Origin of the sequence: Paenibacillus sp. S28, from assembly GCF_016624415.1 — a bacterium.
GTDB lineage: Bacteria > Bacillota > Bacilli > Paenibacillales > Paenibacillaceae > Paenibacillus_AQ > Paenibacillus_AQ favisporus.
Genome location: NZ_JACVTM010000014.1, coordinates 115,343 through 162,539 on the forward strand (window position 1 = coordinate 115,343; position 47,197 = coordinate 162,539).

Sequence of the window (47,197 nt, forward strand, 5' to 3'; positions counted from 1 at the left end):
ATTCCAGCATCGCCTTCGCGCATTCCGAAGCATAGCCTTGGCCCCAATGATCCGCATGGAAGCAATAGCCGATTTCTCCGTTCGAGCCCGAGACGTTGATTCCGCAGCCGCCGATCAGCTCCCCGTCCGTTTTGCGGGTTACCGCCCACTCGTAATGGGTCCTGGGCTCTTTCTGCTGCATCGCCTTCATGCCTGCGACATAATCCTTCGTTTCCTCCTCGGTATTCGGACCCCAAAGGGTATAACGGGTAACTTTGGGGTCTGATGCGTACCGGTGCACGCTCTCCCAGTCTTCCGGCACAAACTCGCGGATGACCAGCCTGTTCGTCTCCAGCCTCATTTCATGTCTCCTCCTTCGAACCGCATTGAATGAATTGAATCCAGATTAATCCATCTGCCTTTCGGTGTCGACCCCCTTAAATGAAGAGCATTAGGAAAACTGCCACAGCCGCCATCATTTGCCGAAATATAGCGGAAAATAATGCGGAACCCGGCCCATATTGCGACAAACCTTTCACCAAACTGGTGATATAGTAAATATGCACTAATCATAGTGTTTTAAAAATTGGAGGGATTAGATATGGAACATTTGGAATTGGACATCTTGATGGCTGACGAAGAAGCAGAACAGGAAGAGCAGATCGACGACATCGAAGAAGAAGATGAAGAGGCGGAAGACGAGGAAGAATCCGAATTCGTAGAAGAGGCGGATGAGGACGAAGACGAAGAAGCCGACGATGAAGAAGACGACGAAGAAGCTTAACTGGCAACACAATCCCTTCTCCCAGATACACAGAAGCTAATCCAACAGACCTGTTCAGCGATGAACAGGTTTTTTGATTTCGATCGCAAAAATAGAACGAGCAGGCCGTCCTCCCATTTCAAGGAATCAGCCTGCTCCTGTTCAGCCGTTCAATGTAATTATTTGCTCAGCGTTTCGGTCAGCACCGGTACGATTTGGGATTTACGCGACACAACGCCCTTCAATACGGCCGTATGGTTCTCAAGCTTCACGTTATAAGCCGTTTCAACCGCAGCAGCGGATTTTCCGAGGGCCAGCGCCACGGAATCGTTGTTCAGGATATCCGTTACGACAAACACGAACAGATCGAGACCTTTCTCGCTGATGATCGCGTTCAGGGCGTCCTCCAGTTCAGCCTGACGGTTCAGGACGTCGTTAGGGTCCACCGTGTTCACTTGGGCGATTTCCACTTTGCTGCTGCCCATTTGGAATTCTTTGGCGTCCAGGGAGATCAGCTCGGCAATCGTCTTGCTGCTGACATCTGCACCCGCTTTAAGCATGTCCAGCCCGTACTGCTCCAGGTTGACTCCGGCGATGTCGGCGAGCTCGCGTGCAGCGGCTACGTCCTCCTCGGTGCAGGTTGGGGATTTCAGCAGGAGCGTATCGGATACGATCGCGGATACCATCAGACCGGCGATTTGCGGCGTAACTTCAACGCCTTTTTCCTTGAACAGCTTGTTCAGGATCGTTGCCGTGCAGCCTACAGGCTCTGCGCGGTAGTACAGCGGATGGCTTGTCTCGAAATTCGCGATGCGGTGGTGGTCGATAACCTCGCTCACGCGCACCTGATCGATGTCGCTCGCGCTTTGCTGGCGCTCATTATGGTCAACGAGAATAACCTCGCTTGCTTCGTTAGCCACGGTTTCCACTTGGCGAGGGGCCTCGGCTTTGAAATAATCCAGCGCAAACTGCGTTTCGCCGTTGACGGCGCCCAAACGAACCGGCTCCGTATTATGGCCGAGCTTATTTTTGAGGTAAGAGTATACGATTGCCGATGTGATCGTGTCCGTGTCCGGGTTTTTGTGCCCGAAAATCAATGTTTTTGCCATGGTTTCAACTGCTCCTTTATCGTTTGGAATAAATGAAGACTTGGTTCATGCCGTAATCTACATACGATTATAGCGGGAATTGGGCTATATTCCAATTCCTTTACAGAGATTTATTCCTGAAGGCTTGATTACAGCCTGATTTCGGGAGGCGTCTTGGCCGGAATCCGCTTCAGCGGCTGGCCCTCTTTATAATACAGCGACGGATTCAGCAGCACATAGAAAATATGGGTATGCGGGCAACCGAGGTTCTCGAGGATCCGGTTGATGTTCTCGGCGATCGCATGATGCTTCTCTTCCTCGCGCGGGAACATGAAAATTTCCACGGACCGGGGGCTGTTTGTGATTTTTTCCACATGTAAAAGCTCAATTTTGACGATTTCTTCCGGAATGTTGGCGATTCCTGAAATGCATTCGATAATGGCCGGTGCGGCGGTCTCCACCACATTCTTTTCAAAACCTGTAAATCTGACAAAAGGCAAAGCCGTTCCCTTCTTTCTCTTTCTTTCTAAAGCTGTGCCCGATCTAAATATATCGGCATTACTAACCTACCATAAAAACGGCAAAGGAGTCACCTCCCCAAAGAGATCACTCCTCAATGCCAATGGATACTGCTGATACCCAAATCCGATGCCTGGCCCCGCTATTCCATAATTTTCGACGGGTTGGCGACGACGTCGATTTTCTCCTGCACGCGCTCCGGGCTCCCCAGAAAATGGCGGTTCAGCGGCTTCAAATCGTCGTCCAGCTCGTACAGAATCGGCACCGCGGTCGGGATGTTCAGATCCACGATGTCCTCCTCGCTGATATTTTCCAGCACCTTCATCAAGGCCCGCAGGCTGTTCCCGTGCGCGACGACGAGCACCTTCTTGCCCGCCTTGATCTGTGGCACGATCTCCGCTTCCCAGTAAGGGAGCACGCGCGCGATCGTATCCTTCAGGCTTTCTCCCAGCGGAATCTCCTGCTTCGTCAAGTTGCCGTAGCGCTTATCCTTGGGAGGGTAGCGGTCATCGTCGGCCGTAATCTGCAGCGGGGGCACGTCGTAGCTCCGGCGCCACAGCATGACCTGCTCCGCGCCGTATTTCTTCGCCGTCTCTTCTTTGTTAAGTCCCTGAAGCGCGCCGTAATGCCGTTCGTTCAGCTTCCACGATTTGCGGATCGGGATCCACAGCAGGTCGTTGACGTCCAAAATATAATTCAGCGTTTTGATCGCCCGCTTTAATACGGACGTATATGCGATATCGATTTCATAGGGAATATCCTGCAGCAGATGCCCGGCCTTGATCGCTTCCTGGACCCCTTTGTCCGTCAGATCGACGTCCGTCCAGCCGGTGAACCGGTTCTCGCGGTTCCACTCGCTTTCCCCATGTCTGACCAAAACCACCTTGTACATGGTGCCACACTCCTTTACTGCCTTACTCGTAACAAACTACCGGTATAGCTTTTAACCGATAAGCATTTTTTAAACTTTTTCTTTTCATGCCAATCATTTTGCATACAGGTTGCGGGTGAGCTGCCGTCCCTTGCAATCTATTGTTTGCGGACCCTCAGCCCTTCCCAACACATGCTCTGCAGAGGTTCCCGCTGGGGTAGACTCCGGGACGTTCGGCGGTTGCCTAACAAGCCGGGCAGATTTACAATAACTACTGTTACATCATAATCGGAGAACGACGGAGGTACAATAATGAGAAATGCTTATTTGTTCGGCCAAATCGAGCGCGTGCGCACGGGCATCATTAACAAGGTGTCCGCGCTGCCTGAATCCAAGCGGGATATCGTCCCCGACGGATTCAACAACAATATCCACTGGCACCTCGGGCATTTGCTGGTCATATCCGACATGCTCGTGCTCCAGTACAGCGGCAAGGACGGCGTCATTCCGGCAGAATACCGCCCTTATTTTGCTTCGGGGACGAAACCGGCGGATTGGCAGGGCGAGGCACCGGCGTGGGATACCCTGATTTCGCAGCTCACCGAGCAGATTCGCGTGTTCCAAGAGCAGCTCGGTGACGACCTAAATCAGCCAGTCGCCAAAGCGGACAACTTTGCCAAAGCCGAGACGATCGACGAGCTGCTGGTCATGAACATTAATCATGAAGCATCGCATGCCGGCATGATCAACGCCATGCTGAAGAAGCTGGCCTGATATCGGATCAGCAGACAGCACAAGGCAGCCCTTCTCTCCGTGTCGGAGAAAGAGGCTGCCTTCATTTTTGGAAAGAACACCGGTTAGAAAACGACGGTGGTAACCTTGAGTTGGGGATGGGTACGCGTGGCCCCCCCCCGCTATCGCCATTAAACGAAGCATTGATTCATAACCCAATGCGGAGCGGCATGGCGTGTCGTCAAAACGGATTAGCGATAGTCGTCATGCAGACGCCACCAGATGTAAGGCTGGGTTTGCGGCCATCCTTCAGGCGAATCCTCCCACGTTTCCTGGCGGCCAAAGGGTGTCAGGTCGAGCAAATTGAAGTCCGCGCGGATCCGGTCGACGCCGCGGGAGGCCGTGAAATAGGTGCGGAACACCTCATCTCCATCGCGGAGAAAGACGCTTAAGCCGAATCCGCCCCCAGCCCCCATGTCATTGTTGAATTCGTTCCCGTTCGAAGAGAACCAGGGTACATTCCAGCCCATCCGGTCTTTGAACGGCTGGATCTGAGACAGGGGCGCGGGGGAGACGAGAATAAAGGTCGTATCACGGGCATTCAGATGGGCAAGGTGACCGATGTTGTCGACAAAAGAGGAGCAGCCTGTGCAGCCTTGACTGGCTCCCGGAGCCATCATGAAGTGGTACACCACGAGCTGGCGGCGTCCTTCAAAAAGATCAAGCAGTCGCGCTGGACCACCTGGTCCCTCGAACATATAATCTTTGCCGATCCGTACCATCGGCAGCCTGCGGCGCTCTGCGGCCAGCGCGTCCAGCGCGCGGGTAAGCTCCTTCTCTTTGACGAGCAGCTTGTCGCGCGCTTCCATCCACTCTTGTTCCGAAACGATTTGCGGAAGTGCTGTGTTTTTCGTATCCACGGGTATCCTCCTCCAAGTTTTGAGGATTCGTTGATTCTGCCATTATCCTATATAGATTGAACTAAAGTTGCATGAACTTCCTGTAATAACGGCCCGACAGTTGCCCTATAACATTCATTTCTTTAGTTCATTCTATCCTAGCATGTTTCATTTCCCGGGATTTCTCATGAATTGCGGAAAATGATATTCATTTGCATATTACCGATGTTCTGGAACCGCAGGCTCCATTCAGACGTTCTATATAGAAAGGAGCTGATGGATATGAACGTGTATCTGATCATCTTTGGGCTGATCTTGATTGGAGGCGGCATCATGAACCGCCGGAACCCGGGGAGGGGATGGCGGAGCAGTGAAAGCTGGAAGACAGAAGAAGAAGCGGAGCCCAGCGAATCCTACCTGGAACTCCAAAAGATCCGCGGCTTCCTTGCGATCGTGCTCGGCTCGATTTTTATCGTGATCGGGTTGTTTATGCTGTTGTTTTTATGACGGCCCCTTTTCCAGAGAACAGACCATTTTGAAGTTTCCGGGTACCGCCTGGAACCCCAGCAGATCGCGGTTGATGCGAAGCATGGGACCGTTCAGCGAATCGTTGTGGGTTCGCAAATAAGGCACACCGGCAGCGCGTGCGGTTTGTATGGCCAACAGCTTCAGCGCCAGCCCGATCCGCCGGCCCCTATACTCCGGCAGCACACCGGTAAACTGGTGGTACATCGCCTGGGTTTGTTCGTTCTGCTGCAAGGTCACGACGCCGACATAGCGGTCCCCGTCCTTAGCGATATGTACATACTCCGGCCGCACGCCGGCCATGTTAATGTTCCATTTCTTCCATTCCTCAAACCAGGGGAAATCCTCGTTGTATCCCGGAATGTCCTGATGGGCGATCCTGTACAGCTCATGAAGCTTTCGTTCCTGCGCCTCTCCAGGCTCATCCTTCAGCGTCACGAACATAATGCCGGATGACTCGGCGCTGCGAATGCTTGGCAGCAAAGCTTGGTCGGTAAAAGACGACAGGTCCAGCACAGATTCAAAGGTGTGGCGTTCCAGCAGGTAGCCCCGGCGTTCCGCAAACGCCAGCGAGGCCCCGTCATTCTCCCTCATAAAACAAACGAGACGGGAAGCCTTAACCATGCGTGCCCCCTCGCGCACTTCCCGGGACAGAGCCCTGCCGGCTCCGCGGCCGCGTTCATCCGGATGGACGACAAGAGTAACGTTGAGGCTGCCGGGTTCGTTCCAGGGCGCACGCCAGGCGATGGCGTAACCGATGACCTCTCCCTCCCCGTTCACCGCGACCCATTTCGGGCGATCCCAGCCCATTAGCCGCCCCTCTTCGTCGTAATGGAGCTGGCCCGGCGGAATGCTTTCCTCTTCGTCCTGCAGCTGCTTGGCGGTGACGGGTTCCGACCAGATCAGGCTCAGCAGCGCCGCGGCCGCTCGAAAATCCTCCCTGCCAAAACGGCGAATCGTAAAGTTTGACAATATGTATTCCTCCAAAAAATGGTATTGGTCTGCCTCGCTCATTATCTCATGCAATCACCTTGATGAAGCGATAAAGTTTGGATATAGCGTTTTTTTCCTTAGCCGGAGCGCTTTCCGCTCCCCCACGTGCTCATATATATTAATCTTTGAAAATCAAACTTTTGCACGCTATCATCTGTCCGATACCGATTTGTGAAGCCGGCATAGAATATATCAATCTTAAGAAAAGGAGTGATATATTTGGCAAACAGCGATGTACGTCTTGCCCTTTGGTCCGGCATTAATTTTACGGGCCGCAGAATTTTGTTCAGACGCGGTGGAGTTGCGGTCCGCGACCTTGGAGCTTTCCGCTTCGACAATCTTCTCTCCAGCTTCCGTCTCAGAAATACGGTGCAGAGCAATCAAGTGACACTTGTTTTGTTCTCACGGATTAATTTCCAGGGATCTTTCCGCGTGTTCCGTGGCAGCCAAAATGTAGCCAACCTGGGCAATTTCAACTTTAACAACGTCACGTCTTCTTTCATCCTCGTTGGACGCAACCTGACGAACGCCGAAATTTCCCAAATCCAAAGCACCGGCAGACCGCCGCAAGACATTCTTATCATCAGACAGTAACCATCTGCAAAGGGTACCCGACAGGGTACCCTTTCTCATGTAACCAAATCCCCGCATAAGATGGAAAGTGAACAAAATAAAGAACCTCCCGCATGTCTTCCCGTCAAGGAAGACATCCTGCAGAAGGCCAAGGTCGCAAGAGAGGCTTCGATCAGATTTTTAATTCCCCAAGCTTGATCAGCTCGACAACGGCCTGAGAACGGCCTTTGACGTTTAATTTCTGCATCACATTGGAAATATGGTTCCGGACCGTCTTCTCGCTGATAAATAACTGACCGGCGATATCGCGTGTCGTTTTGTCCTGAACGAGCAGTTCAAATACTTCGCGCTCACGATGAGTCAACAAAAATTTGCTCTTATGATCGTTCCCCTTCAATGGTGTCACCCCTCCTTGCTCGGGTTTGTATGGTATAACAAGGTAAAGGGATACAGTCAACTCATATTATGTAAGGCACCGGGCTTTGGTGTCGTTATGCTTAAAAATTAGGCACCTGCCTTGAAAGGGCTTACAATAAGGGAGATTTCGGCATTTTAAAATGGCAGTTGACACATCGTCGGTAACTCATTATGATGTTGCTATCAATGAAATTGAGAATCATTATCAAATTGATCTTTCCCCCGTTTCTTCTATAAGAAATAGAGGAAATTTTTCTTGCGGTTACAGAATCATTCAGCGCCGCTGAAAATGTACACATTCTATAATCTAAAAAAAGGAGCTGCTTTGAACTTGAAGTTACATACGATCATCCCCGCTGGTATTATCCTCTCCTCCCTGCTCTTCGCAGGCTGCTCGGAGAAAGAAAGCGCGGATTCTGCTGCCAGCGAGGCAAAGACTGAGACGTCAGCCGCTAATACTGACACATCGGCGCCAAGCGCCGGTACCGATACAGCTGCGGCGCAGACGGCCGATTTCAGCGCAGCCGTGGAATCCTACCGCACCTTCGCGGTGGAGCAGTGCGATCAATTCGTGAAGCAAACGGAAAAATTCACCGAAGCGGTGAAAGCCGGCAAGCTCGAGGAAGCGAAGGCCCTATATGCCCCGGCCCGTTCCTATTACGAGCGGATCGAACCGATTGCCGAGGCGCTTGGCAATCTGGATCCCGACATTGACGCCCGCGTGAACGATGTGGATGCCGCCGAATGGCGCGGATTCCACCGGATCGAGAAGGGACTGTGGGAGGATAAGACGACCAACGGCCAGGAAGCCTTTGCCGACCGGCTTCTGCAGGACGCGCAGCTGCTCCGTGCCAAGGTGGAGACGGTCGATATTGACGCCAGCCTGATGGTAACCGGAGCGGTTGAGCTGCTGAACGAAGTGTCTTCCTCCAAGGTAACCGGCGAGGAGGAGCTGTACTCCCACACGGACTTGTACGATTTTGCGGCCAATGTAGAAGGCGCAGCCAAAATTTACGAAATCCTGAAGCCCGACCTGGCCAAAAAGGACCCGGATCTAGAAAAGCAGATCGGGGAGCGATTTGATGCGCTCAAGAAAGAGCTGGACGCCTACAAGAAAGGCGACGGATACGTCAGCTACACCGAGCTGAAAGAGGACGAAGTCCGCAAACTCAGCCAAAACCTGGATGCCCTGGCGGAGCCGCTGTCGAATATGGGCACCCTGCTTGGAGTGTAAAGCATGTCAAACCGTGAGCATGAGGAAACCAAAGATTCGTCGATTTTGAAAAAGCCGCTGTCCCGCCGCGACTTGTTGCGGCTGGCGGGCACCGGCGGCCTGGGACTGATCATCGGGGGCGCCGGTATCGGCGGCCTTTTCGCCGCGAAGGAGCGGAAGACTGCGGCAGCTGTTGCCGGCCAGCCTGACACCGAAGACCGCATCCCGTTCTACGGGAAACATCAGGCCGGCATTATCACCCCTTCGCAAAACTTCATATACTTCGCCGCTTTCGACGTGACCACGACCGATGCGAAGGAGCTGAAGAAGCTGTTTCAAGCCTGGACCGCCGCAGCTGCGGCCATGACCGAAGGCTCCATGCTCGGGGAAGAGAGCGCCAATCACAACCTGCCGCCGGTGGATACCGGAGAATCGGCAGGTCTTTCACCTTCCCGGCTGACCCTGACGTTCGGCGCGGGGCCGTCCCTGTTTGATTCGCGTTTCGGGCTCGCCTCCAAGCGGCCGGCCAATTTCACCGATCTCCCGGCCTTTAACGGGGATCAGCTGGACGCCCGCTGGTGCGGCGGCGATTTGGCCGTTCAGGCCTGCGCGGACGACCTGCAGGTGGCGTTTCACGCCATCCGCAATCTGGCGCGCATTGCCCGCGGCACGGCCGTGCTCCGCTGGACCCAGGAGGGCTTCCAGCGGACCGGCAGCGCCGACCCCGCAGGCGGAACCCCGCGGAATCTGCTCGGCTTCAAGGACGGCACGGCCAATCCGGATACGACAAGCAGCGAGCAGATGAACCGGGTCGTTTGGGCCGGGGCCGAAGGCGGTGCAGCCTGGATGGCCGGCGGCAGCTACATGGTGGTACGCCGGATCCGGATGCGGATTGAGGTGTGGGACCGATCCTCCCTGAAGGATCAGGAGGAGACCTTCGGACGGTACCGGGCCAGCGGCGCACCGCTTGGCGGACAGCACGAGTTCGACAAGGTCGACCTGTCCGCCAAAGGGCCCGACGGATCGCCGGCTATTCCGGCCAATTCGCATATGGCGCTCGCCCGCGGAGACGGCTCCGTGCAGATCCTCCGCCGGTCCTATTCTTATTCGGGGGGCATGGACGCCAAGACCGGCCAGCTGGATGCCGGACTGCTCTTTATCTGCTTTCAGCGCGACCTGCAGAAGCAGTTCATCCCCCTTCAGCAGAAGCTTGCGAAGAGCGACCGGCTGAACGAATATATTCAGCATGTCGGGAGCGCGGTGTTCGCCTGTTTCCCCGGCGCCTCTTCGGGAGGCTATATCGGAGAGACGCTATTGTAGCCCGTAGATATCAAACTCTAGCAGAATTGACATAAAGGAGACTTCACCATGCTGCGAAGCAACCTTACACCTCGTACCGGACGACGGAACCGCCCGCTGCTCGGCGCCCTGCTGACCCTTGCGATGCTCCTCATGAGCATCTTGGCCCCGCGCGCCGAAGCGGAAGGAAATCCCGCCCTGGATTCCCTTCTGCCTTCTGTAGGCAGCGCCCTGGTTGAAGCGGGCCAGCAGGAATGGTCCAAAGCGAGCGAGGATCTGAACCAATTCAAACAGCTCTGGGAGCCGGTCAAAGCCGGGGACACGGATCATGCCGGCTTGACCGCGGCCGTCGACGCTGCGCTTCAAGACGCGCAGAGCAAGCTTGCAAGCGGCGGACCGGAGGCAAAAACCGCGCTGTCTGCATTGGCCAAGGCGGTCAACGCATACGTCACCGCGGCCGAGAGCCCGAGCGGATCTACTGGCGCCGCCATAAGCGGCGTGGAATCGGCCAAGAAGCTTCTGCCTCTGGCGCAGGACAGCTTGAAGGCCATGCAGGCGGGGGACTGGGACGCGGCCAAGCGAAGCTATCAGTCGATCGTGGATGCATGGCCGACGGCAGAAACTCCGATCCGCAGCGATAACTTCACGGTCTACGGACAGCTTGAAACCGGGCTCAGCCTCGTGCGGATCGCCCTCCAGGCTGAGCCGGTACGCGAAGAGCAGGCCGTGAAGGAAATGCAGAAGCTGACTACGCTGATGACCGGTTATACCGAAGGAAAAATCGCTGCTGCTGATTCCGGTAGTGACGGAAATTACCGGCTATCCGACGTGCTGGGCATCCTCGAAACCGCACGCCAAGATGCGCAGGCCGGCCGAAGCAGCGAAGCGGCGGACCAGATGACGAAGTTCATTTCCATCTGGCCGGCGGTCGAGGGAGAGGTGCGGGTATCCGCTCCGGACCTTTACACGGATATTGAAATTAAAATGTCGGCCGTTTCCGGTTACCTGCTCTCCAGTCCGCCCAAACTGGATGAAGCCGTAAAAATCATGGACGAGATGAAGTCCTCCCTCACCCCGCTTGCGGTCGATCACAAATATACCGCCTGGGATGCCGCACTGATTCTGCTCCGTGAAGGCCTGGAGGCCATTCTCGTGCTGTCCGCCCTGCTGTCTTATTTGAAGCGAAGCGGAAATACGCGCGGCCAGAAATGGATCTGGGGCGGAGCCGGGTCAGGCCTCGTCCTCAGCCTCCTGCTCGCAGTCGTGCTCACCTTCTCCATCTCCAAAGCGGCTTCAGGCAGCGCCCGCGAGCTGATCGAAGGCATCACCGGTCTGGTGGCCGTGGTGATGATGCTGACCGTCGGGCAATGGCTGCACAGCAAGTCAAACACGGCCGCCTGGAACAAATACGTGGGCAGCCAGATGGATCAGGCGCTGGCCCGAGGAAGTCTGTGGTCTCTTTTCGTGCTGGCTGGTATAGCCGTCCTGCGTGAAGGCGCGGAAACGACCATTTTCTATGCCGGGATGGCCTCCTCCATTGACATGGGGCAGCTGATCCTTGGAATCGCCGGCGCCTTTGCCGTTCTGGCCGTGCTCGCTTATGCGATTATCGTGCTCAGTGCCCGCCTGCCTCTGCGCGGCTTTTTCCTGGCGGCGACGGTGCTGATCTACTACCTGGTTTTCCGTTTCCTCGGAGACAGCATCCATTCGCTCCAGGTCTCGGGTCGCATTCCCGCCCATTCGGAAACCGGGCTGCCGTCCGTATCCTGGCTTGGCATGTATCCGACCTGGGAAACGTTCATTCCACAGATGGTCGTGCTTGCTTTCATGCTATGGCAGCTGATTCGCGTGGAACTGCGGAATACGCAGGGATCCAAGGCACGCGCATAAATCTCTTATAAAAACCGGACTCTAAGGAGTCCGGTTTTTTGCGCTTCGCTTTTACAGAAATTTAACATTCCCGCCCCTTGTAAACGTAAGACAAATGGCCTATGATGGGTATGAAACAAAAATTATTTTCTCTAAATTAGAATTAATCATTAAAATTATTTTCATTTTCTGCAGCATCAAATAGTTTTATCCAAGGAGGCTTGCGATTGGCACCTATATTACACGCCTTGGCGCAGGAGCAGGAACGGCTGTCCCAGCAGGAGCGCCGGATCGCCGATTTTATCCTCTCCTCCCCTTCCGAAGTCGTTCACATGGGGATCAAGGAGCTGGCCGAGCAGTGCGGGACCAGTCCCGCCACCGTGACCCGGTTCTGCAAAGCGTTCCATCTCAAGGGCTACCCGGATCTAAAGGTGAAGCTGTCCGCCGAAATCGCCCATACCGAAATGCAGGAGCGGAGCGGCATGTCTTCCTATCAGGATATCGTGGCTAACAATCCGTTATCCCAAATCGTAGAGGCCATGGAAGCGAATCACCTGGCCTCCATCCGCGACACGACGTCCCTGCTCGACATGGACCGTCTGGCCCAGGCGATCCGCCTGCTCTGCGCCGCCGATCGGATCGACTTGTACGGGGTAGCCACCTCGTCCATCGTCGCCCAGGATTTTTACCAGAAGCTGATCCGGATCGGTAAGAACTGTACCGCCTTCGCTGATTCACATATGCAAATTACTTCCGCCTCGACGTTGTCGGGCCGGGATGTGGCGGTCGCCATCTCCTATTCCGGGGAAACGCTCGAAACGATCGATGCGCTAGCCTGCGCCAAAGACAGCGGGGCAGCGACCATTTCGCTGACGTCGTACAGCAGCAATACGCTGGCTGCCATGGCCGATATTCCTTTGTTTGCCTCTTCCCTGGAAAAAGGAATGCGCCGGGGAGACATGGCTTCGCGCATCGCCCAGCTCCATCTCGTCGATATCCTCTTTATGGGGATGAACAGCGAGCAGTTCGGACAGTATGTTCCCAAGCTGGAGCAGTCCTACCATAACGTACAGAATTACCGAAAATCCAGAGGAGGTCATTTTCAAGCATGAACATTTATACGTTTAAAAACGAAGCTGATTTTAACGCCACCGGGGCCAGCCTGATCGCCAGCCTGCTTCATACCAAACCGAGAGCGGTACTCGGCCTGGCCACAGGCAGCACCCCGGTAGGAATTTATGGACGGCTTATCGAAATGTACCAGCAGGGCCTGGTCAGCTTTGCGAAAGCATCCAGCTACAATCTGGACGAGTACGTCGGCCTGCCTGAGGGCCATTCGGAGAGCTACCGTACCTTTATGAACGAGAAGCTGTTCAATCATATCGATATTCAGCTCGAAAATACGCATGTTCCAAACGGCAACGCCGCCGATCTGGAGGAAGAATGCGTCAAGTACGACGCCATGCTGGAGCAGAACGGCCCGGTGGACCTGCAAATTCTCGGCATCGGCCACAACGGGCATATCGGGTTCAACGAGCCCGATGACAGCCTGGACGGCGGAACGCACGTGGCTGAGCTTCAGGAAAAAACCCGCACGGCGAACGCACGCTTCTTCCCGTCGCTGGACGATGTGCCTAAGCACGCGATTACCATGGGGGTCGGCAGCATTCTAAAGGCCAAGCAGATTCTGCTGCTCGTTCGTGGCGAAGACAAGGCTGAGATCGTGAAGCGCGCGCTGAAAGGACCGATTACGACGCAGTGCCCGGCATCGCTGCTGCAATGCCATCCGAACGTCGTGGTGCTGCTGGATCAAGGTGCAGGGAGGTTGTTAGGATGAGTGAAGAAAACGTACAGCTCTTGTACGGCAAGGTCGTAACGCCGGCAGGGGTATTGGAAGAAGGAGCCGTCGCCATCCAGGACGGCAAGATCGTCTATGCGGGGCTTGCCCGCGATCTGCCGCAGCGCTGGACGGACTCTGCCGCAAGCCAACACAAATCGGACGGATACATCGTTCCCGGCTTTATTGATGTCCACGTGCATGGAGGCAACGGCCAGGACTTTATGGATTCAAACAAGGAAGTGCTGGATACCATTACCGCCTTCCACTGCTCACAGGGAACCACCTCGATTCTTCCGACGACCATGACCGCGCCAAAGGCGGCGATCGACCGCGTCCTCAAGGAGGTTCACGAGTATACGCAGCATGACATGCCTTACGCAACCGTTGAGGGCGTTCATTTGGAAGGGCCTTTTATCAGCCCGAAATGGCCGGGAGCGCAAAATCCGGAGCATATCGTCCTGCCAAATGTAGAATGGCTGGAAGAATGGGAAGCTGCGTATCCGGGTCTCGTTCGCCAGGTGACGCTGGCGCCGGAGCGCGAAGGCGCGCTGAACGCGATCGCCTGGATGACCGAGCACGGTATCAACGCCGCGCTGGGCCATACGGATGCGACGTACGACGAGGTGGAAGCGGCCGTGGAAGCTGGTCTGCGCCAAGGCGTGCATACCTTTAACGCAATGACGCCGCTGCACCACCGCAAACCCGGAACCGCAGGGGCGGTGCTGAGCGATCCGCGCATCCACGCGGAAATCATCGCCGACGGCATCCATGTGCACCCGGCCTGCATCTCCATCCTGGCCCGGTTGAAGCAGGATAACAATCTGCTCCTGATTACGGACGCCATGTCCGCAGCCGGACTCGGGGATGGGGAATACATGATCGGCGACCTTCCGGTTGAGGTGCATGACGGAATCGCTACCTTGAAGGGTCAGCGGGACAGTCTTGCCGGAAGTACCTTGACGATGATTAAAGGCTTCCGCTACCTCATCAACAACGTGGGCCTGTCGATCGAAGAGGCGTCCCTCGCCGCCAGCTTCAACCCGGCCAAACGGCTGCGGATCGAAGACCGCACCGGCACGATCGAAATCGGCAAGCAGGCAGACGTTCTGCTGCTGGATAACCAGCTGGATATTCAAGGCGTTTGGGTTAAAGGACGTAAGGTATTTTAAAAAACGAATTATGTATAAGGGGCTGTCCATAACAAGCTTATGGCAGCCCCTTTTTATCGGCAATTTTACCGATTGGTCGTATCAAAATGGTGTACGGGGGCATTGTAATTGGTAGTACGGTTGCCATTCCCGGCATTCATTGGGAAGATTCGCTCCACCATCGTCGACAGGTCGGACATGAGTCCTTTGATCGGATGTCCTCCTTGTGTTTGTGCCGATAAGTTAGCCAATCCTTGGACAAAGCCCGGATTTGCAGATACATAGACGTTCTTGATTGTGTTATCCGTGCTCTTGATCGTATTGGCGATACGGTCTTTGATGTCGGACGTGATCGTGTCATTGCGGTAATCGCTGTATCCGCCGGCACCCATCAGGCCGGTACGGTTACCGGTGGAACCCATGGCATTGCCGGTACCCATACCGTTGTTGGTGCCGACCCCGTTATCCGTCGTGCCTGCCGTACCGTACGTCGTCATATTATAGCCGTTGTTCCCCGTAATGCTGGCCCCTTTAGACGAATAGTTGCGGATGTTATGATGTGCTGCGGCGGCATTCGGAGCGGTTCCGCGAACGCCGTTACGCACCGTTCCCGATTTCGAACGGTTGTTGAAGCTGCTTCCATTGGCCGTTCCGGCATTGTTAAAGCTGCTTCCGTTCATCATGTTGTGGGTGCCGCTGAAGCTTTTTGCTCCCATGTTTCCGCCCGTGTTTCCGCCGGTATTGCTGGCCGTATCACGCAGGGACACGGCAACGTAGGCCGTATCACCGGCCACGAGAACGTTGGCGGATTTAACTTCCTTCATAGCTGCCACTTTATCGGACAGCTTTTGCGACAATTGGGCATTCGTCAAGTTATGGGTGGTCGCTGTGTTGCCGTTATTCGTGCTATTCGTATTGTATGTGTAGCCTTTCGGACTGATCAAGCCGTTTTCCCGCAGGGAATTCACGCCGATACGTCCCGTTCTGCCGTTGCCGTCAATGACGTTTTTGGTGCGGATGTTCGTATTTGCAGGCTCCTTCGTCGTACAGCCGGCAACACCGGCCATGCTCACGAGCAGGGCTGCTGATACCGAAAGACTAATCGCTTTGGATCGTAGCATGAGTTCATCCTCCATCTCTAATAGGTGTATTAATAACACCATTTAGGATGACCACCCGCATGATCCGGTATGCTGAAAGGTTTTGGCATGACGGGACCGGTGCTACTGCAGCTGCTCAAGTTCCAAATATGCATCCTTGGATACCAAATAAGCTAAAGGATCGCCACTGCGCAGGATCCACACCTGTTCGGGGTGATCCGATTCGACCGCGATGAGGTAAACTTCCGGTTCCTTTTTTAATCCGCTTAAAGTAACCGTAATGGTACCAACGATCACTTCATGGCTTAAAGCCGAAGCGCGGCGGGTACCCCCGTTTTGCCCCAACTCGTGAAGCTTTCGAATCCTCGATTCCGCTTGACTTACAGGGAGTTCGCTTCCATTAAGCAGCCATCCGCTCCCTGACATGCTCTCTCCCGCCGCAGCCGGTTCCCGCTGTAAAATCCAGGATTGATTTCTCCCTTCCCACTCCACACTCCGTACCTCTTTATCATTCCATTTGAATATCCCTGTCGACTCCTGGATCTGCTCTCCATTTGCAGCCATTGTTTCCCGGACCGGATCCGGCGGGTTCGCTTCACGATCCGCTATGAGTGTTGCGACAATAACGACCAAAAGCAGGCACCCGGCCGCTCCTAACCACTTCTTAACGTGCATGGCTCATCCCCCATTTGCTTGAAGGCATTCGGTTTTACCCTTCCTTGCCTTCATTTTACCCATCCCGCCCGAGATCTTTGCATCAGCCGCGGAAATGGTTGGATCGCCTAATACCGAACGTTTCTCCTCCACATACGATAGATCATGACCTAACACACAGGAGGTAGATGCATGAATACGGTTGTCGTGACAGGCGGCGCGGGATTTATCGGCTCGCATCTTGTCCGTCGTCTTGCGTCTCTTGGTTCGCAGGTGCATGTTATTGATAATCTGTCCACGGGCCGAGCCGAAAAAGTCCCTCCAGAGGCGGTTCTTCATACGCTTGATATTCGAAGCCCGGATGCCTATAAGATGATTACTTCCATTCAGCCGGATGCCGTTGTCCATCTGGCTGCGCAGGCGGATGTGCAGCAATCGATACGGGATCCTTTCCTGGATATGGACATTAACATTGGGGGCACGCTTAACATACTGAACGCCTGCAGGGAAGCAAAGGTCCGCAAGGTCATCTTTGCTTCCACATCAGGTGTATACGGTAACCTGCAAAAGGACATCATGACGGAAAGTGACCCCACGCTCCCGATTTCCTTCTATGGCCTTTCCAAGCTGGCCGGCGAGCAGTACATTCGTTTATACACATCCTTATTCGGATTGTCCCATGCTATTCTCCGCTTCGCCAACGTGTACGGACCGGGTCAGACCGCAAAGGGAGAAGGCGGCGTCGTGGCCATCTTTATGGACCGGATCCACCATGACCGGCAGCTGATTGTCAACGGCGACGGAAATCAGACGCGGGACTTTATTTATGTCAAGGATGTTGTCGAAGCTCTGATCGCGGCAAGCAGCCATCCTGAGGATTTGACTCTGCATGTCAGCACCGGAAAAGCGGCTACGGTTAACGATTTGGTGTCGTTCCTCCGCAAGTTTCATTCCCGGGAAATGAATGTGCAGCACGGCCCCGACAAGCCAGGAGACATCCGCCACAGCTGCTTATCGAATCAAGCGATTCAGCGAAAGCTCCTTTGGAAACCCGTCTATTCGCTGGAACAGGGGCTTCAAGAGACGTATCGAAGTTTCGCTGATAACTTGTAGCGGAATTTACGAGCTGAATAAATGGACAAACGAGCGGGGAGAACGGTTCGTTCTCATCTGGTCCTTGGTCCAGGGAAAAGGATCCGGAACTAGTACTTTCTATATCTTAAAACTAAACTCTTCCGCTGATCCTCTTTCAAAAACATCCGTCCCATAGGGCGGATGTTTTACTTACCTGATCTATTTATAACTAAGTCCCTCGTGAAATGGCCAAGAGCGGGTTCAGGGCACATGTCTACATAGCCGTATCGATCTAGCATTACATATGTTTAAATTTATAGCCATTCAAGACGTCTACCTACTCGTTAGCACGTCTCTCCCTCCCAGAAAATCCGGACCTGAACGGACAGGCCGAGCGGTTAGATCCGGATTTCGCTGCCCTTGTCTCATTATGGACGCCTTCAACGTTAGTTCAACCCCGTCCTTAAACGAAAATCATTTGTCACAGAATCTATGAAAATTCGTGATACTCCACTATTTTTGCTAATTTGGACAATCAACTAACGCAGTTTTAGTTATTCCGCGTACTATGCTACGAGATCGATCAAAGGGAGTTGGAAGAATGATGGTGGATATTCCGAAGTATAAAATCGGCGTAATCGGGCTGGGATATGTCGGATTACCATTGGCCCGGTTATTTCTCGAGAAAGGGCACATTGTATACGGCATCGATGTAGATGAACAAAAGATTAATATGTTACACAAGCGTCAACCCTATCTTTCGGATTATGAGAAAGGCGACATCCGGGAACTGTTCAGTAAAAATAGATTCTATGTCGGCAGTTCGTTTGATGTGATCGAAAAAGTTGATGTTATCATTATTTGCGTTCCAACACCGCTTGGGGATGACGATCAGCCTGATTTGAAGTATGTCATAGGGGCATTGCAAAGCTCGCTTCAGTATCTCCGACGGGGCCAGCTCGTCGTGCTCGAAAGCTCCACTTTTCCAGGAACGAGCGAGGAGCGAATTAAACCTATTCTGGAGTCAACCGGATTCCTGGTAGGAAGAGATATTTCACTCGCTTATTCACCAGAACGAATCGATCCCGGATCAAAATGGGAGTTGGAGAAAATCCCTAAAGTTGTAGGGGGCGTTACCCCATCATGTACAACTTTTGCCAAACAAGTGTATGGAGCCGTATTTGATCAAATCGTTGTAGTATCCTCACCAAGGGTTGCTGAAATGACAAAAATTTTGGAGAACTGTCAGCGTTACGTAAACATCTCGTTTATGAACAGCTTACTGAGATTGTGCGAGAAATTGGATATTAGTCTTTGGGAGGCCATTGAAGCTGCCGGAACTAAACCTTACGGTTTTACGAAGTATTACCCTGGTCCAGGGGTAGGTGGACACTGCATCCCCGTCGATCCCCTGTATTTATTATGGAAGGCAAGAGAACACGACAACGATTTGCCTTTCATTGAGCTTAGCCATCAGGTAAACAAGGATATGCCTGGATATATTGTAGAACGGGTTACAAAGGCTCTGCTTCCAAAAGAGCTTCCTGGGAGTCATATCCTTGTTATCGGCGTCACGTATAAAAAAGATGTGAATGATATTCGAGAGTCGGTTGCCATTCATATCATAGAGCAGCTTATAGCATCTGGAGCCCAAGTAGAATATTTTGATCCTTATGTCGATGAACTGAAAGTCGGAGAAACCAGACTTCATTCGATTGAGCTCACAGCCCGAAACATGAAACACTTCGATTGCACGCTCATTTTAACGGATCATTCCAATATCCCTTATGAGACCTTAGTGGCGCACACCCCTATCGTAGTTGACACACGTAACGCCACTAGAAATATAACAGATCGCAAAAATATCATTCTACTCTAATAAGAGGACTCATGGTGAAAATTTGCGGGAGGATATCCAAAAAAGGTTTCAATGGGATTTTAGATTGTTGACCAGTACTTTCTTACACGAGTGGCCGTAAGATATGTCAAACGGCAAACGATAAAAATATGATATCAACCTTCCGTTCATTCAACAAGGTATTATGCCAACCTACCATAGGCCCTGATCGTCTATCATTCTCCTTGTTATGAGGTGGCCTGTTCAGACATTCGCAATTCATTGTGCACCGAAGGAAGGGATCTTGATCACAAGGGGTGTACCTTATGGATATTTTAGTTACAGGCGGCGCAGGATTCATTGGATCCAACCTGGTGAAGAAATTGTTGTCCATGAATCACAGGGTATGGTCACTTGATAATCTGTCTACCGGCTCTCTTAAATTCCTTAACGAGGTTTTGCATCACCCGAATCACCGCTTTATTGAGGGTACCGTCTTGAACCGCGATCTCATGAAAACACTGATCCAACAAACAGATGTTGTTTTTCACTTATCCGCAGTACTTGGTGTTAAGAACACGGTGGAAAATCCGCTGAAAGTTATAGAAGGCAACATTGACGGTACAAGAAACGTACTGGAACTCGCTTATGAAATGGGGAGAAAGGTCGTCTTTGCCTCAACCTCAGAAGTATACGGTAAAAATCGTGATCTGCCGTTTCGTGAAGATTCGGACCGTGTTTATGGATCAACGTCCATTCATCGGTGGTGTTATGCGACTGCTAAATCGTTAGATGAACACATGTGCTTAGGCTATTCTCAGAAAGGCCTTCCGGTTACGATTCTGCGTTATTTTAATGCCTATGGCCCCGGTCAAACGAATTCCCAATATGGCATGGTTGTACCACGTTTTATTATGGCTGCCTTGGAAGGCCGGCCACTAGAGGTTTATGGAGATGGGTCACAATCCCGATGCTTTACGTTTATTGACGATACGGTGCAAGGGACAGTGAAGGCATTAAGCTCGAAAGCCGATGGCCTCATTTTCAATATTGGTTCTGAACAATCGATTACGATCAAGCAGTTAGCCGAGCTCGTGATTCGGATGACCGGGTCCTCGTCGGAGATGTTGATTAAGCCTTACGAGGAGGCATATGGACCCGGGTATGAGGACATGCCAGCCCGCAAACCGGATTTAACTCGATCCAAAGGGATACTGGGATATGATCCGCAAGTCGGTATTGATCTCGGGTTAGAACGGACGATCGAATGGTACCGGCGGGAGCTTGGGATACACCGATGAAGGACAGGAGGGATGCATAATGTTTCAATTTAAATTTATTATGGATTATTTTCAAGCAAAAGCTATGTCAGGACCTTATACGGAGGCCAATATGCGGGCCAAATGGCTGCCTCGTTTTTGTCCGCCGGATTTACGGATCGCTTTTGCTCCCAATCCGGGGCAAGTGCCCATCTATCCGAGTAACGCGTTGCTGGTCGATAAATACGCTCCCGGCTGGTGGAACCATTTTGTTCAGAACTACACACCGGATTTTCAGGTTTACAAAGGGGATTTTTGGAGCACGGGACCTAATTTCGACCAGCACCGTCCGATCGAGCGCCATGTACCGATGGTTGTCTATTCGGAGTTCCAAAAGCAGTATATGCAGGAGTACAATTACCCAGCTCATCTCATGCATATCATTCCAAACATTGTTGACAGCGAAATCTTTTACCCCAGAAGGAAAAGCAGTGAGACTGTGGTCGGATGGATTGGTCATGATTTGAATGGTCTGTTGAAGGGGCCTGAGGTTATGCCGTTTCTCGCACGAAGGTTCCCGCACATTCGGTTCGAAATGATCCTATCCGCCCCGCCTAGTAATCAGCATGGCTGGTTAAACGACCATCCCCCGAACCTTTTTATCCGAACGAATGTACCACATCATCAGATGGCGGAGATTGTAGGCAGCTGGCATATCCTGATTTGTGGCAGTAAGACTGAAAATTGCCCCAACCAAATTTTAGAAGCCATGTCTTGTGGTGTCCCGGTTATCGCAGCCGCAATGGGTGGGATCTATCATGTCGCATCGAGTCAACGGCTGATTTTTGACGTAAACTGGGGGTCCCCCCCTTATTGGTGGCTCCCTGATGCCCTGGAGAAATACGCCTCCGCCCTTCAAGAACTTCTTTTCAATGATGCTTACCGGAACTATCTTTCGCAGCTTGCTCTAAATGAGAGTAAACAGTTTGCACCCGAAGCAGTCTGCAAGAAGTGGTATGAATTCATGTATTTATGCCGTGATATCGCAGAAAGAGGAGTATAAATCATGCGGGTAGGTGTAATCGGTGCAGGCGTAATGGGTGAAAATCACGTTCGGGTTTATACTGCATTATCAAATTACTGCGAGCTGATCGGGATATATGACGCTGATCAAAAGCGGGCACAGCACATCTCCGCTAAGTACCAGACAATGGCCTTCAAAAGTATGGAGGACCTTCTTGGGCAGGTTGATGCGGTATCGATTGCAGTTCCCACTTTTCATCATTACCAAGTCGGCCTGGCTTGTATAGCCAAAGGTGTCCACATGCTGATGGAAAAACCTCTCGCTCAAAATATGAAGGAAGGTATGGATTTAAATAAACGTGCAGCTGAGGCCGGCGTGAAGCTGCAAGTAGGACATATCGAACTGTATAATCCCGTCATTCGGGTACTGCGGCAAATCATTGAGCAGGAAGATGTTGTTGCGGTAGACATTCATCGCATGAGTCCATTCGAAGCCAGATGGCAAAACGTCAATGTTGTCGATGACCTGATGATTCACGATATTTACATTATGAACCATCTGTTTAAGACAAAAACCGAGGCAATCCAGGCTGTCGGATACGTAGATCAAGGCATCATTCGTCATGCATCGGCACTCCTTCGGATGGACAATGGGATCATCGCGCAGGTAACGGCGAGTTATATTACGGAGGAGAAGATTCGAACGATTCGAATTGTGACGAAGACTGCTTTCATTCAAGCCGATTTATTGGATAAACATTTGCTTATCACCCGTTCGACTCGCTTTTATCAAACCTCGCTAAACATGAATTACACCCAACAAAATATCGTTGAAAAAATTGCTGTTCCTATACAGGAGCCCTTGTGGCTGCAGCTGCTTGATTTTATCACATGTATCAAAAACGGAACGCAGCCCAATGTACCTGGTGAGGGTGGACTTCTGGTCATGGAGATCACAGGTGAAATCACTAAGAAGATTTTACAAGCGGAGGAATCCAAATGAGTGAGCGGAATGATGATTCGACGAACGTGATCTCGACGAATGCGACGATCGGCAAAGATGTCGTACTCGGCCATCATATCGTTATTGAATCGGGAGTCACAATTGGAAACCATGTCCGAATTGGCCATCATACCGTCATACTTCAAAACACAATCATTGGAGATGACGTATCTATCGGAAACGGCAGTTACCTCGGTTGTCAACCTTTCAAAAATTCCAAAGTCATTCATAATGTCACAGATCAAAGAGGATTGGTCATCGGGAGAGGCGCAAGCATTGGCAACGGAACCGTTATTTATGCAGGTAGTCAACTAGGGGAAGACGTTATGGTCGGCGACTTGGCCAGTATCAGGGAACAAACAAACATTGGCCATTCGACGGTAGTAGGCCGCAATGCAAAAGTGGAATGCCGAACAAAGATCGGAAATCAATGCGTTATCCAAACCGGGGCCTATATTACCGCGGACATGATCATCGAAGACAACGTTTTTATTGGTCCGGAAGTTTCTACTTCGAATGACAAATACATGGAGCCTACAGAGGTTCCTCTGAAAGGGCCGCATATTAAGAAAGGAGCCAGAATCGGCAATAACGCGACGCTGCTGCCAGGTATCGTTATCGGAGAAAATGCGATGATCGGTGCAGGGGCAATCGTTACCAAGGACGTCACAGATGGAAAGATAGTCAAAGGCGTCGCGGCTAAGTGACTTGGAAGGAGAGTCTCTACCAATGAAGCATATTCCTTTATTTGATCCACAATCAGAATATCGGGTCTTACGTAATGAGCATATTCTTGATGCATTGTCCGAGGTTCTGGATAAGGGTATTTTTGTTGCAGGACCAGAGGTGAAGCGGTTCGAAGCGGAGATAGCGCTGCTTACTCAAGCTAAACATGCCATATCGACAGCAAATGGAACCGACTCTCTCATCCTCACCTTATTGGCAAATGGGATCGGACCTGGAGACGAGGTAATTACTTCTCCCTTTACATTTTTTGCTACAGCCGAAGCTATTGTACGCGTAGGGGCAACCCCAGTTTTTGCCGACATCGATGAGCGAACGTATAACCTTTCGCCAGCCCACGCGGAAGCAAAGATAACGGAACGTACCAAGGCGATCATCCCTGTGCACCTTTTCGGGCAGCCAGCAGATATGGACGCATTTGCCGAACTGGCACACCGTTATTCACTGATCATTATTGAAGATGCATGTCAGGCTATAGGTGCGGAATATAAAGGCAATCAGGTAGGCAGCTTAGGCCATGCGGGTTGCCTCTCCTTTTACCCAACTAAAAATCTAGGTGGCTTCGGCGATGGAGGCATGGTTACGAGTAATGACGACGAAATGGCAGATCGTATCCGGGTACTCGCTTTCCACGGGATGGGAAAGCTGAAATATTATCACGAGGCAGTTGGACTTAATAGCCGGCTGGACGAAATTCAGGCCTTAATGCTGAGAATCAAAATGCAAAAATTAAGCGCATGGACGAAACGCCGCCAGGAACTGGCTGAGCGTTACACGAATCAGCTCGCACATCTGAACGACGTAATCCTACCGTATTGCGATCCGGCTTGCAGCCATGTTTACCATTTATATGTCATACAGGTCCCGGATCCAGACAAATTATTACTCCACATGGATCAGCATGGAATTACTACTGCCCGCTATTATCCATGTCCGCTTCATTTACAGCAAGCATTCTCCTCTTTAAGTTATAGGGCAGGAGACTTTCCAGTTACCGAGAAGGTAGCTGAGCATGCGCTCGCACTTCCCGTGCATCCCTTTCTTACCGATGATCAGCAGCAGTATATCATGAATAAGCTTGCGGCTTACAGCCGCAGTAAATAAGGAGGTCAATACGTGAAATTCCAAAGGGTTCCTAATTTAGCCAGTATTGTAATAGGCGCTTATAATGCTTCCCGACATATTGAGGAAACGCTAGATAGCCTTATTCATCAAACCTATCCTCATATTGAAATTATTGTCGTAAATGACGGTTCCACAGATAATACAGATCTAATCATTCAACAATGGGTGATGAAGCATAGAAATCATCCCGTAATCAGAGAAAACAGATTTGTCTATCATCAGTTGCCTTATAATATTGGCTTTTCCGGTGCGTTTACCACCGGCTATTTCTTAGCAAGAGGCGAGTTCATCGCAACACAAGCGGCAGATGACATCTCACATCCAGAGCGGATTGAGAAACAGGTCAGATTTCTGCAGGAGAATACGAATTTCTGCCTTTGCGGCACATCAATAGCTTGGTTCGAAGATGGAAATTTTGAAAAGCAGTATGTCCTCGATTTTGTAAAGTATGGCTATGAGAACATTGCCGGCATATATATGTCTGGCGGGCATTGTGTATGCCATGGGACGCTGATGATGCGAGGCTCATTGTTCGATCTTCTCGGCGGGTTGGAGCGTTATCCGAGAGGAACGGAGACGGTTAGCGAAGATATGTATTTCATTACGCGTTATGTGCTTACAGGCTATTCGGTTGAGAACCTGCCTGAAATATTGTATTACTATCGCCGGTATCCGGAGCAACGAACTCAGCAATAATATTGATCGTATTTGATGGAGAGAAGTTCCTTAAGCGGGCCATATTGGAATTTGGATCCGGTCGTCTTGAAAAACAGGCGGCCGGATCATTTTATGATTACATAATCGTTAGTCCCGTGTCTGTCATGGGTACAGGAGATTGGTGGCCGCTTTTTTAAATGATGCAGGCGTAGCGTACATTCCGATGAAAACGTAAATTTGCTGAGGCGGGAAATAGGTATATGTACGTGAGCAACGGTATGAATAGCTCATATGATATGGGGACGACAGATTAGTCAATCGGGAGATGAACAGATGAGAATATTAATCGCCTGCAGTTGGGCGCTGCCTAATGCCGGTGGCGTGAACACATATGTCAATCAACTGACCAAAGCATTACAACGCGCGGGGCATACCACTGATATCTTCTCCCCGACGCCGGACGGTCAAGGATTTCGTATCTCAAATAAAGACTTGTATATAGAAAGAGGAAGGCTGCAATCATTGATCGCCAATCAGACACACCAATATATGGACCACCATTTACCTGGAATTGATCCGTGGATTAAGCAATCCGAGATCGATCGATACTGCATGGAAGCCGCTATCATGTATTTCGGTTTGGAAGAATATGATATGATCCACGCGCAGGACATCGTGAGCGCCCATGCAATGTCACGTGTTAAACCACCAAACACCCCCTTAGTAACGACAATTCACGGATGCCTCGCCAAGGAAGTGTTTGTTGAATGGGCGGAATCGGAATTGCCGGAGCAAGTTCAAAGTTCTCGCCTATGGCACTATTGTTCCCTGCGCGAATATCTGGGTGCAACCGTTAGCGATGTAACCATCACTCCATCACAGTGGCTTAAAGATATATTAGTTCTTGAATTTTCTGTTCCCGAACACCATGTAGTGGTAAGCCCTTACGGTATAGATGTGGATGAATTTCAACAAAACATGATGCGTGATGTTACCATAATGAAACCTACCGCAAAGAAAGTGTTTATGTGTCCTGCACGCTTCGATGCTGTAAAAGGGCACATCTATCTGCTTCATGCTCTATCTAAGCTGAAGGAAGAACGCACAGACTGGGTCTGCTGGCTAGTTGGTGACGGATCACTCCGCGATAAATTAAAGCGAGCCGTGCAGGAGCTTGGTCTCACAGACCACGTCACCTTTTTGGGGAAGCGTGATGATATCCCAGAATTGTTACGCCAAGCAGACTTTATTGTCCTCCCGAGCATTCAGGACAACCAGCCTTTCGCCATTATTGAAGCCCAAATTGCTGGTAAACCGATTATCACTTCTAATGCCGGAGGCATTCCTGAAATGATAAAAAATGATTCGACTGGATTTGTATTTCGCAGCGGAGATAGCGATCAGTTATATATTTTACTGCGATCTGCTTTAGAGAACCCCGCAATGTTCCTTTTCATCGCAAATCAAGCCAGAGAACAAGGAGAAATATACTGGTCTTTACCTGCATTGACCTCCCGCCTACATGAGTTGTATGAGCTCGCACGCAGCAAGCATCTCGATCAAGGTAACGAAATTGCTCCAGATCATGATCTGCAAAATCAAAACACATCAGATGGAGGAGATGGAAAATGGAGCAGTCAAAGAAGAAGGCGCCTATTACTCAGAAGAAAAAGAAAAGTACGCTTCCTAAAAAGAAGAAGACTGCTAAGAAAAAAACAGCCATAAAGCGAATCCGCCAAAAAAAACTTTATCAAAGACGGAAGCGCAAAAAATGGAGATACATGCTAAGGAGCTTATCTATTAGAAACAAGAAAAAAAACAAGACTAAAGATGATCCACCGCTCACACTCGCTTCCATATTTTCATTATCGGAACTCCCTCCTTATGAAGAAGAAATTTGGAATCCAATTCTTAGATCACTTCAAGCTAATTCTATAGATTATAAAATTCCTGATATGAGCATCATCCAGCCACTTAGCGGGGTGAGTTAGCAGCGATGCCAGGGAATCACCCTTGTCGAAACCGGCGCAGTCTTAACAAATAAGGGCTTACCGTTACAACGGCAAGCCCTTATTTGTTTGTGGTTATACATTTTATTTAAATCTTCAAGTCGCTGCCCGTTTTAAAATCTAGATATTGTTCAACATATCAATGAAACTTACGCTATACCTATACGGAGTAAATTCTGTCTTAACTAAGTGCTGTGCAGCATCCCTAATGCTCTCCCTCAGTCCAACATCTTGCATGAGGTTCAATCCCTCGATGACAGCCTGGTGAACATTTCCCAGATTATAATTCTTTCCTGTAACATTATGCTTGATGGTGATCGTTACTCCATCGGAATTGGATGCTAAAATAGGGCATCTGCAGCTCATCGCTTCCAATACCGATAGTGGCCCACCCTCCACTTTCGAAGTTGAGCACATAAATCCGCCCGAATCTCCAATCGAAGAATAATAGTACTGCATTTCGTGATTCGGAATATTAGCGTGCATGGTTAGCCGGGAGCCCAACTGCAAGTCGTCCACAACTTTTAAAAACTGCTGGCGTTGATCGGGGTCACCAAGATTGGGATCCTCAAACATCCACAGCTGCAAATCGGGCACAAAATGCGTTAGTTGATGGCCGATATACAAAAATTCCCGCCAGTTTTTATTATCGTCTATCCTTCCCAGCCAGGCGATGACCGGGTTGGAAAGCTTAGTCGTTTGGCGATAGGTAAACGTCTCCGAATTAATACTGTTAGGAATGATATAGCAGGGGATATGCGGAAACAGTTCCTGGAATAAAGCAGTGATATGCGGTGTGCTGGGGTTCATTAAGGCGGATGCGTAAGCATTCACATAGGGAACGGCCTCGGTCAGCTTGCTTCGGGCTACCTCTTGTGGCCCGTAACCCTGAATTTCAAGCACCAGCTTGCCGGTATACCCAAGTTGGCGGAAACGCGGGAAGCTCTCATGATCTGTCGTAACTACGATCACGTCATAACCGCCCGCATCCAGTATTTGTTTGATTTCCGCGTCATCATTTGTAATATAGATCGGAAAATCCGCCCTGTTCTGCATGCCCGCCCCCCAGAAATAATACAAACAGGAAGCCTCGATTCCATAATTCCTCAGTTCATGGCAGCGCAAACGATTGATCGTATCCATCCCGCCGCTCGGCACGTAAAATACAAATAAGACCTTCATTGACTCCTCCTCCCGTCCTGCAGCCATTTAGTTTTCTCTCATCGTGTCCTCCTGTGTGTACTCAGCAATCAACACGCCCTGATTCTTTATCTTGAAAACAACACACGTATGCGCCAGGTTATTAATGTTGGTAACAAGTACTAGCTCAAACGGTGAATAGTTAGTCATAATATCGTGAACACCAACCCACTCATCCGCCCCCGCATGGATCAGGCCGATATAAAATAGTCCCTCAATGCCATACCCGTGGATCAGCATTTCAAAGGGAACTTCCCCGGAATTGTTTATCTCCAAATCAACAGATTGAATACAGCGGCTGTTTATGGGCCCGTCGGCATTCGACACCAGTCGCAATATGGACATATTTATTCCCCCTGTGATTTATTTGGACGTTTTTGCCATATGAGGTACCACCCTAGGGACGGTACGTGGGATAGATTATCGCTCTCCTATATCAAAGGGGCGGTCTAATTGCAGAACAGGGATATCCGGCAGCTTGTAATCCTTCGGGAGATTCGCAAAAATCTGATTCCAGACCAAATAATCTACCTTTACTTCCAAATGGGAAGACTGGACCGTGAAAATACGGTTATATAAATCACCTATGACCTTAAAAGGTTCTTCAGACATAAGCCTCTCAATCCCTTCCTGGGCTCTTGATTCAAGACTAGCCAATAACCTGACGATACAGTTCCAACAGCCGCCCAACCATCCGATCCAAGGACCAGTGCTCCTCTCCCCAGGCGGAAGCATTGCGGCCGAGTTGTTTGCGTAACCTCTCATCCTCTAGAAGCTGATGCAAATGCTGCGTCAAGGATACCGGATCTTTTATCGGCGAAACAAGACCCGTCCGGCCATGTTCCACCATCTCCGGCAGGCCACCGGCATTCGATACGCACGCAGGGAGCCCGGCAATCTGTGCTTCCATGACCGAGAACGGCTGATTGTCCTGGATGCAGGAGTGCACGAATATATCCGACTGCATGAGAAGAGCTGGGATGTCATGGCGTTCGCCTAGGAACAAAACGTCGTTGCTCAAGGCCAACCCGTCAACCTGCCGCTGCAGTTCTTCCATCTTCTCCCCGTTCCCGACGATCCAGCATACCCAATCCTGCCGAATATATTTCAGCATGCCAAGCGCAGATATAAGTACATCGATACCTTTGACAAAAGACAATCGGGCCGGGAAGATGATCACCTTTTTATCCACAGGGCGCCGCATGTTGGTTCCAGCCTGGGCCTTCCTCCAAAAATCGAGGGTATCCAAACCGTAATGGAATACGCAAACTCTGTTCTCAGGGACCCCGAAATCACGTATCAGTTCGTTTTTCTGCCAATGGGTTGACGTAATCGTAACGGCACCGGAGCTAGCCCCATAGTACTCGATAGACTTCAGATACTTCCATGCAGGCGATCCCTCCGTGATGCCAAGGTGAGGATTCAATCGAAAATGATTGTGGAGCTCCCCGGAAACCGAGCCGTGTACCTGCGCTACCAGGGGCACGTGAGCCGGCTTCACGCGGCTGATCGCTCTAGCCGCAAAAATATCTTGGGTGTGTATAATATCATATTGATCAAGACCGAAGTATGCGGCGGAAAGTTCCAAATGATATCGGTCTTCTTCGTAGAAATAAATGATCCGATCAGCATGCAGCTGAGGTGCATATTCCTGTGCCAGCTTGGCGGACAGAAACGGGCGAATTCGGTCCTTGGGGAGCTCCCGGCCGCGGTTTACGATGTGGAATTTAGAATAATCCGGGCTGTTTCCAAGAAGATCCACCTGATGTCCCATCGCTTCTAGCCTCTGTTGGAGTTGTGTCATATACTTCCATACTCCGCCAACATGGGGAATCAGCCAGTAGGTTGCCAGTAAAATCTTCATCTCTTCTCCTTCCCATGAGTCCGGTGGGATACTGGATTCACCGATCTCACTTCTGTGCCGTCAGCTTATATCAAATTGATGAAAGAAAGCACCAAAACCAAGGGTTCCGGTGCTTTCAGTGAATCTGGTGAAGATCACCGGGCAGACTGCCTATTATTCCATCATGGCTGAGATTCGGCCAATCGCGTAACTGACCTTCTGCCAAGTGACCGCACTCTCCCGTTTAATGACTTCCTGATGCCGCAGGGTTCCCATCGCCTCATGCCAGCGGTAGCCGACCAGCGCTTCGTTTAAGTAATGAAACGAAAAGCCGGCTTGAATCGCCCTGCCCCACATCTCCAGGTCATGCGTGTATGGAAGGGACTCATCGAACAGCCCGATGTAACAAAACAATTCCTTTCTCATCATGACCGTGCACCCGTTAACTGGGTTGGCATGGCTCAGAAAGTACCGGTAGAAATCAATCAACCGTTCATATGATACGCCAGCATGGTACTTCACAACTTGACTGTTCTTGTCGATATTATTGAAATTGGTATGGGAGATCCACGCATTCCTCTCCAGCATGAATAACACCTGGTTATTGATTTTGTCCCTGTAAAACAAATCGTCTGAGCTCAGCCACGCGATATATTCTCCCGACGCATGGCGGATTCCGTGATTGAGTGCGCTGGCAGTGCCTCCGTTAGCTTTTCCCAGATAATGAATGTAGGGCCTGTAAGGTGCCAATCGTTCGGCATGCTGCGTCGATCCGTCATCGACCACAATGATCTCTATAGGGCTGTAGGACTGCGACAAGGCGCTTTCAACCGCCTGCTCCACATATGGATCGTTGTAAAAAGGAATGACAATCGTGACCAAAGGTCTCATCTGGAATCACCTCCACAGGTACGAAAGTATTCGAGAACATCGGTAAGGGATGTGCGGAGAGGAATGGAAGGTTCCCAGTCCAGTCCCTTCATCCTGGGGGCCGTATTCTTTGGACTTTCCTGGCTGGAGTTCTCTCCCTCGCCCCACTCGATAGGGAATGGCTTCTCAAAAATGTCCATATAAAGATCTGTAATTTCGCCGAGTGTATATTCTTTTCCTGACCGGACGGAGTAGATCTCTCCGGGGAGTCCTTGCTCCAGCAAAATCTTATAAGCTATAACCGCATCACGGACGTCTAAAAAGTCTCTGCGTATAATGCGTGAGGGAATATGGAAAGCTTCATCCGCTTCCCCCCGTTCCCAGGCTGAAATATGCTGCCCCAGCAAACTGCAAAAGCCTCTCGACGGACCCGGGCCTATAAGATTAGACGGCTCTGCCAGCATGATAGCCTGGCCGAACAGCTCTTTCCATGATAGGGCCGCTGCCTTCTGCAAACTTTTGCTCAGGCCGTAGGGATGAGGCGGCCTAAACGGCGGATACAGAGGAAATACCAGCATTGAACCGGTGATCAATATCCGACAGAAAGGATATGGACGGAGGGCATTCAGGAGATAGAGCGTTGGGAGCACGTTGGTTTCCATATAGAGCACCGGTTCCGCCCAAGACTCGGGCACCGAGTTTTTGCCGGCCAGATGCAGGACATAATCCGGAGCAATGGTCCCGACAAGTTCTTCAATGCCCTTCTTGTCAAGGAGATCGCATGTATAATATTGGACGCCCTCAACCTTATCGTCTTCACGGATATGGCGAACCATCGCGGCAACCTGCATACCCTGCCCTGCAAAATACCGGCAGGCATGGCTGCCGGTAAACCCCGAAGCTCCGGTGATTAGAATGATGCGCTGTAGGGAGTCGTTTCCTGCATCCATTGCTTCAACTCCTTCAGCATATCTCGATAAGGCGGAACCTCGTAAGTCCAGTCGCCTCGAGTCGAAACCAGCGTCCGGTCCTGAACGGGGGTATTACCCGCAACCACGGTCACATCCTCCAGGTTCCAAATCTCTTGGAACAAGAGAAGAAGATCGTGCTTGCTGATCGGTTCCGGATGAGCCAGATGAATCAGCCCAGATAATGATGGCATAAATAATGCAGTATCGATCGCTTTTGCCAGTTCCAGCGTGGTTACCCCGTTCCAGAACACGTTGCAGTACCCTGTCACGGTTCCCCGCTGGTGCATGAACCAGTGCATCAGCCCGATTCCGTGTGAGCGGATCTCCGGGCCGATGATGGAGGTACGGATCGTCAAATGTCCCGGGGCTTGAACTTCCCCCAGCGCTTTGGTCAATGCGTAGACGCTCGTTCCATCGGGTACGTCGTTCTCCCGGTAACCTCCGCGCGTTCCTTCGAACACGCAGTCGGTGCTGATATGAATCAATCTGGCCCCGACCGAATCCGCCGCCCGGCGGAGACGATGCGGCAGAAAGCCGTTGATATGGTAGGCATTGATTTTGTCCTCTTCCGCAAAATGGTTGAGTACGCCGATGGCATTGATGATGCAATCGGGTCTCACGATCTCGACCAATTTATCCACTGTCCCGATATCGGAAGCATCCATGATTAGTCCACCGCTGTTGCGGGGATTCCGGGTCGTGTAGAAGACCTGATGCTTGCTTTGCAGCTTGAAATAATCGACCAGCATATGGCCTGCCATCCCGCTTGCTCCCAGGATCAACAGCTTCATTATAAGAACCCCCCGCGCTCCAAGATATTGCGGATTTCCTCTTTGCTCATCAGGTGGGTGTTTGAAGAGAAGCTGCTGAACGAAACCGACCGGCAGTGACTGTACCGATATTTCAGGCCAGGTATGTTGAGTGTCGGCAAAATGACCAGATATTCTTCGTCAAACACGACGGTCGAAAGACTCTCATAGTCGCTCATCAAAATTTCATGAATTTTTTCACCCGGACGAACGCCGGATTCAACAATTTGAACATCCTCCCGTCCGGAAGCCTCGATCAATACCTCCGCCAAATCTACGATCCGGCAGGCCGGCATCATCATGACGAAAATTTCGCCGCCGACGCTTTCTTCCGCCGCTTTGAACAGCACGGCGATCGCATCGCGAAGCGTTAAGAAGAAACGTGTCATTTTCATGTCGGTGATAGACACATAGCCCTTATTACGTATCTGTTCTTTGAACACATGCACGACGCTGCCGTTGGTTCCAAGCACATTGCCCCCCCGCACGGTGACGAATCGGGTATCGGTGTGAAGCAGATTCGCGTATACGATCAATTTCTCCCCGATGGCCTTCGTCATCCCATAAAAGTTGGAGGGATTTGCAGCCTTGTCGGTCGAAATATAGAATACTTTCTTAACTTTATTTTCAATTGCGGCCTCGATGACGTTCTGCGTGCCGATCACGTTCGTTTTTAATGCTTCATAAGGCTGATCCTCGCATACCGGAACATGCTTAAGGGCCGCCAGATGAAACACGTAATCGATATTTTTGCATGCCGCCATCAAAGCTTCTTTGTCACGAATGTCTCCGATCCGGAAATGCAGCCGGTCATTTTCGAATTCCCGGCTCATTGCGACCTGAGAGGATTCATTCCGCGAGAAAACCACCACTTCCTTTGGAATGAGCGGCAGCAATTGGGCAACCAACTCATAGCCCCATGATCCGGTGCCACCGGTCACCAATATACGCTGATTTTCAAACATGCACATTCCCTCCAAGCAGAAATTTGACAACCTTATCCGATACATCTTCGGCCAGGTATCCCTGGGGACACTGCCACATCGTGTTCAACTCAAGCATCAGGGCAGCTGAGTCGGAAATCCGCTTCGCATCGACGCCTGATACGATGTTGCTTCCGCAATCCACCGTTTCCGGCCGCTCCGTCGTTCGCCTCATCGTGACAGTCGGTACCTGCATAATGCAGCACTCCTCCTGCACGGTTCCGCTGTCCGTTAATGCACAGCAAGCAGATCGCTCCAATTGGACAAAGTCGAAAAATCCAAAGGGTTCATGAAATTCCACCAGAGGGTTCATGGAAAATCCGGAGTGCTCGGCAATCCGTGAAGCGGTCCGGGGATGAATGCTGCAGATGATACGACGGCCGTGATTTTCAGCGATCAGGTTGAGCCCATGCATAATCTGCTCCAGATGCTCTGGCCGGTCCACATTCTCCGCACGGTGCGCGGTGACAAGAAAATACTCCTTCGGCTTAAGACCTAGGACTTTCAGAATACTGCTGCTCCGGATCTGGGGTTCGTAATGCTTCATGACTTCATAAATGGGGTTTCCTGTAAGAACGATCCGATTGCTCGGAAAACCCTCGGCAATCAAATGCTTCTTGCTCTGTTCTGTATACGGCATATTAATAGAAGAAATCGTATCGATGATACGCCGGTTCTTCTCCTCCGGAACGTTCAGGTCGAAGCAGCGGTTTCCGGCCTCCATGTGTACCACGGGATATCCGAGTCTTTCGGCCAGAATCGCGCAAAGAGCGCTGTTGGTGTCTCCAAGAAGCAAAATTTTGTCGGGCTGCTCCCGCTTCAGGATTTCTTCCATCTGGGAGAACATCGCTGACAGCTGCATTCCCAGGGAAGCTGCCGAGTCCTGCAGCACGTAATCGGGCTTTCGCAATTCCAGTTGGCTAAAAAAGATCCCGCTCAGCCTTTCTGCAAAATTCTGCCCGGTATGCACCAGCACGTGGCGCTCCGCATACCGGTCCAGCTTCGGAAGAACGAGACTGAGGCGGATGATTTCTGGCCTTGTACCCAAAATGGTCATAATTCTCATATCTTCCGTCTCCTAATTTATCGTTTCGCTGCCCTCCGTCGCCCGACGGATTTACGCTTCTTGCTCCTCGATCTTCGGAGGGTTTTTCCTCGCGCGGATCTTCGTGGCCTTTTCGCGAGCTTCTTCAACTTCCTTTTGCGGGTAATCCGTACATAATAGAATCTTCTTCGACTGGACCTCCGCACTTTGCGGGGGGCCTGTGCCTTGTCAACCGGGGGCTCCGCTTGTACCTGGGATCCCTCCACAAGCAGGGGGCTTCGGTTTCCGGCTGTCAGCCAATGAGGATGGTATTCGCGCCATTGACTGACGATTTGATCCAGCCTCCATTGGTAGGCTTCAATTCCGTACAACGCCCTCGCCGCCGCTTCATTGTGCATGCCGATATTCTTCAGGGCAGCCGGATCGCTCAGCAGCATGGCAACCTTATCCGCGAGCCCTTGGGCGTCCCCGACGGGTACCGCCAAATGTCCATTGCCTGTACTTTCCATCAGCTCACCGAGCCCCCCGGATGCAAAGGCCACAACCGGTTTGCCGCACAACATGCCTTCCAGCGCGGTCATGCCAAAACCCTCGGACACCATGCTCGGTACGACCAGAATGTCCATCGCGCTGTAGACCGACTGAACCGATTCCACGAACGGGATAAATTGGAATCTTGATCTATAACCCGAAAATCTGACATCCGTCAAACAGGCATCGTAATAACGGTGATCCGCAGCCCGCCCGATGATCACAAAACGGCAATCGGGATGGCCCGAGCATAGTGACAACGCCATACGAATAAACTCTCTTAGGCCTTTTTCCGGATGAATAAAAGCGGAAATGTAGCCGATGCACTTATGTTCCTCTTTTAGCCCGATCCCCTTTCGTTCGCTCTGCCTTACGAGATCACCAAAGGAGTGAAGCCGTTCGCTGTCCGTCGATGGAGGGAGCAGGCTGATCGGACTGCTAATTCGCCCGTAAAACACACGGGCGGCAGACTCCGAAATCGCAATGATCCAATCGCTGTAATTGTCTACAATGTTTAGCACTTCCGACGTGAATTCGTTCTCCTGAATCACCTCCGTCACTTTCCAAATGACGGGGATTCCCAGCTGTTTAGCGGCGAACGCGGGCAGCGCGTTGACGATCGTGTTCGTCAGCACCAGATCAGGCGCGGTCTCTCCGATGAGCCTGACGACAGAAGCATAATCGGGATGGCTGCGTAGCTCATCGGCATTCAACGGCAGCCGGGGATCCGGAGTATACATCCCGTATAGCAAGGGAAAGGTCTGAATCATGACCACCGTTCCCTGTTTTCGGGCATGGTCCGTCAGCTTACCTTCACCTGGAGCCACCAAGATGCAATTGAAATAAGACGCCATGCATCGGCAGAACAGGAGCAGCAGCTTCTCGGCTCCTGTAATGCTTTTGGTGTTGCTGACATGCGAGAACAGCATCAATTTGGGTTTAGTCATATCCATGTTTTAGGCCCACCTGCAAAAATCGTACAGGGGTGCGAATCACACCTCCTTTCACCCAGATAATACAAGATATGAGAGGCGACACTTGCCGGCACTGACACATGCTACCCGTCATTCGTACAAAAAAGCCTCCAAACGTATAGAGACTACGGGTAAATGATCGTGAGCATCTCGTTCAGGCGTTTGCCGTACGTATGGTCTCTGAACGTTCTCTCCAAGGCGTTCAAGGCGATCTGTCTGCGTTCTTCCTCGTGGGCAAGATAGTATTCAATTTTGTACAATAACTCCTCCGGTGAACTGTAAGTTTCGATCTCCACGCCAGGCGTATAAAATTTGGCCAGGTCGCTCCGGCTGTCGCTTAGCTGAAGCGTCGCGCAGGCGGAAATTTCAAAGGTGCGGGGATTAGGGGAAGCTGCGGGAATTTTAATAGCGTTGTTGTTGACGGTATCGTCTTCATGGGAGCGGTGCAGATTGATGACGATCTTTGAGCCGTTATAAGCCTCCGCGGTCTCGGCCGGGCCCATCCATTTGTTGAGCTCGATCCGGTCCTGATAGGCTGTATATTGAGGCAGACGGTCCCACCAGATCCCGTTGAATACGGTATTATGCTGCATGAGCCGGTCGATGATCGGATCAAAAAAGCCGATGCGGTTCCAGTACGCCGAGCCGATAAAGCTGACATCCCGGCGAAGCGGAGATATATTCCTAGATGGCCGGTAGTATTCGGTGTGTGCGGCAAAAGACAAATGATAGACATGCGTGCATCCCAACTGCTGATAGAAAGGAATGCAGTTGGACTCCAACGTGAAGATGTAGTCGTAATGTTTAACGTTCTCCGTCGTCATGTCGGTATAGTAGGGATCGTCCGTAAGCCAGACGGCCGTACGGATTCCAAGCTGCCGAATGATATCCATCATTTCGTTGTTTACAAACATGCCGTCCAAAGCGAGCACCAGATCTGGAGCCGCCTGCAAAACCGCTTCGACGGTGATCTGCCCCGGTTCGATAATAACCACCTCGGCGACCATCGTCCGGAGTGTGGAAGAGATGGCCTCGTCCAGCGGCGAATAAGGGTACCCCTTGCCCGAAGCGATATACAAGACGCGAATTTGACGGAACGGGACGGATTCCGCCGGCCGGCTGGCGATCACGTCCGCACGGCCTCGCAAATAACCTTCGTCATATCCGCGGCGATAGCCGTCCTGTCGTCCCCTCGCTCTCGCTTGGGCGGAATCGTAACTCAGGGTCAGCTCAGGGACCCTTGAGGGCCATTTAACCTTCGACATATCGACACTCCCTTGTTTGATATTGTCCGGTGTCAGAACTGTTCCAGAAACATTCTCATCCGGGAAATAAACGTATGCTCCTGCCGAGTCGTGTACAGTCCGCGGGCCGCCATGATTCTCCGCTCCTCTTCATGCTCCAGGTAATAGATGATCTTGTTTTTAAGTTCCTCAGTGGATGTATAGGTTTCGATGTCATAGCCTGGTCTGTAGTAATTGGTGAGATCTTCGCGGATATCTGTGATCTGCATCGCTCCGCAGGCACTGATTTCATAGGTCCTGGGGTTGATCGATTTGCCGCTGATCCGATGACTGTTGCGGTTGTCCTGCCCCCATTCGTCGGGACGGTGGATATTGATGACCACTTTCGCCCCATTGTAATAGCGGACTGTTTCCTCCGGCGGAATAAACCCAAGCCGTACCGAGCGGCCCAGCAAATCCTGCCGGGACAAGCGCTCCCAGAACCCCCCGGCAATCAACACTTTCTTATCCTTCAGAAACGGTGCCATTTCGTCAAAGATAGCGACACGGTTCCAAAAGGCATTGCCGATAAAGCAAATGTCGTACAGGTGCTCCGGTCCGCAGCGCAGGGGCTTGAACATGTCAGCGTTCACGGCCAGCGGCAAATAGTGGACTCTTTTGACCCCAAGAGCACTGTAAAAAGGCACGCATCCCAGCTCGTGGGTAAACACGACGTCGTACGCGGTGCATGCGGCCGCGGTATCCTCGCTAAAATAGGGATCATCGACAAACCAGACGGCCGTCTTGATACCCATCGCGCGAACCCGCCGGATATCCTCCAAATGATTTTCGGGAAATACATGCAGTCCGTTCAATACGAGGATGAGATCCGGACGCTCCTTTTGAGCAAGCTCCAGCATCTTCGGAGCCTCTACGACGATACATTCTCTGACCAGGCTGCTAAGCGCGGCGGATATACCCTGATCAATGGCATGAAAGCCCTGCGGAATATAAAATACTTTCATGTCCCGGTAATAAGGCTCCGGAGCGGGTATCCGTTCCATGACAGCCTGACAGACACCAAGGCGCAAGCCGTCCTCGTAGCCCTGCAGGTAACTGGAGCTTGCCGCCGTTTCAGCCACATTTTCCACAGTCTTCACCCTGTCTGTCTTGAATTGTGAAAGAACAATATAAATATATGCGGAAGAGGCAATTGCATCATGGACGACTGCCTTCGCGCGGATAAATTGGCGGATGCCCTGCCAAAAAACGGCAAAAAGCCTTTCGCCCCATGGCTATCCCATGGAGCGAAAGGCTTGACTGTGTCCCGTTCCCTCATGTTATTACTTGGATTGGTAGGCTAGCAAATGACCATCTTCATAGCCTTTGGCAAAACCCGCGTTGAACCCTTCATTGTAAGCTTCGTCAAATCCTTGGCTGTACGCCGAGTCTGGACTGGTATGAGGCTCTACACCTTGAGCCACAGGCACAGGCAGCACCGGCTTTACGACCCGTTTCCGTTTTCTGCGAATGCTTTTGATCCGATGCTTTCTTTTTTTGGGTAGCAGGTGTTTACGCCGCTTTTTCAACTTGATGACTCGCGCCTTACGGCTAAGCAGCAGGCGCTTCACGGATTTTGGCCTCCGATGACGTTTTTTCTTCGTTATCATCCGTTAATCCTCCTGTAATTCTCGGGTGACTGCGAAATGGGCGGATAGAGATGCGTTTAACCAGGGCGGCGCGGAATTCCCGCTTCGGGGCTGGCACAGGCTGATGCCCGTGAGCATCCGGCATAATGCGTCCTGATGCTGCGTCAGGAGCCGGATATTTTCAAGAAGTGCCCGGGCAGAGAGATCCGACTCGGAAGAAATGTCGGCGATGCTCCCGAGAATCCGGGCCAGCGCCTTTTGGCTGAGCGCGATAGATTGAATCAGCTCCAGCTTCGTTTCCTGCTCACGAAGGAGCAAACTCATTTGCCCATGTCTCCGAGGCCGCCGTAATCACCGCCGCCAAACATGCCTTCTCCACCACCACCACCGCCGCCGCCGTACTCTTCTTCTTCCTGTACGAGCAATGCTTTCAAGTTGCTGCACAATCCATTCTCCATCTTCGTAAGCCCCTCCAAAAGCTCCACGATCTGACCGTGAATCTGCAGAGGCTCGCTCAGTTGATTTTCATGGCTTGCAAACGCATCCGAGTTCAAATGATTCAGCGTCCAGTTCCGCATTTTTTCGGCTTCGACCGCTTTGGCTTCCAGAATCATGGCGATGTTCCACTGGATTTTGGAGGCGGCGTCCAGCATATGCAAAAAGGCCTGTTCTCTGCTCATATCCAGCACTCCCTTACGTTTCTCCCGAAATTATTCCTCTTCATTGCTGCCCATCTCTTTCACCACATGATTCAACGTTTCCGCCAGCGCTTCCTGCAGGTCAGCAATGCTGCTAAGGTAAGAAATAATGCTCTTGTTGATCTGGCTGGAATTTTCAATCAACCCGCTCACACCGTCAAATTCAGGATGTTCATCGGGCAAATCATGAATAATCTGGGCCATCCGGACCGCCACTTGGCGCTCGGCATCCAGAACCCTGGCCATTTGCTGCTTGGAATGTGACATATGGGTAAGCATTTCGTCAATTTTGCTCTGCATTCCGGTCCCTCCCTGGTGATAGGTCACGCCTTCTGCGAATAGGCGGTCCGCCTGATCCGCATCTGCCTGCTATATCCTATGCCACCATCCTGAAGTCAGTTACGCGATTGGAGGCAGCATCCGTTTTTTTCTCATCATTTTTTTAGAAAACCGTCAAAGCACGGGATTATCCAGGTGCGGGGGGGCGATGATCAGATCCCCTTCCGGCACAGAATTTAACCGCTCGAGCGGCCACACCGATCGTTTTCTCAACGCCATATGCCATCGTTCCAGGGTATGCAGCGATGCAAACGGCCTCAGCGTTCCGCGTGACCATTGGTATACCCGTCCACCGGGGCCCTCCACCAGCTGACCGGCGCCGGCCTCCCCGGCCGATAAGGACTCATCCATTGCTGCCGAATCCAGCATTTCCCTGATCTGCTCGCTTGTCAGAGAATACTCACCGTCTGGAATTTGCCGGATATCTAACCTTGACAGCAGTACGGCTTCTGTACCCACTTGTCCCGCCCCGCCGCTAAGAGCGTACTTCCGCCCGTTCAGCAGAAAATACACAAGGCCAGACTGGTCCCGTACCAGTACATGTGACGGGTAAAAATCATGCCCGCTTCGCAATCCGGGAAACCGAGCCAGCGCGCCTTCCTTCATGTTCGTCACCCAAGCGTAAGGATTATCCCACTTATTCGTGTAATACGACTCGTTATGATGATGGACCGACTCAAACTGCTGGCCCAACTGTTTCATGCTTACGCTTCCGAAATGGTGGATAAACGAATCCCCGGCAATAAACAATTTCCGGCCGGTCAGCCGGAGCCGGATGATCCAGTCGTCGTCTTCATAGTTGCCGATCCGGTACCCCTCATCCAAATAACCGATGCGGTGCAGAACATCTCTGTGGAGCAGCAGGCAAAAGCCGACCAATCGGTCGGCTTCACGCCATTTCCCTTCGTCCGGCACATTATGACCGGCTGCAAATTCCCACATCTCCTTCACATCTTCGTAAGGAACCGGCATTTGCTGTTCCCCGCTGATATAGTTCGTCACAGGCCCCACGGCGCCGATCTGAGGGTCGCTGTCCAGGCAGCGGAGCATATGAGTCAGCCAATTCGGGGTGACGAGAATATCATTGTTCAGGATGACAACCGTTTCTCCCTTGGCCATCATGATGCCGTAATTGACGCCGCCGGCAAATCCGCGGTTCTCCTCCAGCCTTGCAAACCTGATTTTCCCGCCAAACGGCTTGAGGCAGGAGGCAATATCGTCCGTAGACGCATTGTCAACGACAATAATCTCATGCGGTTCCGGCGTATGGGCCTCAATGCTCCCTATACACTGGATCAGATATTCGGCCTGGTTATAGGTCGGAATGATGATGCTGGTGCCTTGAAACGGAATATGGAATGTGTCACTTCCCTTTACCAGCCCTTCCGTGTACCCGCGTTCGTAACCCTCGTTATATCGGTCGCTTCCAGAGGATGAGGGAGGAGACTGCCGGATTGGCCGGCGGCCCCTTGCACTCCTGAACCGATTTTTCATTTCAATCCCTCCCCGTTTTGCACACATGATATTTCTCTCCGCTATACACCTTACTATCTGGCATAAGGAATCTCACCGGAAACGAGCTTATCCGCCAGATGTCCAAAATCCAGCGCAACTTTGCCCAGCTGGCTCGCGATACGCTCGCAGATCACGACCGCGGGAATGCCGCTGGCCACGAGAGCCAGGTCAAATTCGCATATGGCCGCCTCCTGCATTACCCTTGGAATGTCCGAAAATCCCCGCACCGGGCTGATTACACCGGCTATGGTCAGCGAAGCCGAAGCCAGCAGCATATTCGCAAGCTCGGGAGCCCGGTTTCCGATCAGAAGCAGCCGTTTCCCCGGGAGAAGCTGCTGCAGCAGACCATGCTCATGCAGCGCATAATTCATCGTGGATGTCGTCAGTGTCAGGCTGCGGTAAGATAGCCCGTAATACCGGAGCACCGGGAACAAAAGGCCCTGGAACGTCGGCAGACGGGAATGCGGAATGCCGATGATCCCGGCCATGCGGAGCGAATCGGCCAGCATATCTCGTGCCTGCGGATCAGGCAGCTGGATTCCTGCTGTCGAGAGAAAGCGCCCCTTTTGTCGTACTTCCTCCAGCGGAAGCACGGTGTCATGGGCCAGGGCCAGCAATTCTCCGTCTCCCAGTCGGACAACCGACAGGGGCTGGCCAACGGCCAAGGCATGCGCCATGCGGCCATGGACCTCTTCGGGGCGCAATAGCTGGAGCCAATGTTCCCGGTATGCCGATATTCCCGCGGCGATTACCTCATTGGCACCTATATCCGGCAGTACCGTATACGGTGGAAGCTGGGAGGCGACTGTCTCCTCCACCCCTTCTGCATATCCGGCCTGGTAAGCAGCGTCCTGCACCTTTTGGATATCGATCGAGGGCTCCGTACTGGGTTCACTGGGCCTCTCTTGGGGAAGAGGATGCACCGCGAGGGGAGTAAGCCCCGGCAGGTTCGGATGCTTTACACCATTTCCCCGCTGGCCGTACTTGTGCTTTCTTTTCTCCTTTCGGTTCAGGGGAGCATGCCGCCGACGGAGTATTAAACGTCGCTTGGCCAATTTGACACGAAGAGCCCTCTTCCATGGAGGAATGAAGGCTCTGTTTCGGATCCGAGGGCGGCTCATAGGAGAATTCCCTTCATTTTTTTGCCTGCTTCTTGCAGAGATTCAAAGGTTCCCGCGTCGCCCCACCAATGCTGCAGGATATCGTACTCCAGCCGCCCGTCTGCCGCATAGACGTTGTTGACGTCGGTTATTTCGAGTTCTCCCCTGTCCGATGGACGGATCCCGGAAATGATATCGAACACGGCGGTGTCATACATATAAAAACCGGTGACGCTGTAAGAAGATTTAGGCTTCGCTGGCTTTTCTTCAATCCGGCTGATGAGCTCCGGGCGCGCCCGGTCAAACACCGGGACACCATACCTTCTGGCATCCTGAACCTGCTTCAGGAGAACCCGCGCCGTCCCGGCAGGCTGCTGCGCAAATTTATTTACATACGTGCTCAAATCATCCATAAACAGATTATCTCCAAGCAGAACGACGAATTTTTCGTCCTTCATAATAAAACTTCTTCCCTGATCCAGCGCCTCAGCGATTCCTCCCGCAGACTCCTGAATCCGGTAGGTTAGCTGCACACCTAAGTCCTGACCGCTTCCCAAAAATTCCGTATACAAACCTGCGGACTGTTTGCCCATGACAATAAGAATTTCCTTGATTCCTGCCTGGCGCAATCTGTCGATGCCGTATACGATCATGGGATACTTTCCGACAGGTAGCAAATGCTTGTTGATCAGCCGGGTCAGCGGATACAATCGGGTACCTGTCCCGCCTGCCAAGATAATACCTCTCACTGCACCACTCCTCCTTCAGATATGCTGCCTGCTTACTCTATAAACTGGCGGGGATCAATCTGCCACTTCTCTATAAACAAGCGGTGATTCCGGTCAATCAGCTGTTGAATCTGTTCGGAGGATGCCTGTTTAAAGCTGGCGCTGCCCTGATGGTGAACGAGCGCATCCCCGCAAATCAGCAGATGAAAGCCGGCCAACCGAGCCCTGTAGCAGTAATCGTCATCCTCATAATGACCTGGTGAGAATGCTTCATCCAGAAATCCGATCCTGCTCAGCACTTCCCGTTTTATAAGCAGACACATGCCGATAACCCGGTTCACTTCCACCCAGCGGGACGGATCTGGTTGATTGTTTCGGACAGCTGTCAGCTGGAATTCTTCTGTATTGTTAAAAGAAACATCCACCTTTTGTCTACCCGAGGCTGCATTGGTAACAGGCCCGACCAAGCCGACATCCGGCCGGCTGTGCAGGGCGGCGAGCATATTGGATAACCAGTTCGTCGTAACCGTCACATCGTTGTTGAGTAGGAGCAGATCGTCCCCTCCGGCCGCCGCCAGACCGATGTTGCAGGCGACTGGAAACCCGCGGTTCGCCGGAAGGGAGATAAATGGAATTCCCTCCTTGATGCAGTAGCCGTCGGTACCGTCAGTCGATGCGTTGTCGACAACAATGATTTCGTACGGCGTATCGGTGTATTTGCGGATCGCCTCGATGCAGGGGGCAAGCAGATGCAGGCCGTTATGCGTGGGGATGATGATGCTCGTCATTCGCTGATTCAGACTCATCAGGCATTCCTCCGCAAGGCGACTTCCGTCCGCGAGACTGAAGAAGACTGGGGCATCCAGCCGGCATCAATCAGCGCGTGGAACGCTTCCGCATGGTCACCGATAATCAGGTCTGCCACCGCATTGCCGGTGCCCGTATTCCCGGGACGCTTCCGGTTTGCGCTGATCACGTCAACCGGCTGCACCAGCGCGAAGCGGTGTCCCTTTGCTAGGGCCAGGGCTTGGGCCTTGGGGGGAACCATCAACTGCTCGCTGCCGATATCTTCAATCAAACGTCTTGCCAGTGCATGTGGAACGGCCGTTAGCGAATTTGCCCCCAGTTCCGGGTGCCCGAGCACCGTATTTAAAAAGCTTTTGCACCGCGTCACCTCATCCTGATGCATATATGGCGGCAAATACGGATTCAGGTCATTCAGCGCAGCGTCTATCCCTTCATCCACCTTATATATAAAAGGAGCCAGTTCCTCGGCGGAGATCACGACATCCCCGTCCGTAAACAACACGATATCCGCCGAGGTCATGGCAGCCCCCATGCTCCGGCCCACGTCATGTCCGAGCCGTCCCGGAACATGGAGGATGCTGGCGATCCGGTGATTGCGTGCAGCCGTGTAGCTTTGATCCCGGCAGCCGTTCAGTACGACGATTACTTCCTGGAACGGCAGCCGTTCCAATTGCTGAAGCACCTTGCCCAGCGTATCCTGTTCATTGCTGGCACAGACGACGGCTGCGGCCGTCCTTGCCAGCGGCAGCGGAATACGGGTGTCCTTTCGCCCGGAGGCTTTGGCATAGCCGCCAGTGTAGCTCTTTGACAGCCGGATCATCGTTCGAATATCCGGACGCTTTTTCACATGTGCCGCGCACCAATCGGAGAACGCCCGCTGAAGCGGCGATTCATAGAGGAGAACATCCCCTTCCCCTTCTTCGGCATCGGCTTTGCCCCCTGCAAGGAGTCCTGCCTGATAAGCGGCATCCGCCAGCTTGCCTTCCCCCGCCCGGTAGATTGACGGTAGCGCCGCACGGCTCCGCTTCGGAATGGCGCGCCTTTCCTGCCGTCGCTTCCTCCCGGCCCAGTTTATTCGAGACCGAGCCGTTACACTTCTTCTTGTTCTTCTTCTCATCAGGCTCACCTTCTCACCCGCTTTCGTTCCCGTCCCAGATCGCTCCGAAGCCCCCTCGGATCCGTTACCGACAAATACCACTTCACTGCCTGAATATGATCCGCAAGAACCACCTCCTGCAGTGGATCTTTTCCGTCCACTTTGGCTCTCCGCTTATTTAACCGTCCTACGGGTATTTCATGAACCGCTTCAACCTTGAGCCCGGCGGTGACTGCCTTCGCTAAAGCAAGGGGAGGGACCGACAGGCATTCGGCTCCAAGCATGTCGACGGCGCGGCGGCTTAATGCATGCGGGACAGCGGTCAGAGAGGCTCCAAGCAGATCGGCGCGGCGCAGCATCGTATTTAGAACATGCTTGGCCTGAACGACCGGATGCGCCTGACGCCGGCGAACCGGGCCGCTATACCGGTTCAGCGCAACATCCACCCCGCCAATAACCGCCGTGACGAAGGGACGAAGCTGGCCGGCACCGATAGGCATGTCTCCGTCCAGGTACAGCATTACCTGACCCCGGGCGGCCTGGGTCCCTGCGCTTCTTCCTACATCATGCCCAAGCGGATGCTCATACCTCAGCACACGAGCCCCCGCAGACTCGGCCGACTCTGCCGTTCGGTCGCGGCAGCCGTTGGCTACGACAATAACCTCGCAGGAAGGATGTACCCGCAGCGCTTCCCGGACCACGGCAGCGATCGTCTTTTGTTCATTCATCGCAGGGATGATCACCGATAAGACCGGAGGAAGGTCGGTATGGGGCATCCGCCTTGCCTGCGGCTTGGTTCGATGCCTGGTTCTTGACCATACGCCCGTCTTCGATGCTTGTCGGTACCTTCGGCGGGTTGGTCGATAGGTTCGTCTGTATCTTATCCGCCTCATCATTCGACATATCCCTCCCTGTCATATCAGCACGTATCTCATCACATCCTATGCCATGGGGAATGCCGTGGAAGCGGCGTTTGTGCAATGTATTTAGGTATCGTTCACGGATTTCATCGCGATACTTGCTGATTATTAAGAGCATAACAAAAAAGCGCGGGGACTCTGCCCCGCGCTTGTTACTTATTCCTTATCTTTATTCTCTTTTGGTTCTGCCTCAGTCCTGAACGCGCTTCGCTGCCTCATGCTGCGCTGTGCATAGCCCGTGGTTCCTTTTCCTGATGGAGAGACCGAGCCGATCGCGATCCAGGACAGGAAACCGAAGGTTTCCGGGCCCACCCGTCTTCTCACCACTTCGATAAAGGCGATATCTTCCCGCTGCGTGTTCAATACGGCATAGAAATCGGGATGATTGCACATCGCCACGATCACATAATGGGTGTTTGGATACGGTTCCGGCAGTGTCACCGGTACTTCAACCTGCAGTTGGCCTTCGCCGATCCGGAAAGAAGTGATGCCGTACTGTTGAAGGGCCGGCTGTCCCGAAGCACTCTGAACGGGTGCAAAAGCAAGCTGTTCACCGGTGACCGACCTAGCGGCGATGTGTCTGTTCTGGATCGCCCCGTTCTGGATATGGTCCGAATGGACCGCCCCGGATTGAAGATGCCATTCCTGGATGCTTCTCGCCTGAAGGTGAAGCGGCTGAATCG

51 protein-coding genes (1 of these 51 only partly in view) are annotated in these 47,197 nt (G+C 52.0%); 19 read left to right on the forward strand and 32 right to left on the reverse strand.

Annotated elements, in window-relative coordinates:
• Positions 1-340 carry the 5' portion of a GNAT family N-acetyltransferase gene (locus IAE55_RS26355; protein WP_105446121.1) on the reverse strand. 197 nt of this gene lie to the left of the window's left edge, so 340 of the gene's 537 nt are visible here — the first part of the coding sequence; the start codon lies at positions 338-340; its stop codon lies beyond the left edge, outside the window.
• 240 nt (positions 341-580) lie between these two features.
• On the opposite strand from IAE55_RS26355, the gene IAE55_RS26360 reads away from it, so the two are divergent.
• Positions 581-763 (forward strand): hypothetical protein, encoded by a 183-nt coding sequence (locus tag IAE55_RS26360; protein WP_163881492.1) that lies wholly within the window; start codon positions 581-583, stop codon positions 761-763.
• A 158-nt stretch (positions 764-921) separates the two neighbouring features.
• On the opposite strand, the gene IAE55_RS26365 is transcribed toward IAE55_RS26360, so the two are convergent.
• The 3 genes from IAE55_RS26365 to gpmA form a co-directional block, all read right to left on the reverse strand.
• Positions 922-1,851: a manganese-dependent inorganic pyrophosphatase gene (locus tag IAE55_RS26365; protein ID WP_152398646.1), complete on the reverse strand. Its 930-nt coding sequence runs from the start codon at positions 1,849-1,851 to the stop codon at positions 922-924.
• A 128-nt stretch (positions 1,852-1,979) separates the two neighbouring features.
• Positions 1,980-2,330 (reverse strand): DUF1904 family protein, encoded by a 351-nt coding sequence (locus IAE55_RS26370; RefSeq protein ID WP_089548421.1) that lies wholly within the window; start codon positions 2,328-2,330, stop codon positions 1,980-1,982.
• 161 nt (positions 2,331-2,491) lie between these two features.
• Positions 2,492-3,241: a 2,3-diphosphoglycerate-dependent phosphoglycerate mutase gene (gene gpmA / locus IAE55_RS26375; protein ID WP_076174196.1), complete on the reverse strand. Its 750-nt coding sequence runs from the start codon at positions 3,239-3,241 to the stop codon at positions 2,492-2,494.
• Positions 3,242-3,532: 291 nt separating this feature from the next.
• Here gpmA and IAE55_RS26380 point away from each other — a divergent pair, with 291 nt between their 5' ends.
• A complete protein-coding gene (locus tag IAE55_RS26380) occupies positions 3,533-3,994 on the forward strand; it encodes a DinB family protein (protein WP_076174194.1) in 462 nt (153 codons plus the stop codon).
• A gap of 209 nt (positions 3,995-4,203) precedes the next feature.
• Here the strand turns inward: IAE55_RS26380 and IAE55_RS26385 are convergent, their stop codons facing one another.
• Positions 4,204-4,872: a DUF899 domain-containing protein gene (locus tag IAE55_RS26385; RefSeq protein ID WP_200634315.1), complete on the reverse strand. Its 669-nt coding sequence runs from the start codon at positions 4,870-4,872 to the stop codon at positions 4,204-4,206.
• 261 nt (positions 4,873-5,133) lie between these two features.
• On the opposite strand from IAE55_RS26385, the gene IAE55_RS26390 reads away from it, so the two are divergent.
• A complete protein-coding gene (locus IAE55_RS26390) occupies positions 5,134-5,358 on the forward strand; it encodes a DUF6199 family natural product biosynthesis protein (protein WP_105446118.1) in 225 nt (74 codons plus the stop codon).
• Here IAE55_RS26390 and IAE55_RS26395 read toward each other — a convergent pair.
• Positions 5,353-6,348 (reverse strand): GNAT family N-acetyltransferase, encoded by a 996-nt coding sequence (locus IAE55_RS26395; protein WP_200634316.1) that lies wholly within the window; start codon positions 6,346-6,348, stop codon positions 5,353-5,355. The two genes, IAE55_RS26390 and IAE55_RS26395, sit on opposite strands and share 6 nt — an antisense overlap.
• Positions 6,349-6,588: 240 nt before the next feature.
• On the opposite strand from IAE55_RS26395, the gene IAE55_RS26400 reads away from it, so the two are divergent.
• Positions 6,589-6,963 carry a hypothetical protein gene (locus tag IAE55_RS26400; protein WP_105446116.1) on the forward strand — a complete coding sequence of 125 codons (375 nt, stop codon included), beginning with the start codon at positions 6,589-6,591 and terminating at the stop codon, positions 6,961-6,963.
• Between the two features lie 151 nt (positions 6,964-7,114).
• On the opposite strand, the gene IAE55_RS26405 is transcribed toward IAE55_RS26400, so the two are convergent.
• Complete coding sequence (locus IAE55_RS26405; RefSeq protein WP_036649309.1) at positions 7,115-7,339, reverse strand: helix-turn-helix domain-containing protein; 225 nt, start codon at positions 7,337-7,339, stop codon at positions 7,115-7,117.
• Between the two features lie 351 nt (positions 7,340-7,690).
• Between IAE55_RS26405 and efeO the strand changes: the two genes are divergently transcribed.
• From efeO to nagA, 6 genes are all read left to right on the forward strand, one after another.
• On the forward strand, positions 7,691-8,593 hold the full coding sequence (gene efeO, locus IAE55_RS26410) for an iron uptake system protein EfeO (protein WP_200634317.1): 903 nt from the start codon (positions 7,691-7,693) through the stop codon (positions 8,591-8,593).
• Positions 8,594-8,596: 3 nt separating this feature from the next.
• Positions 8,597-9,892, forward strand: a complete 1,296-nt coding sequence (gene efeB / locus IAE55_RS26415) for an iron uptake transporter deferrochelatase/peroxidase subunit (protein WP_200634318.1) — start codon at positions 8,597-8,599, stop codon at positions 9,890-9,892.
• A gap of 48 nt (positions 9,893-9,940) precedes the next feature.
• Positions 9,941-11,761, forward strand: a complete 1,821-nt coding sequence (locus IAE55_RS26420) for an FTR1 family iron permease (protein ID WP_200634319.1) — start codon at positions 9,941-9,943, stop codon at positions 11,759-11,761.
• Positions 11,762-11,967: 206 nt separating this feature from the next.
• Positions 11,968-12,852: a MurR/RpiR family transcriptional regulator gene (locus IAE55_RS26425; protein ID WP_076174180.1), complete on the forward strand. Its 885-nt coding sequence runs from the start codon at positions 11,968-11,970 to the stop codon at positions 12,850-12,852.
• Entirely contained in the window at positions 12,849-13,577 is a 729-nt protein-coding gene (gene nagB / locus IAE55_RS26430; protein ID WP_089548430.1) for a glucosamine-6-phosphate deaminase, read from the forward strand. The genes IAE55_RS26425 and nagB overlap by 4 nt, the downstream gene beginning before the upstream one ends.
• A complete protein-coding gene (nagA, locus tag IAE55_RS26435; protein ID WP_105446112.1) occupies positions 13,574-14,749 on the forward strand; it encodes an N-acetylglucosamine-6-phosphate deacetylase in 1,176 nt (391 codons plus the stop codon). Before nagB ends, nagA begins: the two co-directional genes overlap by 4 nt.
• Before the next feature lie 65 nt (positions 14,750-14,814).
• On the opposite strand, the gene IAE55_RS26440 is transcribed toward nagA, so the two are convergent.
• Together IAE55_RS26440 and IAE55_RS26445 are read right to left on the reverse strand one after the other, a co-directional pair.
• Positions 14,815-15,849 carry a YhcN/YlaJ family sporulation lipoprotein gene (locus IAE55_RS26440; protein WP_200634320.1) on the reverse strand — a complete coding sequence of 345 codons (1,035 nt, stop codon included), beginning with the start codon at positions 15,847-15,849 and terminating at the stop codon, positions 14,815-14,817.
• Between the two features lie 102 nt (positions 15,850-15,951).
• The gene (locus IAE55_RS26445) at positions 15,952-16,503 is read right to left on the reverse strand and encodes a hypothetical protein (protein WP_145163174.1); all 552 of its coding nucleotides are present in this window, start codon (positions 16,501-16,503) and stop codon (positions 15,952-15,954) included.
• A gap of 171 nt (positions 16,504-16,674) precedes the next feature.
• Here IAE55_RS26445 and IAE55_RS26450 point away from each other — a divergent pair, with 171 nt between their 5' ends.
• The 9 genes from IAE55_RS26450 to IAE55_RS26490 all read left to right on the forward strand — a co-directional run bounded on the left by IAE55_RS26450 (position 16,675) and on the right by IAE55_RS26490 (position 26,929).
• Positions 16,675-17,595, forward strand: a complete 921-nt coding sequence (locus tag IAE55_RS26450; RefSeq protein ID WP_200634321.1) for an NAD-dependent epimerase/dehydratase family protein — start codon at positions 16,675-16,677, stop codon at positions 17,593-17,595.
• Between the two features lie 562 nt (positions 17,596-18,157).
• A complete protein-coding gene (locus tag IAE55_RS26455) occupies positions 18,158-19,435 on the forward strand; it encodes a nucleotide sugar dehydrogenase (RefSeq protein WP_313958133.1) in 1,278 nt (425 codons plus the stop codon).
• 284 nt (positions 19,436-19,719) lie between these two features.
• Entirely contained in the window at positions 19,720-20,694 is a 975-nt protein-coding gene (locus IAE55_RS26460) for an NAD-dependent epimerase/dehydratase family protein (RefSeq protein ID WP_145029228.1), read from the forward strand.
• 19 nt (positions 20,695-20,713) lie between these two features.
• Positions 20,714-21,715: a glycosyltransferase family 4 protein gene (locus IAE55_RS26465; RefSeq protein ID WP_200634322.1), complete on the forward strand. Its 1,002-nt coding sequence runs from the start codon at positions 20,714-20,716 to the stop codon at positions 21,713-21,715.
• A gap of 3 nt (positions 21,716-21,718) precedes the next feature.
• Positions 21,719-22,678, forward strand: a complete 960-nt coding sequence (locus tag IAE55_RS26470; protein WP_200634323.1) for a Gfo/Idh/MocA family protein — start codon at positions 21,719-21,721, stop codon at positions 22,676-22,678.
• On the forward strand, positions 22,675-23,385 hold the full coding sequence (locus IAE55_RS26475) for an N-acetyltransferase (protein ID WP_234489878.1): 711 nt from the start codon (positions 22,675-22,677) through the stop codon (positions 23,383-23,385). The genes IAE55_RS26470 and IAE55_RS26475 overlap by 4 nt, the downstream gene beginning before the upstream one ends.
• Positions 23,386-23,407: 22 nt before the next feature.
• Positions 23,408-24,526 (forward strand): DegT/DnrJ/EryC1/StrS family aminotransferase, encoded by a 1,119-nt coding sequence (locus tag IAE55_RS26480; RefSeq protein WP_200634324.1) that lies wholly within the window; start codon positions 23,408-23,410, stop codon positions 24,524-24,526.
• A 12-nt stretch (positions 24,527-24,538) separates the two neighbouring features.
• Positions 24,539-25,243 (forward strand): glycosyltransferase family 2 protein, encoded by a 705-nt coding sequence (locus IAE55_RS26485; RefSeq protein ID WP_145029236.1) that lies wholly within the window; start codon positions 24,539-24,541, stop codon positions 25,241-25,243.
• Between the two features lie 294 nt (positions 25,244-25,537).
• Positions 25,538-26,929 (forward strand): glycosyltransferase family 4 protein, encoded by a 1,392-nt coding sequence (locus IAE55_RS26490; protein ID WP_200634325.1) that lies wholly within the window; start codon positions 25,538-25,540, stop codon positions 26,927-26,929.
• Positions 26,930-27,333: 404 nt separating this feature from the next.
• Here IAE55_RS26490 and IAE55_RS26495 read toward each other — a convergent pair whose 3' ends face one another.
• From IAE55_RS26495 to IAE55_RS26600, 23 genes are all read right to left on the reverse strand, one after another.
• A complete protein-coding gene (locus tag IAE55_RS26495; protein WP_200634326.1) occupies positions 27,334-28,395 on the reverse strand; it encodes a glycosyltransferase family 4 protein in 1,062 nt (353 codons plus the stop codon).
• A gap of 27 nt (positions 28,396-28,422) precedes the next feature.
• Entirely contained in the window at positions 28,423-28,758 is a 336-nt protein-coding gene (locus IAE55_RS26500; RefSeq protein WP_105446099.1) for a hypothetical protein, read from the reverse strand.
• Between the two features lie 304 nt (positions 28,759-29,062).
• Complete coding sequence (locus IAE55_RS26505) at positions 29,063-30,277, reverse strand: glycosyltransferase family 4 protein (protein WP_145163188.1); 1,215 nt, start codon at positions 30,275-30,277, stop codon at positions 29,063-29,065.
• Positions 30,278-30,430: 153 nt separating this feature from the next.
• Entirely contained in the window at positions 30,431-31,147 is a 717-nt protein-coding gene (locus tag IAE55_RS26510) for a glycosyltransferase (protein WP_105446103.1), read from the reverse strand.
• Positions 31,144-32,076 (reverse strand): NAD-dependent epimerase/dehydratase family protein, encoded by a 933-nt coding sequence (locus IAE55_RS26515; protein ID WP_145163189.1) that lies wholly within the window; start codon positions 32,074-32,076, stop codon positions 31,144-31,146. Before IAE55_RS26515 ends, IAE55_RS26510 begins: the two co-directional genes overlap by 4 nt.
• Complete coding sequence (locus IAE55_RS26520; protein ID WP_105446097.1) at positions 32,037-32,888, reverse strand: dTDP-4-dehydrorhamnose reductase family protein; 852 nt, start codon at positions 32,886-32,888, stop codon at positions 32,037-32,039. Before IAE55_RS26520 ends, IAE55_RS26515 begins: the two co-directional genes overlap by 40 nt.
• Positions 32,888-33,871: a polysaccharide biosynthesis protein gene (locus tag IAE55_RS26525; protein ID WP_105446096.1), complete on the reverse strand. Its 984-nt coding sequence runs from the start codon at positions 33,869-33,871 to the stop codon at positions 32,888-32,890. Before IAE55_RS26525 ends, IAE55_RS26520 begins: the two co-directional genes overlap by 1 nt.
• Positions 33,864-34,955 (reverse strand): non-hydrolyzing UDP-N-acetylglucosamine 2-epimerase, encoded by a 1,092-nt coding sequence (wecB, locus tag IAE55_RS26530; RefSeq protein ID WP_145163191.1) that lies wholly within the window; start codon positions 34,953-34,955, stop codon positions 33,864-33,866. Before wecB ends, IAE55_RS26525 begins: the two co-directional genes overlap by 8 nt.
• Positions 34,956-34,972: 17 nt before the next feature.
• The gene (locus IAE55_RS26535; protein ID WP_200634327.1) at positions 34,973-36,418 is read right to left on the reverse strand and encodes a glycosyltransferase family 4 protein; all 1,446 of its coding nucleotides are present in this window, start codon (positions 36,416-36,418) and stop codon (positions 34,973-34,975) included.
• A 146-nt stretch (positions 36,419-36,564) separates the two neighbouring features.
• Positions 36,565-37,704, reverse strand: coding sequence for a glycosyltransferase family protein (locus IAE55_RS26540; protein WP_200634328.1), 1,140 nt, complete (start codon positions 37,702-37,704; stop codon positions 36,565-36,567).
• Between the two features lie 32 nt (positions 37,705-37,736).
• Positions 37,737-38,822, reverse strand: coding sequence for a CgeB family protein (locus IAE55_RS26545; protein ID WP_442793354.1), 1,086 nt, complete (start codon positions 38,820-38,822; stop codon positions 37,737-37,739).
• Between the two features lie 183 nt (positions 38,823-39,005).
• Entirely contained in the window at positions 39,006-39,332 is a 327-nt protein-coding gene (locus IAE55_RS26550; RefSeq protein ID WP_076174127.1) for a hypothetical protein, read from the reverse strand.
• A gap of 3 nt (positions 39,333-39,335) precedes the next feature.
• Positions 39,336-39,635, reverse strand: a complete 300-nt coding sequence (locus IAE55_RS26555) for a hypothetical protein (RefSeq protein WP_076174124.1) — start codon at positions 39,633-39,635, stop codon at positions 39,336-39,338.
• Positions 39,632-39,991, reverse strand: a complete 360-nt coding sequence (locus IAE55_RS26560) for a restriction endonuclease subunit S (protein WP_105446188.1) — start codon at positions 39,989-39,991, stop codon at positions 39,632-39,634. The genes IAE55_RS26555 and IAE55_RS26560 overlap by 4 nt, the downstream gene beginning before the upstream one ends.
• A 30-nt stretch (positions 39,992-40,021) precedes the next feature.
• A complete protein-coding gene (locus IAE55_RS26565; RefSeq protein ID WP_076174121.1) occupies positions 40,022-40,309 on the reverse strand; it encodes a nucleoside-diphosphate sugar epimerase in 288 nt (95 codons plus the stop codon).
• 153 nt (positions 40,310-40,462) lie between these two features.
• On the reverse strand, positions 40,463-41,842 hold the full coding sequence (locus IAE55_RS26570; RefSeq protein ID WP_186382068.1) for a glycosyltransferase family 2 protein: 1,380 nt from the start codon (positions 41,840-41,842) through the stop codon (positions 40,463-40,465).
• A 53-nt stretch (positions 41,843-41,895) separates the two neighbouring features.
• Entirely contained in the window at positions 41,896-42,918 is a 1,023-nt protein-coding gene (locus IAE55_RS26575; RefSeq protein ID WP_234489879.1) for a GT-D fold domain-containing protein, read from the reverse strand.
• Between the two features lie 62 nt (positions 42,919-42,980).
• Positions 42,981-43,712 carry a sugar phosphate nucleotidyltransferase gene (locus IAE55_RS26580; protein WP_200634329.1) on the reverse strand — a complete coding sequence of 244 codons (732 nt, stop codon included), beginning with the start codon at positions 43,710-43,712 and terminating at the stop codon, positions 42,981-42,983.
• A gap of 32 nt (positions 43,713-43,744) precedes the next feature.
• A complete protein-coding gene (locus IAE55_RS26585) occupies positions 43,745-44,497 on the reverse strand; it encodes a glycosyltransferase family 2 protein (protein ID WP_181153234.1) in 753 nt (250 codons plus the stop codon).
• Positions 44,497-45,615, reverse strand: a complete 1,119-nt coding sequence (locus IAE55_RS26590) for a glycosyltransferase family A protein (RefSeq protein WP_200634330.1) — start codon at positions 45,613-45,615, stop codon at positions 44,497-44,499. The genes IAE55_RS26585 and IAE55_RS26590 overlap by 1 nt, the downstream gene beginning before the upstream one ends.
• 5 nt (positions 45,616-45,620) lie before the next feature.
• Entirely contained in the window at positions 45,621-46,322 is a 702-nt protein-coding gene (locus IAE55_RS26595) for a glycosyltransferase family 2 protein (protein WP_234489880.1), read from the reverse strand.
• Positions 46,315-46,497, reverse strand: coding sequence for a hypothetical protein (locus IAE55_RS33945; RefSeq protein ID WP_186326167.1), 183 nt, complete (start codon positions 46,495-46,497; stop codon positions 46,315-46,317). The genes IAE55_RS26595 and IAE55_RS33945 overlap by 8 nt, the downstream gene beginning before the upstream one ends.
• A 173-nt stretch (positions 46,498-46,670) precedes the next feature.
• Positions 46,671-47,197: WIAG-tail domain (locus IAE55_RS26600; protein WP_200634331.1), on the reverse strand; the 527-nt coding region annotated here is incomplete at its 5' end.

Coding starts and splice junctions, on each gene's coding strand:
- IAE55_RS26590 (WP_200634330.1), bottom strand. CDS start 45,615: ATGAGAAGAAGAACAAGAAGAAGTGTAACGGCTCGGTCTCGAATAAAC.
- IAE55_RS26420 (WP_200634319.1), top strand. CDS start 9,941: ATGCTGCGAAGCAACCTTACACCTCGTACCGGACGACGGAACCGCCCG.
- IAE55_RS26360 (WP_163881492.1), top strand. CDS start 581: ATGGAACATTTGGAATTGGACATCTTGATGGCTGACGAAGAAGCAGAA.
- IAE55_RS26535 (WP_200634327.1), bottom strand. CDS start 36,418: ATGGATATGACTAAACCCAAATTGATGCTGTTCTCGCATGTCAGCAAC.
- gpmA (WP_076174196.1), bottom strand. CDS start 3,241: ATGTACAAGGTGGTTTTGGTCAGACATGGGGAAAGCGAGTGGAACCGC.
- IAE55_RS26465 (WP_200634322.1), top strand. CDS start 20,714: ATGTTTCAATTTAAATTTATTATGGATTATTTTCAAGCAAAAGCTATG.
- IAE55_RS26525 (WP_105446096.1), bottom strand. CDS start 33,871: ATGTTTGAAAATCAGCGTATATTGGTGACCGGTGGCACCGGATCATGG.
- IAE55_RS26550 (WP_076174127.1), bottom strand. CDS start 39,332: ATGATAACGAAGAAAAAACGTCATCGGAGGCCAAAATCCGTGAAGCGC.
- IAE55_RS26460 (WP_145029228.1), top strand. CDS start 19,720: ATGGATATTTTAGTTACAGGCGGCGCAGGATTCATTGGATCCAACCTG.
- IAE55_RS26515 (WP_145163189.1), bottom strand. CDS start 32,076: ATGGATGCAGGAAACGACTCCCTACAGCGCATCATTCTAATCACCGGA.
- IAE55_RS26495 (WP_200634326.1), bottom strand. CDS start 28,395: ATGAAGGTCTTATTTGTATTTTACGTGCCGAGCGGCGGGATGGATACG.
- IAE55_RS26450 (WP_200634321.1), top strand. CDS start 16,675: ATGAATACGGTTGTCGTGACAGGCGGCGCGGGATTTATCGGCTCGCAT.
- nagB (WP_089548430.1), top strand. CDS start 12,849: ATGAACATTTATACGTTTAAAAACGAAGCTGATTTTAACGCCACCGGG.
- IAE55_RS26520 (WP_105446097.1), bottom strand. CDS start 32,888: ATGAAGCTGTTGATCCTGGGAGCAAGCGGGATGGCAGGCCATATGCTG.
- IAE55_RS26510 (WP_105446103.1), bottom strand. CDS start 31,147: ATGAGACCTTTGGTCACGATTGTCATTCCTTTTTACAACGATCCATAT.
- IAE55_RS26585 (WP_181153234.1), bottom strand. CDS start 44,497: ATGAGTCTGAATCAGCGAATGACGAGCATCATCATCCCCACGCATAAC.
- IAE55_RS26365 (WP_152398646.1), bottom strand. CDS start 1,851: ATGGCAAAAACATTGATTTTCGGGCACAAAAACCCGGACACGGACACG.
- IAE55_RS26595 (WP_234489880.1), bottom strand. CDS start 46,322: ATGAATGAACAAAAGACGATCGCTGCCGTGGTCCGGGAAGCGCTGCGG.
- IAE55_RS26570 (WP_186382068.1), bottom strand. CDS start 41,842: ATGAAAAATCGGTTCAGGAGTGCAAGGGGCCGCCGGCCAATCCGGCAG.
- IAE55_RS26560 (WP_105446188.1), bottom strand. CDS start 39,991: ATGAGCAGAGAACAGGCCTTTTTGCATATGCTGGACGCCGCCTCCAAA.
- IAE55_RS26455 (WP_313958133.1), top strand. CDS start 18,158: ATGATGGTGGATATTCCGAAGTATAAAATCGGCGTAATCGGGCTGGGA.
- IAE55_RS26380 (WP_076174194.1), top strand. CDS start 3,533: ATGAGAAATGCTTATTTGTTCGGCCAAATCGAGCGCGTGCGCACGGGC.
- efeB (WP_200634318.1), top strand. CDS start 8,597: ATGTCAAACCGTGAGCATGAGGAAACCAAAGATTCGTCGATTTTGAAA.
- nagA (WP_105446112.1), top strand. CDS start 13,574: ATGAGTGAAGAAAACGTACAGCTCTTGTACGGCAAGGTCGTAACGCCG.
- IAE55_RS26565 (WP_076174121.1), bottom strand. CDS start 40,309: ATGCAGAGCAAAATTGACGAAATGCTTACCCATATGTCACATTCCAAG.
- IAE55_RS26555 (WP_076174124.1), bottom strand. CDS start 39,635: ATGAGTTTGCTCCTTCGTGAGCAGGAAACGAAGCTGGAGCTGATTCAA.
- IAE55_RS26470 (WP_200634323.1), top strand. CDS start 21,719: ATGCGGGTAGGTGTAATCGGTGCAGGCGTAATGGGTGAAAATCACGTT.
- IAE55_RS26475 (WP_234489878.1), top strand. CDS start 22,675: ATGAGTGAGCGGAATGATGATTCGACGAACGTGATCTCGACGAATGCG.
- IAE55_RS26445 (WP_145163174.1), bottom strand. CDS start 16,503: ATGCACGTTAAGAAGTGGTTAGGAGCGGCCGGGTGCCTGCTTTTGGTC.
- IAE55_RS26490 (WP_200634325.1), top strand. CDS start 25,538: ATGAGAATATTAATCGCCTGCAGTTGGGCGCTGCCTAATGCCGGTGGC.
- IAE55_RS26390 (WP_105446118.1), top strand. CDS start 5,134: ATGAACGTGTATCTGATCATCTTTGGGCTGATCTTGATTGGAGGCGGC.
- IAE55_RS26480 (WP_200634324.1), top strand. CDS start 23,408: ATGAAGCATATTCCTTTATTTGATCCACAATCAGAATATCGGGTCTTA.
- IAE55_RS26505 (WP_145163188.1), bottom strand. CDS start 30,277: ATGAAGATTTTACTGGCAACCTACTGGCTGATTCCCCATGTTGGCGGA.
- IAE55_RS26500 (WP_105446099.1), bottom strand. CDS start 28,758: ATGTCCATATTGCGACTGGTGTCGAATGCCGACGGGCCCATAAACAGC.
- IAE55_RS33945 (WP_186326167.1), bottom strand. CDS start 46,497: ATGTCGAATGATGAGGCGGATAAGATACAGACGAACCTATCGACCAAC.
- IAE55_RS26540 (WP_200634328.1), bottom strand. CDS start 37,704: ATGTCGAAGGTTAAATGGCCCTCAAGGGTCCCTGAGCTGACCCTGAGT.
- wecB (WP_145163191.1), bottom strand. CDS start 34,955: ATGAGAATTATGACCATTTTGGGTACAAGGCCAGAAATCATCCGCCTC.
- IAE55_RS26440 (WP_200634320.1), bottom strand. CDS start 15,849: ATGCTACGATCCAAAGCGATTAGTCTTTCGGTATCAGCAGCCCTGCTC.